At 68.0% G+C, this 55,504-nt stretch carries 53 protein-coding genes, 2 tRNA genes and 1 pseudogene (1 of these 56 cut by a window edge); 25 read left to right on the top strand and 31 right to left on the bottom strand.

All coding sequences use genetic code 11. From position 1 onward, the window contains the following. On the top strand, positions 1 to 1,257 hold the 3' portion of the coding sequence (locus tag CV103_RS09325) for an MFS transporter (RefSeq protein ID WP_015459471.1). Its footprint begins 36 nt before the window's first position; the window shows 1,257 of its 1,293 coding nt (coding positions 37-1,293); its start codon lies off the left edge, out of view; it ends in the stop codon at positions 1,255 to 1,257. 39 nt (positions 1,258 to 1,296) lie between these two features. On the opposite strand, the gene CV103_RS22120 is transcribed toward CV103_RS09325, so the two are convergent. From CV103_RS22120 to CV103_RS09275, 11 genes are all read right to left on the bottom strand, one after another. Beyond that, complete coding sequence (locus CV103_RS22120; protein ID WP_146163406.1) at positions 1,297 to 1,542, bottom strand: hypothetical protein; 246 nt, start codon at positions 1,540 to 1,542, stop codon at positions 1,297 to 1,299. Between the two features lie 99 nt (positions 1,543 to 1,641). Further along, the gene (locus tag CV103_RS09320) at positions 1,642 to 2,157 is read right to left on the bottom strand and encodes a hypothetical protein (protein ID WP_146163405.1); all 516 of its coding nucleotides are present in this window, start codon (positions 2,155 to 2,157) and stop codon (positions 1,642 to 1,644) included. An 89-nt stretch (positions 2,158 to 2,246) separates the two neighbouring features. Then, positions 2,247 to 3,521 carry an SAM-dependent methyltransferase gene (locus CV103_RS09315; RefSeq protein ID WP_015459468.1) on the bottom strand — a complete coding sequence of 425 codons (1,275 nt, stop codon included), beginning with the start codon at positions 3,519 to 3,521 and terminating at the stop codon, positions 2,247 to 2,249. A 188-nt stretch (positions 3,522 to 3,709) separates the two neighbouring features. Beyond that, complete coding sequence (locus tag CV103_RS09310) at positions 3,710 to 5,116, bottom strand: aldehyde dehydrogenase family protein (protein WP_107394748.1); 1,407 nt, start codon at positions 5,114 to 5,116, stop codon at positions 3,710 to 3,712. 109 nt (positions 5,117 to 5,225) lie between these two features. Continuing rightward, a complete protein-coding gene (locus CV103_RS09305; protein WP_245896750.1) occupies positions 5,226 to 5,834 on the bottom strand; it encodes a GAF domain-containing protein in 609 nt (202 codons plus the stop codon). Positions 5,835 to 5,971: 137 nt separating this feature from the next. After that, positions 5,972 to 7,279 (bottom strand): sensor histidine kinase, encoded by a 1,308-nt coding sequence (locus CV103_RS09300; protein ID WP_015459465.1) that lies wholly within the window; start codon positions 7,277 to 7,279, stop codon positions 5,972 to 5,974. A gap of 306 nt (positions 7,280 to 7,585) precedes the next feature. Then, the gene (locus CV103_RS09295) at positions 7,586 to 8,251 is read right to left on the bottom strand and encodes a response regulator transcription factor (RefSeq protein ID WP_015459464.1); all 666 of its coding nucleotides are present in this window, start codon (positions 8,249 to 8,251) and stop codon (positions 7,586 to 7,588) included. 7 nt (positions 8,252 to 8,258) lie between these two features. After that, positions 8,259 to 8,561 carry a hypothetical protein gene (locus tag CV103_RS09290; RefSeq protein WP_236626782.1) on the bottom strand — a complete coding sequence of 101 codons (303 nt, stop codon included), beginning with the start codon at positions 8,559 to 8,561 and terminating at the stop codon, positions 8,259 to 8,261. A 128-nt stretch (positions 8,562 to 8,689) separates the two neighbouring features. After that, the gene (locus CV103_RS09285) at positions 8,690 to 9,121 is read right to left on the bottom strand and encodes a DUF488 domain-containing protein (RefSeq protein ID WP_070935486.1); all 432 of its coding nucleotides are present in this window, start codon (positions 9,119 to 9,121) and stop codon (positions 8,690 to 8,692) included. Further along, entirely contained in the window at positions 9,121 to 9,768 is a 648-nt protein-coding gene (locus tag CV103_RS09280; RefSeq protein WP_107394736.1) for a DUF2306 domain-containing protein, read from the bottom strand. The genes CV103_RS09285 and CV103_RS09280 overlap by 1 nt, the downstream gene beginning before the upstream one ends. After that, complete coding sequence (locus tag CV103_RS09275; RefSeq protein WP_107394735.1) at positions 9,750 to 10,139, bottom strand: VOC family protein; 390 nt, start codon at positions 10,137 to 10,139, stop codon at positions 9,750 to 9,752. The genes CV103_RS09280 and CV103_RS09275 overlap by 19 nt, the downstream gene beginning before the upstream one ends. 51 nt (positions 10,140 to 10,190) lie before the next feature. Between CV103_RS09275 and trmFO the strand changes: the two genes are divergently transcribed. Next, the gene (trmFO, locus tag CV103_RS09270) at positions 10,191 to 11,507 is read left to right on the top strand and encodes a methylenetetrahydrofolate--tRNA-(uracil(54)-C(5))-methyltransferase (FADH(2)-oxidizing) TrmFO (protein WP_107394734.1); all 1,317 of its coding nucleotides are present in this window, start codon (positions 10,191 to 10,193) and stop codon (positions 11,505 to 11,507) included. A gap of 3 nt (positions 11,508 to 11,510) precedes the next feature. Here trmFO and CV103_RS09265 read toward each other — a convergent pair whose 3' ends face one another. Both CV103_RS09265 and CV103_RS09260 read right to left on the bottom strand, forming a co-directional pair. Then, complete coding sequence (locus CV103_RS09265) at positions 11,511 to 11,981, bottom strand: EF-hand domain-containing protein (RefSeq protein ID WP_107394733.1); 471 nt, start codon at positions 11,979 to 11,981, stop codon at positions 11,511 to 11,513. A gap of 49 nt (positions 11,982 to 12,030) precedes the next feature. Next, positions 12,031 to 12,684 (bottom strand): hypothetical protein, encoded by a 654-nt coding sequence (locus tag CV103_RS09260; protein ID WP_107394746.1) that lies wholly within the window; start codon positions 12,682 to 12,684, stop codon positions 12,031 to 12,033. Between the two features lie 119 nt (positions 12,685 to 12,803). Between CV103_RS09260 and CV103_RS09255 the strand changes: the two genes are divergently transcribed. Genes CV103_RS09255 through CV103_RS09245 form a run of 3 tightly spaced genes read left to right on the top strand, consistent with a single transcriptional unit; the run spans position 12,804 to position 15,911 of the window. Then, a complete protein-coding gene (locus CV103_RS09255; RefSeq protein ID WP_245896748.1) occupies positions 12,804 to 14,600 on the top strand; it encodes a Tad domain-containing protein in 1,797 nt (598 codons plus the stop codon). Next, positions 14,597 to 15,184 carry a TadE/TadG family type IV pilus assembly protein gene (locus CV103_RS09250; protein ID WP_070932696.1) on the top strand — a complete coding sequence of 196 codons (588 nt, stop codon included), beginning with the start codon at positions 14,597 to 14,599 and terminating at the stop codon, positions 15,182 to 15,184. The genes CV103_RS09255 and CV103_RS09250 overlap by 4 nt, the downstream gene beginning before the upstream one ends. Beyond that, positions 15,177 to 15,911 (top strand): TadE/TadG family type IV pilus assembly protein, encoded by a 735-nt coding sequence (locus CV103_RS09245; protein WP_236626781.1) that lies wholly within the window; start codon positions 15,177 to 15,179, stop codon positions 15,909 to 15,911. The genes CV103_RS09250 and CV103_RS09245 overlap by 8 nt, the downstream gene beginning before the upstream one ends. 47 nt (positions 15,912 to 15,958) lie before the next feature. On the opposite strand, the gene CV103_RS09240 is transcribed toward CV103_RS09245, so the two are convergent. The 3 genes from CV103_RS09240 to CV103_RS09230 all read right to left on the bottom strand — a co-directional run bounded on the left by CV103_RS09240 (position 15,959) and on the right by CV103_RS09230 (position 18,332). Next, entirely contained in the window at positions 15,959 to 16,462 is a 504-nt protein-coding gene (locus tag CV103_RS09240; protein ID WP_107394732.1) for a nuclear transport factor 2 family protein, read from the bottom strand. 131 nt (positions 16,463 to 16,593) lie between these two features. Further along, positions 16,594 to 17,712 (bottom strand): M14 family metallopeptidase, encoded by a 1,119-nt coding sequence (locus CV103_RS09235; RefSeq protein WP_070932692.1) that lies wholly within the window; start codon positions 17,710 to 17,712, stop codon positions 16,594 to 16,596. 26 nt (positions 17,713 to 17,738) lie between these two features. Beyond that, positions 17,739 to 18,332, bottom strand: coding sequence for a DUF4136 domain-containing protein (locus tag CV103_RS09230; protein WP_015459451.1), 594 nt, complete (start codon positions 18,330 to 18,332; stop codon positions 17,739 to 17,741). A 180-nt stretch (positions 18,333 to 18,512) separates the two neighbouring features. On the opposite strand from CV103_RS09230, the gene ykgO reads away from it, so the two are divergent. The 3 genes from ykgO to CV103_RS09215 are packed head-to-tail and all read left to right on the top strand — an operon-like array spanning position 18,513 to position 19,696. Further along, positions 18,513 to 18,638 (top strand): type B 50S ribosomal protein L36, encoded by a 126-nt coding sequence (gene ykgO / locus CV103_RS09225; protein WP_004210176.1) that lies wholly within the window; start codon positions 18,513 to 18,515, stop codon positions 18,636 to 18,638. A 14-nt stretch (positions 18,639 to 18,652) separates the two neighbouring features. Next, the gene (locus CV103_RS09220) at positions 18,653 to 19,258 is read left to right on the top strand and encodes an HAD family hydrolase (RefSeq protein ID WP_107394731.1); all 606 of its coding nucleotides are present in this window, start codon (positions 18,653 to 18,655) and stop codon (positions 19,256 to 19,258) included. 6 nt (positions 19,259 to 19,264) lie between these two features. Further along, positions 19,265 to 19,696, top strand: a complete 432-nt coding sequence (locus CV103_RS09215; RefSeq protein WP_015459449.1) for a DUF1810 domain-containing protein — start codon at positions 19,265 to 19,267, stop codon at positions 19,694 to 19,696. Between the two features lie 44 nt (positions 19,697 to 19,740). Here the strand turns inward: CV103_RS09215 and CV103_RS09210 are convergent, their stop codons facing one another. The 4 genes from CV103_RS09210 to CV103_RS09195 are packed head-to-tail and all read right to left on the bottom strand — an operon-like array spanning position 19,741 to position 21,710. Then, a complete protein-coding gene (locus tag CV103_RS09210; RefSeq protein WP_107394730.1) occupies positions 19,741 to 20,538 on the bottom strand; it encodes a DUF72 domain-containing protein in 798 nt (265 codons plus the stop codon). Beyond that, complete coding sequence (locus tag CV103_RS09205) at positions 20,535 to 20,882, bottom strand: GFA family protein (RefSeq protein ID WP_107394729.1); 348 nt, start codon at positions 20,880 to 20,882, stop codon at positions 20,535 to 20,537. Before CV103_RS09205 ends, CV103_RS09210 begins: the two co-directional genes overlap by 4 nt. Continuing rightward, a complete protein-coding gene (locus tag CV103_RS09200) occupies positions 20,883 to 21,230 on the bottom strand; it encodes an antibiotic biosynthesis monooxygenase family protein (protein ID WP_015459446.1) in 348 nt (115 codons plus the stop codon). A 3-nt stretch (positions 21,231 to 21,233) separates the two neighbouring features. Then, on the bottom strand, positions 21,234 to 21,710 hold the full coding sequence (locus tag CV103_RS09195) for a VOC family protein (RefSeq protein WP_070932682.1): 477 nt from the start codon (positions 21,708 to 21,710) through the stop codon (positions 21,234 to 21,236). Positions 21,711 to 21,975: 265 nt separating this feature from the next. On the opposite strand from CV103_RS09195, the gene CV103_RS09190 reads away from it, so the two are divergent. Beyond that, entirely contained in the window at positions 21,976 to 23,037 is a 1,062-nt protein-coding gene (locus CV103_RS09190; RefSeq protein WP_107394728.1) for a phosphotransferase, read from the top strand. Positions 23,038 to 23,236: 199 nt separating this feature from the next. On the opposite strand, the gene CV103_RS09185 is transcribed toward CV103_RS09190, so the two are convergent. Beyond that, positions 23,237 to 25,354: a TonB-dependent receptor domain-containing protein gene (locus CV103_RS09185; protein ID WP_107394727.1), complete on the bottom strand. Its 2,118-nt coding sequence runs from the start codon at positions 25,352 to 25,354 to the stop codon at positions 23,237 to 23,239. 280 nt (positions 25,355 to 25,634) lie between these two features. Here CV103_RS09185 and hemB point away from each other — a divergent pair, with 280 nt between their 5' ends. Next, complete coding sequence (hemB, locus tag CV103_RS09180; RefSeq protein WP_015459442.1) at positions 25,635 to 26,630, top strand: porphobilinogen synthase; 996 nt, start codon at positions 25,635 to 25,637, stop codon at positions 26,628 to 26,630. A gap of 397 nt (positions 26,631 to 27,027) precedes the next feature. Here the strand turns inward: hemB and CV103_RS09175 are convergent, their stop codons facing one another. Continuing rightward, positions 27,028 to 27,660 carry an Npun_F0296 family exosortase-dependent surface protein gene (locus CV103_RS09175; protein ID WP_015459441.1) on the bottom strand — a complete coding sequence of 211 codons (633 nt, stop codon included), beginning with the start codon at positions 27,658 to 27,660 and terminating at the stop codon, positions 27,028 to 27,030. A 240-nt stretch (positions 27,661 to 27,900) separates the two neighbouring features. On the opposite strand from CV103_RS09175, the gene CV103_RS09170 reads away from it, so the two are divergent. Beyond that, complete coding sequence (locus CV103_RS09170; RefSeq protein WP_107394726.1) at positions 27,901 to 28,458, top strand: GNAT family N-acetyltransferase; 558 nt, start codon at positions 27,901 to 27,903, stop codon at positions 28,456 to 28,458. Positions 28,459 to 28,460: 2 nt separating this feature from the next. Further along, positions 28,461 to 28,991, top strand: a complete 531-nt coding sequence (locus CV103_RS09165; protein WP_245896751.1) for a gamma carbonic anhydrase family protein — start codon at positions 28,461 to 28,463, stop codon at positions 28,989 to 28,991. A 44-nt stretch (positions 28,992 to 29,035) separates the two neighbouring features. Here the strand turns inward: CV103_RS09165 and CV103_RS09160 are convergent, their stop codons facing one another. Continuing rightward, positions 29,036 to 29,548 carry a hypothetical protein gene (locus CV103_RS09160; protein WP_107394725.1) on the bottom strand — a complete coding sequence of 171 codons (513 nt, stop codon included), beginning with the start codon at positions 29,546 to 29,548 and terminating at the stop codon, positions 29,036 to 29,038. Positions 29,549 to 29,629: 81 nt separating this feature from the next. Here CV103_RS09160 and CV103_RS09155 point away from each other — a divergent pair. Beyond that, positions 29,630 to 29,706 (top strand) — tRNA-Arg (locus CV103_RS09155). 85 nt (positions 29,707 to 29,791) lie between these two features. Here the strand turns inward: CV103_RS09155 and CV103_RS09150 are convergent. Together CV103_RS09150 and CV103_RS09145 are read right to left on the bottom strand one after the other, a co-directional pair. Continuing rightward, a complete protein-coding gene (locus CV103_RS09150; RefSeq protein WP_107394724.1) occupies positions 29,792 to 30,649 on the bottom strand; it encodes a GRP family sugar transporter in 858 nt (285 codons plus the stop codon). 13 nt (positions 30,650 to 30,662) lie between these two features. Further along, the gene (locus CV103_RS09145) at positions 30,663 to 31,448 is read right to left on the bottom strand and encodes a glucose 1-dehydrogenase (protein ID WP_015459396.1); all 786 of its coding nucleotides are present in this window, start codon (positions 31,446 to 31,448) and stop codon (positions 30,663 to 30,665) included. Positions 31,449 to 31,695: 247 nt separating this feature from the next. Here CV103_RS09145 and CV103_RS09140 point away from each other — a divergent pair, with 247 nt between their 5' ends. The 3 genes from CV103_RS09140 (at position 31,696) to CV103_RS09130 (ending at position 36,749) form a co-directional block, all read left to right on the top strand. Continuing rightward, on the top strand, positions 31,696 to 32,715 hold the full coding sequence (locus CV103_RS09140; RefSeq protein ID WP_051128744.1) for a cupin-like domain-containing protein: 1,020 nt from the start codon (positions 31,696 to 31,698) through the stop codon (positions 32,713 to 32,715). A 168-nt stretch (positions 32,716 to 32,883) separates the two neighbouring features. After that, positions 32,884 to 35,697 (top strand): TonB-dependent receptor, encoded by a 2,814-nt coding sequence (locus tag CV103_RS09135; protein ID WP_070932561.1) that lies wholly within the window; start codon positions 32,884 to 32,886, stop codon positions 35,695 to 35,697. Then, a complete protein-coding gene (locus CV103_RS09130; RefSeq protein ID WP_107394723.1) occupies positions 35,697 to 36,749 on the top strand; it encodes a phytase in 1,053 nt (350 codons plus the stop codon). Before CV103_RS09135 ends, CV103_RS09130 begins: the two co-directional genes overlap by 1 nt. A gap of 72 nt (positions 36,750 to 36,821) precedes the next feature. Here the strand turns inward: CV103_RS09130 and CV103_RS09125 are convergent, their stop codons facing one another. The 3 genes from CV103_RS09125 to CV103_RS09115 are packed head-to-tail and all read right to left on the bottom strand — an operon-like array spanning position 36,822 to position 42,355. After that, positions 36,822 to 38,213, bottom strand: a complete 1,392-nt coding sequence (locus CV103_RS09125; RefSeq protein ID WP_107394722.1) for an efflux transporter outer membrane subunit — start codon at positions 38,211 to 38,213, stop codon at positions 36,822 to 36,824. Further along, positions 38,206 to 41,283: an efflux RND transporter permease subunit gene (locus tag CV103_RS09120; protein ID WP_107394721.1), complete on the bottom strand. Its 3,078-nt coding sequence runs from the start codon at positions 41,281 to 41,283 to the stop codon at positions 38,206 to 38,208. Before CV103_RS09120 ends, CV103_RS09125 begins: the two co-directional genes overlap by 8 nt. Before the next feature lies 1 nt (position 41,284). Continuing rightward, a complete protein-coding gene (locus CV103_RS09115; RefSeq protein WP_425443849.1) occupies positions 41,285 to 42,355 on the bottom strand; it encodes an efflux RND transporter periplasmic adaptor subunit in 1,071 nt (356 codons plus the stop codon). A gap of 162 nt (positions 42,356 to 42,517) precedes the next feature. On the opposite strand from CV103_RS09115, the gene soxR reads away from it, so the two are divergent. After that, on the top strand, positions 42,518 to 42,979 hold the full coding sequence (soxR, locus tag CV103_RS09110) for a redox-sensitive transcriptional activator SoxR (RefSeq protein WP_015459389.1): 462 nt from the start codon (positions 42,518 to 42,520) through the stop codon (positions 42,977 to 42,979). A gap of 22 nt (positions 42,980 to 43,001) precedes the next feature. On the opposite strand, the gene CV103_RS09105 is transcribed toward soxR, so the two are convergent. Next, the gene (locus tag CV103_RS09105) at positions 43,002 to 43,403 is read right to left on the bottom strand and encodes a DUF983 domain-containing protein (protein WP_425443848.1); all 402 of its coding nucleotides are present in this window, start codon (positions 43,401 to 43,403) and stop codon (positions 43,002 to 43,004) included. A 98-nt stretch (positions 43,404 to 43,501) separates the two neighbouring features. Here CV103_RS09105 and CV103_RS09100 point away from each other — a divergent pair, with 98 nt between their 5' ends. Continuing rightward, a complete protein-coding gene (locus CV103_RS09100; protein WP_107394719.1) occupies positions 43,502 to 44,872 on the top strand; it encodes an aminotransferase-like domain-containing protein in 1,371 nt (456 codons plus the stop codon). Here CV103_RS09100 and CV103_RS09095 read toward each other — a convergent pair. Next, positions 44,869 to 45,231 carry a DUF488 domain-containing protein gene (locus tag CV103_RS09095; RefSeq protein WP_107394742.1) on the bottom strand — a complete coding sequence of 121 codons (363 nt, stop codon included), beginning with the start codon at positions 45,229 to 45,231 and terminating at the stop codon, positions 44,869 to 44,871. The two genes, CV103_RS09100 and CV103_RS09095, sit on opposite strands and share 4 nt — an antisense overlap. Positions 45,232 to 45,343: 112 nt before the next feature. On the opposite strand from CV103_RS09095, the pseudogene CV103_RS09090 reads away from it, so the two are divergent. Further along, a pseudogene (locus tag CV103_RS09090) lies at positions 45,344 to 45,895 on the top strand (MFS transporter); the annotation flags it as partial. Positions 45,896 to 45,934: 39 nt separating this feature from the next. Here CV103_RS09090 and CV103_RS09085 read toward each other — a convergent pair. Next, positions 45,935 to 47,563, bottom strand: a complete 1,629-nt coding sequence (locus CV103_RS09085; RefSeq protein WP_041865415.1) for a Na+/H+ antiporter — start codon at positions 47,561 to 47,563, stop codon at positions 45,935 to 45,937. 249 nt (positions 47,564 to 47,812) lie between these two features. On the opposite strand from CV103_RS09085, the gene budC reads away from it, so the two are divergent. From budC to CV103_RS09055, 6 genes are all read left to right on the top strand, one after another. Further along, complete coding sequence (gene budC, locus CV103_RS09080) at positions 47,813 to 48,589, top strand: meso-2,3-butanediol dehydrogenase (RefSeq protein ID WP_070932546.1); 777 nt, start codon at positions 47,813 to 47,815, stop codon at positions 48,587 to 48,589. A 192-nt stretch (positions 48,590 to 48,781) separates the two neighbouring features. Then, positions 48,782 to 49,972 carry an efflux RND transporter periplasmic adaptor subunit gene (locus CV103_RS09075; protein ID WP_107394718.1) on the top strand — a complete coding sequence of 397 codons (1,191 nt, stop codon included), beginning with the start codon at positions 48,782 to 48,784 and terminating at the stop codon, positions 49,970 to 49,972. A 3-nt stretch (positions 49,973 to 49,975) separates the two neighbouring features. After that, positions 49,976 to 53,158, top strand: a complete 3,183-nt coding sequence (locus CV103_RS09070; protein WP_107394717.1) for an efflux RND transporter permease subunit — start codon at positions 49,976 to 49,978, stop codon at positions 53,156 to 53,158. After that, positions 53,155 to 54,654: an efflux transporter outer membrane subunit gene (locus tag CV103_RS09065; protein ID WP_107394716.1), complete on the top strand. Its 1,500-nt coding sequence runs from the start codon at positions 53,155 to 53,157 to the stop codon at positions 54,652 to 54,654. Before CV103_RS09070 ends, CV103_RS09065 begins: the two co-directional genes overlap by 4 nt. Before the next feature lie 35 nt (positions 54,655 to 54,689). After that, a tRNA-Arg gene (locus tag CV103_RS09060) sits at positions 54,690 to 54,766 on the top strand. 218 nt (positions 54,767 to 54,984) lie between these two features. Beyond that, positions 54,985 to 55,473 carry a hypothetical protein gene (locus CV103_RS09055; RefSeq protein ID WP_107394715.1) on the top strand — a complete coding sequence of 163 codons (489 nt, stop codon included), beginning with the start codon at positions 54,985 to 54,987 and terminating at the stop codon, positions 55,471 to 55,473. Positions 55,474 to 55,504 lie beyond the last annotated feature (31 nt).

Genomic DNA, 55,504 nt, shown 5'->3' with positions numbered 1-55,504 from the left:
TTCCTGCCGCTGTTCGTCACCCAGTTCCTGGGGGCTTTCAACGACAACCTCTTCAAGACCGCGATGGTGCTGTTCGTCACCTACGAGGTCTATTCGGACCCCCGCGTCGAAGCCTGGTTCAACGCCATCGCCACCGGCCTGTTCATCCTGCCCTTCTTCCTGCTGTCCGCGCTTTCCGGCCAGCTTGCCGACACCCGCGACAAGGCCCGCATCGTCCGGCTGGTGAAGACGGCGGAAATCGGCATCATGGCCGTGGGCGCCACCGGCCTGCTGCTGTCGTCCGTGGCGCAAGGCTGGTCTATCGGGCTGATGCTGCTGGCGGTGCTGGCAATGGGTGTCCATTCCACCTTCTTTGGCCCGATAAAATACGCGATCCTGCCCCAGCACCTGAAGGAGGATGAGGTGCTGGGCGGCACCGGGCTGGTCGAGGCCGGCACCTATATCGCCATCCTCGCCGGCACGATCCTGGCGGGTTTCATGAGCCGCAACGAGGGCGCGGTGGCCGTCACCGTCCTCGGCGTCGCGGCGCTGGGCTGGCTTTCCGGCCGGCAGGTGCCGCCGGCCCCGCCGCTGGGCGATACGCCGCCGCTCGATTTCCACATCGTCCGCTCCTCGATCCGGCTGGTATCGGCGACGATGCACATCCCCCGCCTGTTCCTGGCGATCTGCGCAATCAGCTTCTTCTGGGCGATCGGATCGATCCTGGTGGTGATCTTCCCGCCGCTGGTGAAGAATGTGTTCACCGCCGACGAGACCGTCGCCAGCCTGTTCCTCGGCATCTTCTCGGTCGGCGTCGCCATCGGATCGGTGCTCATCAACCGCCTGCTCGGCGCCCATGTCTCCGCCCGCTACGCGCCGGCGGCCGTGATCGCGATGGGCATGGCGGTGCTGTTCATGTTCCACGTCGCCAATGGCTGGCAGGGGCAGCCGGAAGGGCATCTCTACAGCCTCGCCGAATTCACGCACCATCCCGGCGCGATCGAGGTGTTCGCCGCCCTGTTCGGGGTGGCGGTGTGCGGCGGCATGTTCGTGGTGCCGCTCTACGCCTTCCTCACCACCACCGTCGCCAAGGATCAGACGGCGCGCACCGTCGCCGCCAACAATATCGTCAATTCAGGGGCGATGGTGCTGGGATCGCTGGCGATCATGGGGCTGACGGCGATGGGCGTCACCGTCGTCCAGTCGCTGCTGCTGGTCGCCGCCATGTGCCTGGTTTCGGCCTGGATCGCCTGGAAGCTGCACTGCGCCTGCGACTGACGGGGCCGATGCCCGCTCCGGCTCCGGACGAAAGGCCCTTCAGCCCAGGAAGGTCAGGAAGAACAGGAATCCCGCCGCGAAGGTGATCGCGAACAGCCGCGCATCCTCGGCCTTCCAGCCCGATCCCGCGTCCGCCGGCAAGGCTTCGCCCCGCGCCAGCGGCACGGACGCCACCGGCCGGATGACAGCACCGGCGAGGAGCGGGCGAATCCGTCGCCCCGCCCTGCCCGGCGATCGATATGGGGTGCCACGGCCGGCACCGAATCCCGTGCGTGCCTCGATCATATGCAAGGCTTAACGCCTTGGTAACGATTCTGTCGCCTGCGGAATTTGCGGGGCGATGTCCCGTCGCGGGACGGGACATCGCAGCAGCCCGGCCGGCCGTCAGAGCGGCGTGGAGCCGCCGCCCGGTGTCGTCGGCGGTTTCTTCGTCCGCGCCTTGGCGATCGATTTCTTCACCGATTCGACGATCTCGCCCGATGTGGCCGCGATCTTCTTGCGCCCCAGCGTCGCGGCGATGCCGGCGCCGACCGCGACGACCGCGGCCGCAGCACCGATGGCGACGTTGCGCGAGGTGGCCGGCGGCAGCTTGTCCTTCGCCTTGGCGGCGGTGGCCTTCGCCTTGCTCGCCGTGGCCTTGGCGCGGGTGGAGGCCGATTTCGCCAGCGCGCTCACCTCCGCTTCCACCTTGTCGATCGCCGCGCGGGCGCGGGTGGCGGGCTTGGCCGGCGCCGATTTGGCGGCGGCAGCGGACCGGGCCGTCTTCGCCGCAATCCGGGGCTTGGCGGCCGCCGGGGCCTTGGGTGCCGTGCGCTTGGTCGTCGCCGATTTGGCGGTCGAGCGGGCGGCCCGGCGGCGGACCGGCTTGGCGGGGGCGTCTCCGATCGGGGTATCAGCCATCATCGTCTCCCATCAGACTTCGGGATAACGAACATATGGCGGCGCTTGCGGTTCCGAAACGATAAAGTGCGATCGTTCGGCGGCGTGCTTCAGCCGCGCACCAGCGTCACCTGCGCGACATCGATTCCCCGCCCGCGAAAGCCGCCCTCGCAATACATGAGGTAGTAACGCCACAGCCGCACGAAGGCATCGTCGAACCCCGCCGGCAGCGCGCCGCCCGCCACCGCCCGGTCGAAGCGTTCGCGCCAGCGCCGCAGCGTTTCGGCATAATGCAGGCCGAACCGGTCGATCGCCTGCCAGGCCAGCCCCGCCTTCTCGGCGATGGCGCGGAACCGGCTTTCCGAAAGCAGCAGCCCGCCGGGGAAGATATAGGCCTGGATGAAATCGGCGCCGGTCGCATAATTGGCGAAGATCGCATCGTCGATATCGATGAACTGGATACCGGCGCGGCCGCCCGGCTTCAGCAGCCGCGCGATCGCTTCCAGATAGGCCGGCCAATAGGCCTCGCCCACCGCCTCCACCATCTCGACGCTGGCCACCGCATCGAAGCGGCCCTGGACGTCGCGATAATCGACCAGCCGGAAATCCACCCGATCGGCGAAGCCCGCGGCGGCGATCCGCGCCTCGGCATAGGCCTTCTGCTCGGCCGAAAGCGTGATGCCCGTCACCCGCGCGCCATAATCGCGCGCGGCGATCTCGGCGAGGCCGCCCCAGCCGCAGCCGATCTCCAGCAGATGATCCCCCGGCTTCAGCATCAGCCGGTCGAGCAGCATCCTGACCTTGCGCTCCTGCGCGGCCTCCAGCGGCTCGTCGGCCGAAATCGGCTCGGCGAAGCGGGCGCTGGAATAGGCCATCGTCCCGTCGAGCCAGGCGGCGTAGAAATCATTGCCGAGATCGTAGTGGAATTCGATATTGCGCCGCGCGCCGCTGCGATCGTTGCGGCGGAGCGCGTGGCGCAGGCGGTTGACCAGCCGGCCCAGCCCCTGCGCCCGGCCGATCTCGCCCAAAGCCACGCGATTGCGCATGAACAGATCGAACAGCGGCACGGGATCGGGGCTGGTCCATTCGCCTTCCGCCCAGGCGCGATACCAGCCGATCGATCCGCCGGTGATCAGCCGCACCAGCGCGCGCCAGTTCCTCACCTCGACCACGGCGACGGGGCCGTCAGCCCGGCCGCCCAGCAGCCGGCGGGTGCCGTCCGGCAGGGTCGCATCGATCGCGCCCGCCTCCAGCCCGCGGTCGACATGGTCCAGCAGCCGGCGGAAGCCGGGCGCCAGCAGCCGCGCCCACAGGCCGCCGCCCGTGGAAAATCCGCGATCGGCCGTCACCAGATGGCGGCCCCGCATGGGTTTTTCGGCGTTCATCCTGTCCTCGAGCCCAGACCCGCATTTGCGCCGAAGTCGATGACGAATGCAATCGGGAGAGAAAGGGCGCGGCCTTTTCCTCCGCGCCTCCGGCCGGGCCCCAAAAAACGGGGAGGAACCGGCGCTTGATGGCGACGCCGGCTCCTCCCCGGTGCGGCGGCGGGATGGCGCCGCCGCCGCAACACCGGTCAGGCGCGCGACACGCTGATCACCGTGCGCTGGGCGAATTCGGTGAGGCCCTCCTTGCCGAATTCCACGCCGAGCCCCGATTGCTTGGCGCCCGCAAAGGGAATGTGCGGGCCGAAATGGGTATGGTGGTTGATCCACACCGTGCCGCTTTCGATCTGGCTGGCGACGGCCACCGCCTTGTCGATGTCCTCGGACCATACCGATCCGCCCAGGCCATATTCGGAGGAATTGGCCCGGCCGATCACGTCGGCGGGGTCGTCATAGGCGATCACCGGCAGGATCGGGGCGAACTGCTCCTCGTCCACCAGTTTCGATCCGTCGCCGATGTCGCGCACCAGCGTCGGCTCGATGAAGTAACCGCCGCCCTCGCGCGCGCGGCCGCCGGCGATCACCCGGCCATCGGCGTGGGCGGCCTCCAGATAGGTCTTGGCCTTCTCATATTGCTGGGCGTTCTGCAGCGGGCCGACGCGGGTGCCCTGCTCCAGCCCGTCGCCCAGCGCGAGCTGCGCCACCTCGCTCGCCAGCGCGTCGCACATCTCCTCATAGATGGAACGGTGGACGTAGAGGCGCTTCAGCGCGATGCACACCTGGCCGGCGTTGAAGAAGGCGCTGCCCACGGCGCGCTGCGCGGTCTTGGCGATATCGGCGTCGGGAAGGACGATGCCGGCGTCGTTGCCCCCCAGCTCCAGCGTCAGCCGCTTGAGCGAGGATGCCGCCGCCTCCATCACCTTGCGGCCGGTGGGCGTGGAACCGGTGAAGCTGATCTTGGCGACATCGGGGTGCGAGGTCAGCACCGCGCCGAGATCGTTCTTGTCGACCAGCACGTTGACGATGCCGGCGGGGAAGATGTCCTTCGCCAGCTTCCCGATCATCAGCGCGGTGACGGGCGTGGTCGGCGCGGCCTTCCAGATGAAGCTGTTGCCCAGGAGCACGGCGGGCGCGAGCTTGTAGCAGCCGATCAGCAGCGGGAAATTCCACGGCGTGATGCCGGCGACCACGCCCAGCGGACGATAATGGGCCTGGATGTGATAGGCCTCGTCGTCCTGCACCGTCTCCGGCTCCAGCGACTGGGCGGCGAAATGGCGGATGAACACGGCGGCATAGGCGGTTTCGGCCTGGGCCTGCTCCAGCGGCTTGCCCTGCTCCATCACCAGCGTGCGGGCGAGATCGGCGGCGTTCGCGTCGATCGCGTCGGCCAGGCGCACCAGCGCCGCCTGCCGTTCGGCGAGCGGCTTCGCCGCCCAGCCCGGCTGGGCCGCCTTGGCCGCGGCGATCGCGCGCAGCATATCGGCTTCGGACGCGCGGGCGACGCTGGTGAAGGGCTGCCCGGTCGCGGGGTTCACCACCTCCAGCTCCGCCGATCCGTCGGTCAGCGCGCCATCGATCAGCATCTGATATTCGGCCATCTCGTCATCCTCCATGCCGCCGGCTCGGGCCGGCGTTTCCGGGGGAGGCTATGCGATGGTGAGGAGTCGGTCCTAGTCCGTTTGGAGGGGGTGGCCGAAGGACCGGCCATCAGTGCGGGCCGGATCGCCCGTCAAGCTCCGCAAGCCTCTGCGCCAGATCCCGATTCATCGCATGGAGCCGCGCGATCAGCCGGGCATTCTCGATCGCGGTCGCGGCCGATCGCGCCAGCGCCTCCGGCATCGCCACCTCGGTCTTCTTCGGCACGCGGATGCGATCCCAATAGGCGCCCAGCGCGGCGATGGCCGCGGGCGCCCCGATCGGCACCATCACCAGGCTGCGAACGAAGGTCTGCCGATAGGCCTCGATCGGCACGCGGGGATCGGCGGTGATATCGGGGATGACGGCCGTCTGGCGGTGGCGCATCGCCCAACCGGACACGCAGGTTTCAGCCGGGAAGCGCTGGCCGGCCCAGAGCGGCTCCACCGCATCCTCGGCCACATAGAAGCACTGGTCCCCGTCCTTGAGCACCACGGCGATGCCGTCCGCGCCCACGATGCTGCGCGCCGATCCGCGCAGCATATCGATCACCTCATCGTCCGAACGGGCGCCGGCAAGCTGCTCGATCGTCGAGGCGAGGCTATACCAGCGGTCGTCCTCGTCGGCGAAGCCCGCCGCCCCCTTCATCCGATCGCGGCCATATCCGGGTTGATCGACCACAAGCCCAATATCCCCTGCCCGTTCCGAAGCATAGGACGCGAATCCGCCGTGCCTTGAGCAGAAATACGTTCAAACCGGATCGTTCCGCACATAGCTGCCGGATATGCGATTCTCCGGCGGCGGCATCCGCAAGGATGTCAGGCGGCCGCGGGCAGCCTCAGCCGCGCGAGCAGGCCGCCCAGATCCTCGCTTTCCTCCAGGCTGACCGTGCCGCCGTAAATCTCCACGACATCGCGGACGATGGCGAGGCCCAGGCCCGTGCCCGGCTTGCCGGTGTCCAGCCGCGCCCCGCGATGGAACAGCACGCGCCGATCCGCCTCGGGAATGCCGGGGCCGTCATCCTCGACGATGATCTCGACATAGCCGGCGTCGCGCTTCACCTCCACGAACACGCGGCCCTGGCCATATTTGGCGGCATTCTCGATCAGGTTGCCGACGATCTCCTCGAGGTCCTGATGCTCGACATGGACGGCGGCGTCCTTCACGCCGGCCAGGTCCACCGTCACATGGCGATGGAGCCGGGCCATGGCGCGTTCCACCGCCTTCAGCGCGGGCCACACCTCGGCCCGGCTCTGCATCTGGCCGCGCCGGCCGACGGCGCGGGCGCGGGCGAGATGGTGGTCCACCTGCCGGCGCATCGTCGTCGCCTCGCGGATCACCGTGTCCTTGAGGTCGGGGCTGCCGGCGGTCGCCTCGTTCATGATGACGGTGAGCGGCGTCTTCAGCGCGTGGGCGAGGTTGCCGGCATGGCGGCGCGCTTCCTCCGCCTGCTTCTCATTATGGGCGAGCAGCGCGTTCAGCTCCTCCACCAGCGGCACGATCTCGTTGGGCACGGCATCGTCCACCAGCGCGATCTGGCCGGCGCGCACCGCGCTGATGCCGCGCCTTATCTTGCGCAGCGGCCAGAGGCCGTAGGTCGCCTGCAACGCCGACGCGACGATCAGCCCCAGCCCCAGCAGGGCGAAGGACCGCACCAGCGTGCGCCGCAGGGTGGCGATCTGCTCGTCCAGCGCCGCGCGCCCTTGCGCCACCTGGAAGCGCCAGCGCGTGCCCGATCCCGGCAGGCGCACGTCGCGTTCCAGCACGCGCAACGGCTCGTCGGCGAATTCGCGGCTGTCATAGACATGGACCGAATCGTCGCCATGCTGCGCCTTCACCGTCAGCGCCCGATCCCACAGCGATCGCGACCGGAAGGTTTCGAAGCCGCGCCCGCTGATCTGGTAATAAAGGCCCGAATAGGGCTCCAGGAAACGCTGGTCGGCGAGCGGCCGGTTGAAGCGCACCTCCCCGTCCGGCCCGATTTCCGACGATGCGATCATCGCCGTCAGCACATATTCGAGCTGCGCGTCGAAATTGCGGGTGATGGCGGAGGAAAGCACGCGATCGAGCGCGAGGCCCCCGCCCACCAGCAGCACGAATATCCACGCCGCCGAAATCACGATCATCCGCCGCGTGAGCGATCCGGTGGATCGCGCGGTGGACGGCGGCGGCCGCAGCCGCGCGCGCAGCAGGCGCAGGAAGGCGGGCAGGCGATAAAGCAGCGGCACCGCCTCCGTTGCGGGAGACGGCGGCGGCGCGGCTTCGGGCTCGGGCGGCTGGCTCATCGGCGGCTCAAGGCCGCTGGAGGACGGGCTTTCGCCCATTGGACGGCACCGGCGCGCTCCCCCAGCCGGCCACCCCGCGGCAATATGTTATGGGTGGCCGGATCGGGGCGCCTGAAATGCGCTGAAGGCGAATTTTCCAACGATCTCTCAGGCGTCCGGGTCCTCGAGGCTGTAGCCCAGGCCCCGGATGGTGGTGATCACATCCTGGCCCAGCTTCTTGCGGATGCGGGTGACGAACACCTCGATCGTGTTCGAATCGCGATCGAAATCCTGGTCGTAGATATGCTCGATCAGCTCGGTGCGGCTCACCACCTTGCCCTTGTGGTGCATCAGGTAGCTCAGCAGCTTATATTCCTGCGCGGTCATCTTCACCGGCTCGCCGGCCAGCGTGACCTTGCCCGATCGCGTGTCGAGCCGCACGTCGCCCGCCACCAGCTCGGACGAAGCATTGCCCGAGGCGCGGCGGATCAGCGCGCGCAGCCGGGCGATCAGCTCCTCCGTCTGGAAGGGCTTGGCGAGATAGTCGTCGGCGCCGGCATCGAGGCCCGCCACCTTGTCCGACCAGCTGTCCCGCGCCGTCAGCACCAGCACGGGGGTTTCCTTGCCTTCCTTGCGCCACCTGTCGAGCACGGTCAGCCCGTCGAGCTTGGGCAGGCCCAGATCGAGGATGATCGCATCGTAATTTTCGGTGGAGCCCAGGAAATGGCCGTCCTCGCCATCGGTGGCCAGATCGACGGCATAGCCCGCTCCTTCGAGCGTGGCGCGAAGCTGGCGGCCGAGATTCGGCTCGTCCTCGACAATCAGTACGCGCATATTTCAGTCATTCTCCCGAACGGCGAAGGATCTGGCCGGTGCGTCCGTCCACGTCGATCCATATCACGGAACCGTTCCGCATGAACTTCATGCGATACATGTTCGATCCTGCATCATATTCGGGTCGGCCGAGATAATCGCCCCTGATCTGCGGCAGCACGCGGCGCTCCAGCATCGGCAACGGCTGGCTGCGGCCGCTGCGCACGGCTTCGAACGCGGCATCCTGATCGCGGCGGCCGGCCTCCGCCGGCGCGGCGATCGCGCTGACGGCAAGGGTGCCCGCCAAGCAGGGCAGAACTAAAGTCTTCATCGGCATGGGCTTGTGGCATAGGGCCTCCGCCTTGAATAGGTCATGAATGCCACAGCCTTGCGCCAATCGTCGCGCGAAAGGCGCGGAAAACGGCCATCCCGGCCTGAACAGCCGCGCGGCCCGCCCCTTCAGGCGTAAAGATCCACCACCTCGGCATCGGGCGCCACGGCGGCCAGCAGCAGGCTACGATGGCAGGCGGCGGGATCGCGCTCGAAACAGAGGAGGGCGCTCGGCGCCTCCCCGGCCAGCTCGATCATCCGCGCCGCCGCGACGATCGCGTCCGGCTGCTCCAGTTGCCCGGCATAGACGGATTCGAGGCCGGCCCTGTCCCCCTTGCGCGCCGCCTCGCGCCCGGCCGGCGGCGTGCCGAGCGGCTTCAGGTGGACATAATCGATGCCGGCCTCCTTCAGCCCCGCCGCCAGCACGGTCTTGGAGAAACCGGGCTTGCGGGACAGCGGCACGGCGCGCACGTCGATCACCCGCTTCACGCCCGCATCGCGCAGCGCGGCGATGAAGTCCGCCTGGGTCGCGCCTTCATAGCCGATCGTGAAAATCCGCATCAGGCGGCCGCCCCGCCCAGTTCCGGCGGCATCCGCGCGCCGGCGCGGCGCAGCCACCATTCGGCCGCGAGCAGGTTGGGCACCCAGCACAGCCAGGCGACGATGCGATAGGCCGGCACGAAATCGCCGAACGCCATGATCAGCAGCGGCAGCTCGATACGGAGCGTCACGGCGGCGAAGATCAGGGCATAGCTGCGGATCATCCAGCGGCGATGCGCGGCAACCCGGCGGGACCGGATGGCGATCCAGCCGGCGGCGGTCGTCAGCATCGTCAGCACCGCGAGCAGGCCGAAGCCGGTGGCCGCAATCGGCCCCGTATCGGCATAAGGCGCCAGGTAGAGGCCGGCCGCGCCGCCGAGGATCGCGGCGGTGGCATAAGCCCGCCCCAGCCAGCGGTGCAGCCCATAGCTTGCCGATCGGATCGCGGGATTCAGCTGGATGAAGCCCACGCCCAGCGCCACCGCGCCGAAACCGGCATGGACGTAGATCGCCCAGGGGTGCCGGAGGAAGCTATCCCGCAGGCCCGCCGCGAAGGCGGGCGGCCCGACGATCGGATAGCGCGCGGCATAGGCCGACACCCCCAGCGCCAGCAGGCCCGCGATCGCGAAGCCGGCCCAGCCCGATCGGCTCAGGCCGGCGCGTGGCATACCGCCTCGATATTATGGCCGTCGGGATCGAGCGCGAAGGCGCCGTAATAATCGGCATGATAATGCGGCCGCAGGCCGGGCGCGCCATTGTCCCTGCCGCCGGCGGCGATCGCGGCGGCGTGGAAGGCATCGACGGCGGCGCGATCGGGCACCGCGAAGGCGACATGCACCTCGCCCCCCGCCGGGGCATCGCCATATATCCAGAAGAAGGGCTTGCCTTCGCAGCCATAGCCCAGCGCGCTGCCGGGCGTGCCCTTCATCTCGGGCGTTATCTCCATGACGAGGGCGATGCCGAGCGGCGCGAGCGCCGCCGCATAGAAAGCCCGCGACCGGGCGATGTCCGTTGCCGTCAAGCCGATATGGTCGATCAAGCTCCCGCTCCCACTCGCTTCCGTGCGCTTAACCTTCTATCGCACTTCGCCATGACTCACGACATTCATATCATCGGCGGCGGGCTGGCCGGGTCCGAGGCCGCGTGGCAGATGGCCGAGGCCGGATATCGCGTGCGGCTTTCCGAGATGCGCGGCGTGGAAGGCACGCCCGCGCACAAGACGGACGACCTGGCCGAGCTGGTCTGTTCCAACAGCTTCCGTTCCGACGACGCGGCAAGCAACGCCGTCGGCCTGCTCCATGCCGAGCTTCGCCAGCTTAACTCACTCATCATGGCCTGCGCCGACGCGCATCGCGTGCCGGCGGGCTCCGCGCTGGCCGTGGACCGGGACGGCTTCTCCGCCGCCGTGACGAAACGGGTTTCGGATCATGAGCGGATCGAGCTGGTGCGCGAACGCGTGGACGGCCTGCCGCAAGGCCCGGCGATCATCGCCACCGGCCCGCTGACGGCCGCGCCGCTCGCGCAATCCATCCTCGCCGAAACCGGCGAGGCGGAACTCGCCTTCTTCGATGCGCTGGCCCCCATCGTCCACCGCGACACGATCGACATGGACGTGGCCTGGTTCCAGAGCCGCTGGAACAAGGGCGACGGCAAGGATTATATCAACTGCCCGCTCGACAAGGACCAGTATCTCGCCTTCATCGATGCGCTGATGACGGGCGAGAAGACCGCCTTCAAGGAATGGGAGGCCGATACGCCCTATTTCGACGGCTGCATGCCGATCGAGGTGATGGCCGAACGCGGCGTCGATACGCTGCGCCACGGGCCGATGAAGCCGGTCGGCCTCGATGATCCGCGCACCGGGCGCTGGCCCTATGCCGTCGTCCAGCTCCGCCAGGATAATGCGCTCGGCACGCTGTGGAACATCGTCGGCTTCCAGACGAAGCTGAAGCATGCCGAACAGGTCCGCATCTTCCGCACCATACCGGGGCTGGAAAAGGCGGAATTCGCCCGGCTGGGCGGGCTGCACCGCAACACCTTCATCAATTCGCCGCGCCTGCTGGATGGCGAGCTACGGCTGAAGAGCGCGCCGCACATCCGCTTCGCCGGCCAGATCACCGGCTGCGAAGGCTATATCGAATCCGCCGCCGTCGGCCTGCTTGCCGCGCGTTTCGCCGCCGCCGATCTGGGCGGCCGCACGCTGGCGCCGCCGCCGGTCGAAACCGCGCTCGGCGCGCTGCTGGGCCATATCACCGGCGGCGCGGATGCGGAGACGTTCCAGCCGATGAACGTCAATTTCGGCCTGTTCCCGCCCATCCCCGGCCGGACGAAGAAGGCCGACCGCAAGCTGCTCTATACGACGCGCGCGCGGGAAAAGCTTGCCGACTGGATCGGCGCCGCCGCCTGATCCTCAGCCCTCCTCGCCCTCGTCTCGCGCGGGCGGCGGCGGGCAGTTGGGGCGGGCGGGCGCCTTGCGGGCGACGCGGGTGGTGGCGAACTCGGCAGCGTCCAGCGCGCCCGAACGATCCGCATCGGCCTGGCCGAACTTGTCGATCGTGCGGACGGCATATTCCTCGAACGAAAGCCGGCCGTCGCCATTGGTATCGAGCTTGGCGAAGGCCTTGCGCCGCGCCGCCAGATATTCCTCGCGGCCGACCCGGCCGTCCCTGTCGCGATCGTAGCGGGCGAAGCGGCGCTGCTCGCGCGTCCGCTCGCTCGCCTGGGGCGGGTCCGTATCCGCGCCCGCATCGGCGGGTGCTGCGATCAGCGGGGCCGGCGGCAGCGCGGCCGGCCCCGCATCCGCCGCCCGCCCGCTCCACCAGAAGAAACCCGCAGCCGCCAGCAGCAGCGCCGATGCGACGCCCGCCAGGAATCGCGCCATGATCGTCTCCCCCCATGTCCCCTGGGGCGGAAGGCTATCGCGTCTCCGCTCAGCGGCCAAGCAGTCCCGCAACGATCGCCCGGCCGAGCCGCGCCGGCGATCCCTGCCGCCGCGCCGCCGGATCGCCCGCCCGCGCATCGTGCCGCGCCAGCGCCGCCAGCACGCCCAGCGGCCGCAGCGCGCGCGGCCAGCGCCGCCGCGCCAGCAACGCCGCCGCCCGCGCCTGCAATTCCGCCCGATCCTCGTCCGGCCCGTCTCCGGCGGCCAGCCGGTCGATCAGCGCCCAGCCCTCCCCGGCATCGGCCAGGTCGCGCGGCGCGGCCTCGCCCAGCAGCCGCGCCGACAGATCGAACAAGGCGCGCCCGCGCGCGCGCGCGTGACGACCAAGGTCCGGCGGCAGATCCGCCAGCGCCGCCCAGCCTTCCTCCAGCGCCGCGACATCGGCGCCGGCAAGGCCCAGCGGCAGGATATGCGCCGCCACGTCCTGCAGCAGCGGCTCGTCCGGCGGGGGGCCGTCGTCCAGCGCCTCCAGCGCCTCGCGCCACCAGGCCAGGCGGATCGCGCGGATCATCGGCTCCTGCGCCATCGCCAGCACCGCGCCCAGCCGCTCGTCCAGCCGCCACAGCACCGCCAGCGCCGCCCGCCGGTCCGCCGGCGCATAGACAAGCGCGAGCGCGCGTTCGGGATCGTCGGGCGGGATCATGCCGCCCGCCATAATCCCGCCGCGCGCGCCGCCCAACCGATATTGCGCAAGCCCACGGCCGAACGACGGCAACGCCGCGTTAACCACGGGATTTCAGATAGCCTTAGCCCTTCCCTGCGATGAAGGCAGACAGGCGCGCGTGGGGCGCCGGGCGGGGCGACCAAATGGCTCGGATAAACGAACGCGAAATACGCAATCATCCGAAGGGCCTGCACGAAAAGGGCCGGCGCGGATTCCTGGCACGGCTGCGCGACGATACCCGCGGCAACGTGCTCGCCATCGCCACGGCGGCGATCATCCCGCTGCTCTGCCTCATCGGCTCCGGCATCGATCTGAGCCGCGCCTATGCCGCCCAATCACGCCTGCAAGTCGCCTGCGACGCCGCCGCCCTCGCCGGCCGCCGCGCGATGAGCGCGGGCGTGGTGGACAGCACCGTCACCACCGAAGCGGAGAAATTCTTCAACTTCAACTTCCCGCAAGGCAGCTTCGATACCGATCATTTCACCTTATCCACCAAGGCCAAGGATGGCACGGAAAAGGGAAAGACGACCGTGCTGGTGAGCGCGCAGACGCGCATCCCGACATCGATCATGAAGATATTCGGCTTCGAATATCTGCCGCTCTCGGTCACATGCGATGCGCGCCAGGATTTCGTGAACACCGATGTCATGCTGGTGCTGGACGTCACCAAATCGATGGATGAAAATCTTGGCGGCAGTCCCAAGATCGCCGCCCTGCGAGAGGCCGTTATGGCTCTCTACGACGAGCTGGCGCCGGTTCAGGATCAGCTTAAAAAGGCCGGCCTGCAACTCCGCTATGGAATCGTGCCCTACTCCAGCAACGTGAACGTCGGAAACGTGGTTAGGGGCATAAACAATAGCTATGTTGAAAGCGATAAATGGACTTACCATTCGCGAAAGTTGACATACAAGCACACCAAGGCTGTCAACAACCAATCCGATTGCAACGATATTCCTGCCGAATATCGCTCCTATAGCAACAAGCAATGCACATATTATGATTCCGACAGCACAGGCAATCAGTCCACCTGGATATACATGCCCGTAGAGTATGATATCGCCAATTTCGTCAAGGGCAACGAGGTGGACGTCCCGTCCAGGGATAGCGGAACGACGAAGAAAGCCAAGTGGGCGGGCTGCATCGAGGAAGCCCAAACGACGTCATCGATCACGACGTCTTCGGACTATACCATCCCCTCCGGCGCCCATGACCTTGACCTGGACCTCATTCCGAACAGCAAGGAAACCCGCTGGAAACCCTTCTGGCCAGAGGTAACCTATCTTCGTGCAGCGGGAACGAGCGCGGATATCAATGGTGAATATCTGCCCAGGAAGGGGACTCCGACGACACCGGAAAACGCCTATACGGCCTGCCCGTCCGAAGCTCGCCGGCTCACCGCCTGGTCGAGAGACGACCTCAAGGCCTATATCGATAATCTGGTCACCACCGGCGGCACCTATCACGATATCGGGCTGATCTGGGGCGGCCGACTGCTCTCCCGAAAAGGCGTGTTCAAGAGCGACAATCCCGAGCAGGTCGGCAGCATGCCGGTCAGCCGCTTCCTGATCTTCCTGACCGATGGCGCGCTGGCGCCGAATGTCGACAGCTATTCCGCTTATGGCATCGAACAACTCGACAGGAAGATCACCGGCACCGCAAACACCTCGACCCAGACGAGCCGCCACGAGCAGCGGTTCAAGATGGTCTGCCACGCAATCAAGGGCCAGAGCGTGTCGATCTGGGTGATCAGCTTCACTTCCACCGATCCCAGCGCCGCGCTGAAGGAGTGCGCCAGCAGCCCGAATCAGGTTTCGAAATCGTCCGACAAAGCCCAGCTGATCGCCAAGTTCGTGGAAATCGGTAAGAATATCGGCTCGCTGAGGCTCACCCAATGACGCGCGCGTGCCGGAACCGGCTCGCCCGCGACCAGCGGGGCGCCACCATCGTCGAACTGGCATTCGTGATGCTGCCGTTCCTGGGCATCCTGCTGGGCTTCATTGATTTCGGTTACAGCATGTATCTGGGATCGGTGGTGGAGGGCACCGTCCACCGGGCGGCGCGGCTGGCCACGGTGGGCGATATGCCCGCCGATAAGGTGGACGAATATATACGCGATCAGCTTTCCGCTTTCTCCAACACCGCCACGATCGAGATCGAGAAGACCAACTATTACGAATATTCGGGCATCGGCCGGCCGGAGAAGATCACCAAGGATCGTGGCCCAGTGGGCGAAGACCCCAGCGACTGCTTCGAGGATCTGAACGGTGACGGCATCCGCAACACCGTCGCCGGACGCGCCGGCCTCGGTGGATCGGACGACATCGTCTATTACAAGGTGACGGCCAGTTTCGAGCGGCTGGTGCCGCTGACCAAGATCTTCGGCTTCTCGCCCACGGCCACCGTCAGCTCCGGCACGGTGCTGCGCAACCAGCCTTATGCATCGCAGACCATCCCCAAGGAGGTATGCCCCGGTGGCTGACCTCTCCACCCTCCACCGCAGCCAAAGTGGCGTGGCGATGACCGAATTCGCCTTTGTCCTTCCGCTGCTGCTGCTGCTCGGGCTAGCGGGCATCGAAACGGCCAACTATGCCATCGCCCATCTGCGCATCAGCCAGATCGCCATGGCCACTGCCGACAATGCCGCGCGCGTGCGCGATTCGATCGACGAATATGACATCAACGAGCTGTTCATCGGCGCCAAGCTGGTGGGCCAGAGCATCGACTTCGCCGATCATGGCCGGATCATCCTGTCCAGCGTGGAGCCCCGCACGGTCGCACCGACCATGACCAACGGCAAACCCAACCAGTGGATCCGCTGGCAGCGCTGCTTCGGGATGAAGCAGGCCGCCTCCAGCTTCGGCGCGCCCAGGACCAAGGGCGGGACGATCATCACCAATGGGAGCGAGGCGGATTCGGACGCCACCAAATCCAGCGACCAGGCCAAATCCCTGCCTGAAGCCAACGGCACCCCCACGCCGACCGGCATCGGCCCGGCCAACAACCAGATCGGCGCCAGCCCCGGCACCGCGCTGATGTTCGTGGAGGTCGTCTATGATTATCAGCCGCTGGTCCCCAATTCGATCCTGAAGGATCGCACGATCCGCTACACCAGCGCCTTCAACGTCCGCCAGCGCTCGGATCAGGTGATGAAGACCGGGGGCATCGCCGCCGGTCAGCGCTCCACCTGCAACCGCTATTATAGCTGACCGGACTGACGACCCGGCAGGCCCACGGCAAGAGCCCGCCTGCCTTACTACCGCGGCAGCACCCCTCCCAGCATCGGCGGGCCGAAGCGGGCGAAGGCGTGGCTCTTGAGGTCGATCGGCTCCTTCAGCATCTCCACCCGTTCGAACAGGCGGACATAGCCGGAATGGCGGATGCGCCATTCGCCGTCGCGGTGGACATAATGGTCGTGATAGAGCGCGGTGCCGTGGGTCATGCGGTTGGTGGCCATGTTCACCGCCCAGTCGACCATATACCAGCGCCCCTCGGCTACGGCGCCGTCTTCCGCCACGTCGATCTCGGGCATCAGCGCCAGGTGCATGCCGACATATTGGTTGTTCTGCATCTGGCCGAGCATGGCGATGATCTCGTCGCGCCCGTTCGCCTCGTAGAGGTAGGAACCGCCCTCGTAGCGGATCGTCGCCTCGGGCACGAAGCAGCCGGCCAGCCCCTCGCTGTCGCCGCTGTCCAGCATCCGCATGTAGCGATGCTTGAGCTGCTTGATCCGCTCGATATCCTCCAACCGCAGGGTCATGCGCTCTCCCGATGCCGCCCGTCATGCCGAACTTGCTTCGGCACCCGTTTTCCGCAGGCGATCCCTTCGCCTGCGGCGCCACAGGCCCCGAAACAAGTTCAGGGTGACGGAAGGGCCAAGATCATGGCCGTTTAGATATCCCCGATCATCTCGCACAAGGTGGCCAGGCAATCCTCGGCCAGCCGCTTCGATCGCGCGGGCGACCAGCCGAAGGCGGCGTCGGGCAAGTCGTCATTGTCCTTGAACGGCATCTCCAGCGTCATCGCCACGCAATCGAAGCGGTTGGCGAGCTGGTTGGTGGACATGGAGAGGTTGGCCTTGCCGGGGGCGGCCGTCTCATAGCCGTGCGCCGTCTGGAAATCGGGCGTGCGGGCAGCCAGCGTGTCGCGGAAGCGGGCGTAGAGCGCGCCCTGCCGCTCGGTCCATTTGGGAATGCCCTCGAACCCCGCGAGGAAGACATGGGGGATCGCCTCGTCGCCATGCACGTCCATGGCGAAGTCCACGCCCGTCTCGTCCATCCGCGCCAGCGTGTGGAGCACCTCCGGGCTGCGCTCCGCCGAGGGCTTGTGCCATTCGCGATTCAGGTTCACGCCGGCCGCATTGGTGCGCAGGTGGCCGCGCCGCGAACCATCCGGGTTCATGTTGGGGACGATGTGGAAGGTGGCGGCCGCGCGCAGCCGGCGGGCCACGCTGTCCTGCCGGTCGGTCAGCCGTTCCAGCGCGCCTTCCATCCACCATTCGGCCATGGTCTCGCCCGGATGCTGGCGGGCATAGAGCCACACCTGCCGGGGGCCGTCGCCCAGCGAGAGACAGTCGATCTCCTGCCCGTCCAGCGTGCGGCCGAGCGAACGATGGGTCACGCCCTCGCGGCTGGCGATCCGGGCGACCAGATCATGGTGCCGCTCCATCGAATAAGGCGCGAAATAAGCGAACCAGGCGTTGTTGGTGGCCGGCATGTGGCGGATGGTGAGCACCCCGTCGGCATAGTCGGTCTCCGCCTGCCGCCACGTCTCGCGATCCTCGGACACGCGGGCGCGGTAGCCGGGCCAGCCGCCCGGATAGGCCGATCCGCCCGCGTTCAGGATGCGCAGCGTCACCGTCCGTCCCGCCGCGCCCGTCAGCCGGAAATGGAACCATTGGTAGAAGTCCGACTCATGATCGCGGGCGATCTCCAGGTCGAACCGGTCCCCTTCCCGTCCCTTGACGATGATGTTGCCGCTGTCGAACGCCGCCGAAATGCCGATATCCATGTCACCCATACCTACGCCTGCACCGATTACTTCACCGTCACCACGCGGCCCGATTCGCCGGGGAAATCCTTGAACAGGGCGGCGGCCAGCCGCTGCACCGCGGCGGCGGGGGCCGCGCCCGGCGTGCCGGCGCGCGCCTCGCTCCTGGCGCGGCCTTCCCAGATCACTGTGCCTTCGGATCGGCGCTTGATCTGCACCGCAAGCTCGGTCAGGTCCACGTCCCTGGACTTGCTCTTGCCGATCGGGAAGCTCACCCCGCCGCCAACGCCCACGCCGCCGCCATAGCTGCCGCCGCCCAGCCCCACCGACACGCCCGATCCCGTATCCGCATCGCGGCGGGTGCGCCGCGTCACATCGACCACGGCGACCAGCTCGGACTTGGCGATGCCCGGCGCCAGCCGGAAGTTCAGCCGGGCCAGCTCGGCGCTCACCGCCTCCGCCTGGCTGCGGAATTCGAGGCTGTTGGCCAGCGTGGGATCGCGCGGCTCCACCACGATCTCGCCGCGGGCGATCGGCTGGCCGAGGTGGAATCGCGTCACCTGCACGGGCGGCACCTGCGAGGCGCAGCCCGCGACGAGCGTCAGCACGAAACCGGAAAGAACGAGGCGGCGAAGCGACATGGAGAGATTCCCCAGCTATGTTGAAGCACCACATGGACGTGGATCGAAACGCTTGTCCAACGTCTTTTGCTGCATGCCGCGCGCAAAGGCCGCGCACATGCTTGACTCGGGGCCGGGCGTTGAATAGGGGAGCGCCTCGCTTTTTCCAGACTGATGAAAGATAAGGCAGGCGTTCAAGCCATGAAGATCCGCAATTCGCTCAAATCGCTCAAGGGGCGTCACCGCGACAATCGCGTGATCCGTCGTCGTGGCCGCACCTACGTCATCAACAAGACCAACCGTCGCTTCAAGGCGCGCCAGGGCTGATCCACGCCCGGCCGATGGCCGTCATCTTCGATGTCGGCCACGTCCTTTTCGACTGGCATCCCAGAAACCTCTATGCCCGCCTGATCCCCGATCGGGCGGCGCTGGAGGATTTTCTCGCGCATGTCGTTACCTTCGAATGGCACAGCCAGCACGATGCCGGCCGCCCGTTCGCGGAAACCAGCGCGGAGCTGGCGACGCTCCATCCTGAATATGCGCCGCTGATCGCCCAGTTCGGCCCGCGATTCGGGGAGATGGTGCCCGGCCCCATCCCCGGCAGCCCGGAAATCGTCGCCGCACTCGACGAAGCGGGCGTGCCGCTGTTCGCGCTCACCAACTTCTCGGCCGAATTTTGGCCGCCCTTCCGCGCGGATCATGCCGCGCTGTTCGATCGCTTCCGTGATATCCTCGTCTCCGGCGAGGAGAAGCTGGTGAAGCCCGATCCCGAAATCTTCCGCCGCGCCATGGCGCGATTCGGCCTTGCCCCCGGCGAGGCGCTGTTCGTGGACGACCGGGCGGACAATGTCGCCGCGGGCGAAGCCGCCGGGCTGATCGGCCACCATTTCCGCGATGCGCCCACGCTGCGCGCCGATCTCGTCGCGCGCGGGCTGCTGCCGGGCTGATCGCCGATGGCCGGCGGCGATCCCCACGATCTCGCCCGCTTCCTCGCCGCGCAGGAAGCCAGCTACGCCGCCGCGCTGGCGGAGATCACCGCCGGCGCCAAGCGCAGCCACTGGATGTGGTTCGTCTTCCCTCAGATCGAAGGGCTCGGCCACAGCGTCATGGCCCAGCGCTACGCCATCGCCTCGGCCGCCGAAGCCCGCGCCTTCCTCGCCCACCCGATCCTCGGCGAAAGGCTGCGCGCCATCACCCGCGCGCTGCTGGCCCATGCCGGCCGGCCGCCGGAAGCGATCATGGGCGGCATCGACGCCCTCAAGCTCCGCTCCTCGCTCACCCTGTTCGATGCCGTCGCGGCCGATCCCGCCGCAGAACCCTTCGCCGCCGCGCTCGACGCCTTCTACGACGGCCAGCGCGACGCCCGCACGTTGGAGCGGCTTTAGGATCCGATCCCTCCCCTACCTTTCAAGGGAGGGGAGGCATCGCCCTACCCCACCCGTTCGATCAGCGCCTGCGCCGCCGCCGGATTGCGCACCTTGGCGCCGGAAATGAAGAACAGGAACACGTCCCGCCCTTTCGCCGCCGGCGCGCTCGGCGCCACATGATCGAGCCCGCGTGGCTGGTGCCCCCCGGCCCAGCTCCGCGCGACATCGGCCCAATGGTCGAGCGCCGCCGCATCATAGCCGGTCGCCGCCTCCTCGCGCGATTGCTGCAGCCGGGCATAGACGAAATCGGCGGTCAGATCGGCGATGGCGGGATATTCGGCATGGTCGGCAAACACGATCGCCACGCCATTGTCGCGCGCCAGATCGACGAAGGCGGGATCGCGGAAGCTTTCGTGCCGCACCTCCACCGCATGGCGCAGCCGCCGGCCGCCTTGCCCATGCGGCAGCAGCTTCAGGAAGGCGCCGAAATCCTCGCGGTCGAACTTCTTGGTCGGCATGAACTGCCAGAGGATCGGGCCGAGCTTGTCGCCCAGCTCGGTCAATCCCTGCCCCAGGAACTTGGCGATCGAATCGCCCGCCTCCGCCAGCACCCGGCGGTTGGTGCAGAAGCGCGATGCCTTGGCGGTGAAGACGAAGCCCTCGGGCACGGCATCCGCCCATTTGCGCCAGCTTTCCGGCTTCTGGGTGCTGTAATAAGTGGAATTGATCTCGATCGCGGTGAGCCGCTCCGCCGCATAGGCCAGCTCCTTCGCCTGGGGCAGCTTCTCCGGGTAGAAGGTGCCGCGCCACGGCTCATAGTTCCAGCCGCCGATGCCGACGCGGATCGCGCCGTGGCTCAAAGCTTCGCCCCGTCGAAATGCTGGACGGCGATGGCATCGGGGTCCACCTCCTCCACGCAGCGCAGGTTCACCGCGCGGGTCGCGCTGCCGTCCGGCGCCGTTCCCTCGGCGAAGGGCTGGCAGCCGCAGGTGGTGCAGAAGCGGTGCGTGATGGCGTGGCGGTTGAACAGATAGCTGCCCAGCGCCTCCTCGCCCTGTTCCAGCCGGAACCGCTCCGCGCCGTAGAAAGCCAGCAGGAAGCCCTTGCGCCGGCAGTGGGAGCAGTTGCACGCCACCGCCTGTTCCGGCGGATCGGCCTCCACCGTGAAGGTCACCGCTCCGCAATGGCAGCTTCCGTGCAGCATTCACATCCTCCCCAAATCCTCGTCCGCCACGTCCAGCGTGCGCAGCAACAGATCGTCCGTGACCGTCAAGGTCAACAGCGGATCGTGGGGCGCATCGGCGATCGCATCGACGAAGGCGGCCCGCGTCTCCGGCTCGTCATAGGCCATCTTGGCATCCATGGCGTGTTGCCATGTTTCCTCGTCCGGCCATTCGGCGATGCCGACGAAGCGGCCGTCCGCCGCGCGGTGCAGCCGCGATCCCAGGCTGCCGTAGATGCGCGTGATCAGTTCCGTCCCGCGCCGCCAGGCCGCGCGGAACTGATCCTCCTTGCCGGGGTGGACCCGCCACCAATAGACCGCGACGAACATCCGTCACGCCCCGCGCCAGGCGCGCTCCAGCCCGGCGATGTCGATCCTGGTCATGCCCAGCATCGCCTCCATCACCCGCTTCGCCTTCGCCGGATCGGGATCGGCCAGCAGTTTCGGCAGCGCGGTCGGCACGATCTGCCAGGAAATGCCGTAACGGTCGCGCAGCCAGCCGCACTGCTCGGTCTTGCCGCCGGCCGAAAGCCCGTCCCACAGCCGGTCCACCTCCGCCTGGTCCGCGCAGTCGATCTGGAAGGATATGGCGTGGCTGAACTCCGCCCCCACCCCGCCGTTCAGCGCGGTGAAGCGGGTGCCGCCCAGGGTGAAGCCCACCACCAGCACCGTTCCCGCCTGCCCGCCGGGGCTGTCGGCCGGCGCGCGCTGCACCTGATCGATCCGCGAATCGGGGATCAGGCCGGCGTAGAAGCGGGCGGCTTCCTCGGCTTCGGTGGCGAACCACAGGCAGGGTGCGATCTTCGACATCGGATTCTCTCCCGATCGGGGGGCGGGGCTCTCGCGGCCCTGTCGTAGCGTCCGACCCGGAAGCGCGGCTTTTGTTCCGCGACCGGGCAAGGGAATTGCGCCATCGAAGGATCGCTTCCCGGTTCCGCCAGCGCGCGAACCGCACTAGTGGATCGGTGGTCTGATTGTCCGGGCGATGCGGATGCACTCGTCCCGGCCAGACCGCTAGGCATGCGGCAAAAAGTGGTTTCAGCCACGCCGGAACCATGATCGAGGGAGAACAGGCTTGGCCGATCGGCAGGATCAGAACAGCGGCACCACCCCCGTGCGCGAGGCGCATCGCTTCGATGAGGCGCGGCTGGCCGCCTGGATGGCCGATAATGTCGCAGGCTATGAAGGCCCGCTGACGGTGGAGCAGTTCAAGGGCGGCCAGTCCAACCCGACCTACAAGCTCACCACGCCCGGCCGCGCCTATGTGCTGCGCCGCAAGCCGCCGGGCCAGATCCTGAAGGGCGCGCATGCGGTGGAGCGCGAGGCGCGGGTGCTATCCGCGCTCGCCACCGTCGATTTCCCGGTGGCCCGCGTCCACGGCCTTTGCACCGACGACAGCGTGATCGGCACCTGGTTCTACGTGATGGACATGGTGGAAGGGCGCATCTTCTGGGATGCCACCTTCCCCCAGGTTTCGCGCGAGGAGCGGCCGGCCTATTTCGACGCGATGAACGCCACGCTCGCCCGGCTGCACGGCATCGATCCGCAGGCGATCGGCCTTGGCGACTATGGCAAGCCCGGCAATTTCTTCGAACGGCAGATCGGCCGCTGGACGAAGCAATATCATGAGGATGTCGAGGCCGGCCGCAACGACGACATGGATGCGCTGATCGGCTGGCTGGAGGCGCATGTCCCGCCGCAGGGCGAGGTGCGCATCACCCATGGCGATTATCGTTGCGACAACATGATCTTCCACCCCACCGAGCCGCGCGTGGTCGCGGTGCTCGATTGGGAATTGTCCACGCTGGGCGATCCGCTGTCCGATTTCGCCTATCATCTCATGATGTATCGCCTGGCCCCGCCGATCGCGACCGGCATCGCCGGCGCGGACCTCGCCGCGCTCAACATCCCGTCCGAAGCCGATTATGTCGCGGCCTATTGCGCCCGCACCGGCCGCGCCGGCATTCCGGACCTGCAATTCTACACCGCCTTCAACATCTTCCGGCTGGCGGCGATCATCCACGGCATCAAGGGCCGCGTCGTTCGCGGCACGGCGGCATCCGCCCACGCCCGCGAAATGGCGGAAAAGTTCCCCGCCCTCGCCGCCGCCGGCTGGAAGGCGGCCCAGGGCGGCTAGCTGCGCCGGAAGGGCCGGCGAGGTGCCTTTCCTTGGAAAACGGCCCTTCCGTTCGCGCCACCACCGTCATTCCCGCGGAAACGCCCCCCCAAAACCGTGATTCCCGCCTGCGCGGGAATGACGAAGGGGGGAACTGGCGGAATGTCGGCCCGCCCCCCGGCACTCCAGTCGTCAGCGGGCCTCCCCAGCCCCCCTCACATCAGAAGTCCACATTCACCGAAAGCCACAGGCGGCGGCCTTCCTGGTTGATCGAATAAGCCGGCGTGTAGGCCGTGGTCGTCCCGCTGGGATAGGGCAGGTAGACGGCATAGTCGGTGTCGAACAAATTGTAGACGGTCGCGGCCAGCCGGAAGGCCGGCGTCACCTGATAGGCGCCGCCGAAATGGAACAGCTCATATCCCCTGAAGTCGCCCACGGCCGCCTGCTGGGCATTGTCGCCGCGCCAGCGGCTCGAACGGATCTCGCTGCGCGCCCATAGGGTGGCCTTGTCGTCCACCTTCCAGCGGATCTGGCCGTTCAGCATATGCTCGGGCGTGCCGATCAGCGGCATGCCCTTCTGCTCGCCGCTCTTCTGCTCGCTGTCGGTATAGGTGTAGTTCAGCGACAGCGTCAGGCTTGGCGTGAAGGCGAGGCGGGTGGCCACTTCCACGCCCCGCGTCACCGCCTTGTCGATGTTGATCGACTGGCCGAACAAGTCGACATTGGGGAAGGCGCCCACGTCCAGGCATCCCGGCCGATCGGGATTGCCGGCGAACCGGCAGTTGGGAATGCCCGGCCCGCTGGCGATCTTGTCCTTGAACGCGTTGTTGAACAGCGTGACGTTGCCGCTGAAGAAGCCGTGCCCGTCATAATAGAGGCCGGCTTCGTAGGAGGTGCTGGTCTCCGGCTTCAGGCCCGGCGTGCCGATCAGCGGGATGGTGCCCTGCCCGCCGAAGCCGATGATGCCGTCGGCGATCTGCTCCAGCCGCGGCGTCTTGAAGCCCCGGCTCACGCCGCCCTTCAGGGTGAAGCGCTCGTCGATATTCCACACCGCATAAGCGCGGGGGGACCATTTTCCGCCGAAGGTGGAATGATCGTCATACCGCGCCCCGCCCGTCAGGCTGAAGCCGTCGACGATCGTCCAGGTCGCCTCGCCGAAGCCCGCCCATTGGGTGAACTTGAACGGCGCCGGCGCTACGCCGTCCACCATCCGCGCCCACCAATATTGGCCCCCCACGGTGAAGGCGACCGGCCCGGCCTTCCCGGTGAAGCGGGAATCGAGGATGTCGTTGCGCGCCTCCAGCATGCGGGGGCTGCCGGGGTCCACGCCCGGCGTGCCCGGCGGCACGGTGCGGCCGATCGTCTCGGTATCGTTGCGGGTGAAGGTGGTGTCCAGCGTGCCGATGCCGGTGCGCCAGCTATGCGCCGCCACATAGTTGGACCGGTTGAAGCGCTGCTCCTCCGCATATCCGCCGCGCACGCCCAGCGTGCCGAGTTGCCCCTCGCTATTGTCGTAGGTCTGCTCGTTGCGGTCATATTCGAACCACAGGTCATGGTCGGCATGCGGGGTCAGCGTCAGCCGGCCGCCATAGGTGTAGATGTCGGATCGCACCGGGTTGCGGCCCAGCGTCAGCGCCGGATCGCCGGGGATGCCGATATTCGCCGCCTCGCGGTGGAACAGGCTGCCGCGCAGCGTGAGCCCCACGAGGCCGGGCACCACCGGCCCCTGCGCGAAGCCGTTGAGCGACTGGATGTTGCCGAACCGGTCGTCGCCCTGGATGGCGGTCTCGGCGGTCGCGCTGCCCACCCAATGATCGCCGACCTTGCGGGTGATGATGTTCACCACGCCGCCCATCGCATCCGATCCGTAGAGCGTGGACATCGGCCCGCGCACCACCTCGATCCGGTCGATCGCGGAAAAGGGCGGCAGGAAGCCGGTGGAGGATTCGCCGAACCCGTTGGGCGTCACATTGCCCGGCGCGTTCTGGCGGCGGCCGTCGATCAGCACCAGCGTATAGTCGCTCGGCATGCCGCGGATCGAGATGTTGAGGCCGCCGGTCTTGCCCGCCTCGCCGCCGACATCCACGCCCTGCACGTCCTGCAGCGCCTCCGCGAGGCTGCCGAAGCGCTTGTCCTCCAGGTCCTGCCGGTCGAGCACGCTGATGCTGGCCGGCGCCTCGGCGATCTTCTGCTCATAGCCGGCGGCGGTGACGACGATGGTGTCGGCATCGGCCTGCGGCCCGGCGTCCGCCGCAAGGGCCGGATCAACGGCCAAGCCAAAGGCGATAAGGGCTGCGCCGGCGAGATGCCGTGCGCGCGACGTGGATCGGAAATGCATGTTCCCCCGACTCTTTATTAATAATCATTTTCAATATCAGTCGGGCTGATGCGAACCGCTCCCCGCCCTGTCAACCAAAGCGATGGCGAGCAACAAATCATTACATATTTGAATTGAACGGAAATTATCGCAGCAGCGGCCATGCTCATCGGGTGACGGGCCGGCAACGCCCTCCGGCCCTGCAGGCCGTCGGCTCTCGTCTCGTGGCGCGGCAGTAGCCCGGCCTTGGGTCATTTTGCCGCATTCCCGTTTGCGGTTTCGCCGCCTAGAAGGGGCGGCCATGACCCAAGCCAGCTTTCCCGCCCTCCGCCTCCGCCGCACCCGCGCCTCCGCCTGGAGCCGCGCGCTCGTCGCCGAAACGCATCTGTCGCCGGCGCACCTGATCTGGCCGCTGTTCGTGACGGAGGGCCAGGGCGTCACCGATCCGGTGAAGACGCTGCCGGGCGTGTCGCGCCATTCCATCGACCGGATCGGCGCCGTGGCGAAGGAGGCGAAGGCGCTGGGCATCGGCTGCCTCGCCCTGTTCCCCAACACCCCGCGCGATCTGCGCACCGACGACGGGCGCGAGGCGCTCAATCCCGACAATCTGATGTGCCGCGCCATCCGCGCCATCAAGGATGCGGTGCCCGATATCGGCGTGCTCACCGATGTCGCGCTCGATCCCTATACCTCGCACGGGCATGACGGGCTGGTCGACGCCACCGGCTATGTCCTCAACGACGAGACGAGCGAGCTGCTGGTCGCCCAGGCGCTGGTGCAGGCGGAAGCCGGCGCCGACATCGTCGCCCCTTCGGACATGATGGACGGCCGCGTCGGCGCGATCCGCGCCGCGCTGGAGGCCGGCGGCCATCGCAACGTGCAGATAATGGCCTATTCGGCCAAATATGCGAGCGCCTTCTACGGCCCCTTCCGCGATGCGGTGGGATCGGGCGGGCTGCTGAAGGGCGACAAGCGCGCCTATCAGATGGATTATGCCAATGCGGAGGAGGCGCTGCGCGAGGTCGCGCTCGATCTCGCCGAGGGCGCGGACAGCGTGATGGTGAAGCCCGGCCTGCCCTATCTCGACATCATCCGCCGGGTGAAGGAACGGTTCGAGGTGCCGGTGTTCGCCTATCAGGTGTCCGGCGAATATGCGATGATCGAGGCCGCCGTCGCGGCCGGCGCGGGCGATCGCGACGCGCTGGTGCTGGAAACCCTCACCGCCTTCCGCCGCGCGGGCTGCTCCGGCATCCTCACCTACCACGCCGCCCACGCCGCCCGCCTGCTCGCGGGCTGAGGGCGGGCCGCCGGGGCCCCGCGCCCGTCTTGCAGGCCCGGCCGAGCCGACCCGCATGCCTGCCGTCGCCCCGGACCCGGTCCGGGGCCATCCCTCCACGGAGGCTGCCGCCAGGAGCCTCCCGGCGCCCGCCACGCCCCCCGGATCGACCCCGCGTGGCGGAGCCTTCGGGGCGGCCCGCACCTGCACCCCGGATGCCGATCCGCCCCCGCGCGCTTCCGGCGAGCCCTGCCGTCGCCATCCGGCCATCGGCATCGCGGCCGCCCGATCAGGCGCCCGCCCGCACCAGCCGGCCGCTCCGGATTGCCATCACGCTCGCGCGCTTATCCCAAACGAAAACCGCCGGCCCCCTTGCGAGGGCCGGCGGCCTTCCTCCCCGATAAGGGAATAAAGCGGATCAGGCGGCCTGCGGCGCGATCCCGCGGCGACGGCTGCGCAGGCCGGTGCCGATCAGGCCGAAGCCGGCCAGCATCAGCGCCCAGGCCGAAGGCTCGGGAACCGCGGTGATCGCGAGATTGTCGACCTCGAACGAGTTCGAGTCCGAAGAGAAGCGGATGCCGGTGATGATCTTGCCGGCATCGGCCCACACGGTCAGGCGGCCATTGGCGGACGGGCTGGTCTGGTTGCCATCGGCATCGCCATTGAAGATGGTGTCGCCGCTCAGGTCGGCGGTGGTGCCGTCCGAATATAGCAGCGTCATCAGGTTGTAGCTGTCAAGCGAGCCGACATCGATGCTGAAGCTCGTCGCGGCCGGCAGGCTGATCTCGGCATAGCCGCCGCCCAGCACCGAAAGATAGCGGCTGCCATCGCCCGCGCCCGGCAGCGCGCCGGTGCCGCCGCTGGTCGCGGCGTCGAGGAAGCTGAAGTTGATGCCGCTCACGAGGCCGTCGTTCGCGGCATTGTTGAAGTCGGCGATCACGGTTTCGAACGCCTTGGCGCCGCCCTCACCCTGGGCGAACACGAAGGTGGCCGCATTGGCCGAGGTGGCGGCGCAGGTCAGAAGCAGAGCGGCTGCAAGCGTCTTGAACATGGATTCCCTTTCGACGGGGATTGAAGCTGAAAGAGGTATCCCGAAAGTGGTATACCCTCGCCGCCATCACATGCATGGGCCGTGCCAGACGGCCGCGCTGGCGCAATTCCGCGGATTTTGCGGATTTGCCGCAGGGGTTGCTGCGCTGCGGTGTAAAAGTTTCCGACTCTCGCCGCCGCGGCGCTCCCGATATTTGCGATGCCGCCCCGCCCTGCCTAGGACAGGCGCGGGGAGAGACAGATGATCGAGACGAACCGATTGATTCTCCGGCCGATGACGGAGGCCGACAAGCCCTGGGCGGCCGCGCAATGCGCCGATCCGCAGGTGATGGCCTTGCTCGGCGGCCCGCAGACGCGCGAGGCCAGCGACGAGCGCATCGACAAGATGATCCGCCTCCAGGCCGAACGCGGCTTCAGCTTCTTCGGCCTGTTCCGCAAGGCGGACGGCCGGCCGATCGGCCTGTGCGGGCTCAAGCTGTTCGACGCGGAAGGCGCGACGCTGCCCGGCGAGGTGGAGATAGGCTGGCGGCTGGACAAGGATTGCTGGGGCCAGGGCTATGCGCGGGAAGCCGCCTCCGCTTCGCTGGACTTCGCCTTCGGCACGGTCGGCGCGCCGCTGGTGATCGCCATCACCAGCCAGCGCAACGCCGCTTCCTGGGGCCTGATGCGGCGGCTGGGGATGACGCGCCGGCCCGATCTGGATTTCAACGATCCCCGTTTCGGGCCGGAGGACAATCCCACCATCCTCCACCTGATCGAGGCGAAGGACTGGGAGGTCGGCGCATGGAAAACGGCATGACGATGGCAGGCGTCACCCTCCTGCCCTTCGACGGCGCCACGCCGGACGTGTCGCGCGCGGGCTTCGTGGCGCCGGGATCGCGCCTGATCGGCGATGTCGTGCTCGGCGAAGGGGCGAGCGTCTGGTATAATTGCGTGCTGCGCGGCGATGTCGCGCCGATATCGGTGGGCGCGCGCACCAATATCCAGGACGGCACCGTCGTCCACGTCACGACGAAGCAATATGATACGGTGATCGGCGCGGATTGCCTGATCGGCCATCTCGCCATCGTCCATGGCTGCCACCTGCACGATCGCGCCTTCGTCGGCCTGGGGGCGATCGTGATGGACGGGTGCGTGATCGAAAGCGATGCCATGCTCGCGGCGGGCGCGCTGCTCACGCCGGGCAAGCGCATCCTCTCCGGCCAGATGTGGGCGGGCCGCCCGGCCAAATATGTCCGCGATCTGACGGAGGAGGATCTCGCCGCGCATCGCAAGGGCGTGGCCGGCTATGTAGAGCTGGCCCGCCGCCACGCCGCGGCCCTCGCGGGCTGAGGATATCCGGCCGGCTTCGATGGGGCGCCGGGGATCGAACCCGGTCAGGGGTTGGGCAGCTTGCCCGCCACCTCGCCGAAGGCCCGGCGCTGCGCCTCGTCGATCGCCGAAACCCGGCTCCAGGCGTCGGCCAGCTCGGGCGAGGGGGCGCCGCCGGTCGCGACCACCATCTCGTCCAGGCTGGCCAGCGCCGACGTCACCGGCCCCCGCTCCTGATCCAGCCGGCTGATCGCCTGCTGCGCCGCGATCCACGCCTCGCTTTCCGCCGGCTGCCCCGCCGCGGCGGCCACCGCGCGCCGCGCATCGGCCAGTTCGCCGTCGAATCGCCCGCGCGCCGTCTCCGCCGCGGCAAGCTGCGCCCGGATCGCGGCCGCCGTCGCCGCATCCGCCGGCACCGCGACCGGCCCGGCCGAATCGCTCACCGGGTCCTCGATCGGCAATTTTTCCACCGCGCGGGGCGCGAGCGAGGGGAAGGAAATGTCCGATCCGGCGCATCCCGCCAGCATCGCCACGGCCAGAATCGCCGCTGCGGGCGCCATCTTCGGGAGGAAAATCATGCCATGGCTTTAGGCCCGCAAATTATTCGCGGCAACGGGCTTGCGCTCCGCTTCGCCCCCGACTAATAGCGCCACTCCAACGCGCCCGTAGCTCAGCTGGATAGAGCATCAGACTACGAATCTGAGGGTCGGACGTTCGAATCGTTCCGGGCGCGCCATTTTCCAAAAAGGCTTTGTGGATAGCCGTCGGCTCCGTTGCGGACGCTGGCGGCACGGGCCGATCGCAGCCGGCGCCCAGGCGGATCAGCGGTTGAGGCCGATCAGGATGCCGCCCCCCACCACCAGCGCCAGGCCGGCGAGGATCAGCACCATCTCCCTGTGCGTCTTCTTCTCGCCGACGATGAAGATGCCGCCCAGCGTGGCGATCACCACATTCATCTGCGACAGCGCGAATCCCGTGGCCACGCCGTTGCGCTGGGCCGAGACGAGATAGGCCAGCGCGGCGATCGCGAACACCAGCCCCGCCCCCAGATTGTGCACCGTCTTGATCGACCATGGCCGGTCCCCGCGCGCGAACAGCGAAAGGAGGACGGACATGGCGAACATGCCGATCGCCTGCGGCAGGAAGGCGCTCCAGCCGTCCAGGTCCCGCACGCGCGGGAAATAGGAATAGCCGACATAGCCGAGGGACGAGATCAGCAGCGTCGTCATGCCGGCCTTCATGTCGCCGCCGCGCGTGGCGTCCTCGTGCCGGGTCGTCAGGAATATCCCGACGATGATGATCGCGATGGCCAGCCCGCCCAGCAGCCTTTCCCCGGCGGTGGGCCATTCGCCCAGCAGGAGCACCCCCACCAGCGACGTGCCCAGCAGTTGCAGGCCGGTCGAGATGGGCAGCGCCTGCGACACGCCGATCTGGCCGTAGGCGCGATACTGGTTGAACTGGCCGAACGCCCAGCACGCCCCGGAAAGCGCGCCGAACAGCAGCGCGGCCGGCCCGATCTGCGGCCGCACGATCAGGACCACCACCGCCGCCGCGATCAGCGTGCCCAGCGTGGTGCCCAATATCTGCTGGATAGGCCGGCCCCCGGTCCAGGCGACCAGCACGGGAAGGATGCCCCAGAACAGGGCGGGGACGAGCGCGATGAGGATATCGGCGCTCACGCCGCCGGCGCCATCAGCCGTTGTGCATGAAGGCGGGATAGAGCGTCATGCCGCCGTCGACGAACAGGGTGATGCCGGTGACGTAGGACGACTGGTCCGATGCCAGCCAGGCGGCGGCGTTGGCGACGACCTCCGGCTCGCCGGCATAGCCCATCGGGATGATGCTCTCGAGCGCCGCCTTCTTCGCCGGATCGGCCATCTTCTCCTTGTTGATCGGCGTGTTTATGGCCCCCGGCCCGATCGCGTTCACGCGGATGCCCAGCGGGGCATATTCCATCGCCAGCGTCTGGTTCAGCAGCTTCACCCCGCCCTTGCTCGCCGCATAATGGGCGAAGGTCGGCCAGGGTATCCGCTCATGGACGGAGGAGAGGTTGATGATGCCGCCCCGGCTCTTCCGCGCCACGAAATGGCGGAGCGCGGCGCGCGCGCCCAGGAAATAGCCGGTCAGGTTGACGTCGATCACCTTGCGCCAGTTCTCCAGCGTCATCTCGTGGCTCGGCACGGGATTCTCCATGCCCGCATTGTTGACGAAGACGTCGAGCCTGCCGAAGCTGTCGAGCGCGGCCTCCACCAGGCGGGTCGCGCTGGCTTCCTCCGCCATGTCGGCCTGGACCGCGACCGCGCTCGCCCCGGCAGCCACAATCGCGGCCACGGTGGCGTCGGCGCCCGCCTTGTCCGAATTATAGTTGACGACAACGTTCATGCCTTCCTCGCCGAACCGGCTGGCGATGCACGCGCCGATTCCCTTGGAAGATCCGGTAACGACGGCAACCTTGCCCTGAAGGTCCGAGTAGATCATGGCCGATCTCCCTGCCACGCGAAGCTGCGCTATCCGCCGGATGCTTGCGCCGACTGTATTTTTAGCAGAATCAGGCGATTTAACGAGGATGATTATTTCGGGAGGACTCCACGCGGCCGGCCCGCCGCGCGGAACTTGCCTGTTTCCTCCAATTGTCATCAAATCGTGACAGACGGGCCGGATTCGCGCGCACGATGCGGCGCATGGCATATCCGACATGGCATATCTCAAAAGTGGACCCAATCGTATGACGACCCGGTTTGCCGCCACTCCGCTCCCCCGGATCCAGGACGAATGGCAGCGCTGGATCGCGGAAAATCTGCTGCTGGGCTCCGATGCCGCGCCCATTGCCGAAAGGCTCGCCGCGCTCGGTGCCCCGCCCGCCGTCGTCTCGGCCGAGATCGCGGCCGCTTCCTCCAGCCCCTATACCCAGGCCGGCACGGCGATCGCCGCGCGGCTCGCCAAGCGCGACTGGATATTGGAATCGCTGGCGCGCCTCGCGGCGCTCCGCCCCCCGGAGGTGCCCGTCCTCGAACGCCCGGCGCCGGGGGCCTTCCTCGGGGATCATTATGCCGCCAACCGGCCGGCGATATTGACGGGCCTGATCGACCACTGGCCCGCGCGGCGCTGGACGCTCGACCATATCGAGGCGCTGGCCGGCAATCCCGAGATCGAGGTGCAGACCGGCCGGCAGGAGGATGCGGACTATGAGATCCGCTCCAACCACCACAAGACGCGCATGCCGCTGGCCGCCCTCCTCGGCCGGCTCCGCTCGGGCGAGCCCAGCAACGATTATTATGTCACCGCGAACAATGGCGGCCACAACCGCTCCGCGCTGGCGCCGCTGTGGGAAGAGATAGGCGACCTGCCCGGCTTCCTCGTCCCCGATCCCACGCGCGACGGCTTCTTCTGGCTGGGGCCGAAGGGCACGATCACCCCCTTCCACCACGATCTCACCAACAATTTCCTCGTCCAGATCATGGGCGAGAAGCGGGTGACGCTGGTGCCGCTGTGGGAAACCCAGCGGATGCAGAACCATATGCACTGCTACAGCCGCTGGAGCGGGCCGGAAGCCTTCGCCGGCCTGCCCGAAGGCCAGCGGCCGACCGCCATCACCTGCACCATCCGCCCGGGCGACATCCTCTTCATACCCGTCGGCTGGTGGCATCATGTCGAAGGGCTCGACACCAGCATCAGCCTCTCCTTCACCAATTTCGTGTGGGAGAATGATTTCTACACCGCCTATCGCAGCTACGGCGCGCTGTAGGCCCGCTTTCCGTCCCCCGGCAACGCGGGGCGGCCGCCGGCCCGCGTCATCATTCCGTCATCGCCTGTAATCCGCCTGTCATCGAATCGTCGGCGCGCGGTCATCAAGCGCTGCCACTGGCCCCGTTGAGCGAAGGGAGGGCAAGCCCTTCGACGAAAAGGGGTTCTCATGATCGATCTTTCGAACCGCTCGCGCGGATCGCTCGCGTGCGCGCTGCTCGCGGCCACCATCTTCTCCTCCCCCGCTTTCGCCGGCACCCTGGCGGGCACGGTTCTCGACGCCAGCGGCACCGGCAGCCTGCAGGGGGCCGAGCTGGTCCTCAAGGAGCTGGGCCGCCGCACCAATGCCGGCCCCGACGGCGCCTATCGCTTCGCGGACGTCCCGGCCGGCTCCTACACGCTCGTCGCCCGCTATGCCGGCGCGGAGGATTATCGCGCGGACGTGAACGTCGCGCCGGACGGCATCACCCGGTCCGACGTGCGCCTCTCCCCGGCCGCGGGCGGCGCCACCATCCTCGTCGTCGGCCAGCAGGCCAATCTCGGCAGCTCCATCTCGCGCCAGCGCGCGGCGGACGGGGTCGAGAACGTGCTGACCCGCGATGCCGTCGGCCAGTTCCCCGACCAGAATGTCGCGGAGGCGCTGCGCCGCGCGCCCGGCATCAACGTGCTGAACGATCAGGGCGAGGGGCGCTTCGTCTCCGTCCGCGGCCTCGATCCCAACCTCAACGCCGCCTCGATCAACGGCACCCGCGTGCCGGCGCCCGAATCCGATGTCCGCTCGGTCGCGCTGGACGTGATCCCGTCCGAGCTGGTGGAATCGATCGAGATCAAGAAGACGCTGACACCCGACATGGACGCAGACACCATCGGCGCCTCGATCGAGATCAACACCACCAGCGCCTTCGATCGCAAGAAGCCGTTCGTCTCGGTCTCCGCCGAGGGATCGTTCAACGACAAGACCAACGAACTGCGCCCCAAGGGCAGCGTCGATTTCGCCACCAGGATCGGCGACGATTTCGGCATTTCCGGCGGCCTTTCCTACTATAAGCGCCGCTTCGCGACCGACAATATCGAGGCCGAGGGCTGGGACGAGGACGATGGCGTCCGCTATTTCGAAAAGCTCGAATATCGCGATTATGACGTGACGCGCGAACGCCTCGGCGGGTCGCTCTCGCTCGATTGGCGGCCGAGCGACACCACCACCCTGTTCGCGCGCGGCCTCTACAGCCGTTTCGAGGACCAGGAATTCCGCAAGCGCCTGATCTTCGACGTGGGCGATGCCAAGCCGGTCGGCGGCACCGGCACCCGCGCCGATTTCGTGTCCGGCGAGGATGATGACGAGATCAAGGTCGAACGCGACCTCAAGGACCGTTACGAGGTCCAGAAGATCATGACCTATTCGATCGGCGGCAAGACGGAGACCGGCCCCTGGACCTTCCGCTACGAAGGCGCCTACGCCAAGTCGAGCGAGAAGGAGAACGGCTCGATCGATCCGATCGCCTGGTCCCGCGACTTCGACGATGAGGACCCGCTGGGCGTGACGTTCGATTTCGCGAACTACAAGCGCCCCGGCTACAGCATCACCCAGGGCGGCGACATCTTCTTCGATCCCGAGGAATATGAATTCGACAAGGTGGAGCGGACCACGCTCAGCCTGTCCAGGGACCGCGAATGGAGCGGCCGCTTCGACGTGACGCGCGATTTCGCGCTGGCCAGGGGCGAATTCTCGATCCAGGCGGGCGGCAAGGCCCGGCTGCGCCGCAAGACCTACGATCTCCAGAAGGATATCTACGAGGATAATGACACGACGCTGGCCGAAGTCCTCGGCAAGCAGGATTATTCGCTCGCGCTGATCGATCCGGTCCCCGGCTACAAGCCGGTGCGCAAGTTCCTCGGCAACGGCTTCGACCAGTTCACCCGCAACGATATCGACAGCGACTTCGAATCCGCCGCCTCGGATTATCGCGTGGATGAGGATATCTATGCCGGCTACCTGCTCGGCCGCTACGAGGATACGCGGCTGCGCGTCGTGGGCGGCGTCCGCGTCGAGCATACGAAGAACGACATTCGCGGCAACCTTGTCGAGCTGATCGAGGAAGGCGCCGACAATGGCGACGATCTGGTCGAGGTGAGCCCGCTCCGCTTCAAGCGCAGCTATACGGACGTGCTGCCCAGCGCCGCCGTCCGCTACCAGCCGGCCCGCGACGTCGTGCTGCGCCTGGGCGCGTTCAAGAGCGTCGTGCGCCCGACGATCGGCAAGCTCGCCCCGCGCTTCCTGATCGAGGAAAGCGACGATGGCGAGCGCGAGGGCGAATTCGGCAACCCCGCGCTCAAGCCCTATCGCGCCTGGAACATCGACGTGGCGGCGGAATATTATTTCGCCAGGAACGCCGTCGTCCAGGCGGGCTTCTTCTGGAAGGACATCAAGGACTTCATCGTCGATCGCAACCATGACGATCCCGGCGTCTTCAACGGCATCGCCTATGACGAGGCGACGATCCCGGAAAATGGCGACTCCGCCAGGGTGAAGGGCATCGAGTTCAGCTTCCAGCAGGCGTTCACCTTCCTGCCGGCGCCGTTCGACGGCCTGCTCGCCAATTTCAACTACACCTATACCGATGCGGACGGCCGGCTGGCCGACGGGCGCAAGATACCGCTGCCGTCCTCGGCCAAGAACACGTTCAACGTGGCGCTGGGCTACGACAAGGGGCCGATCAGCTTCCGCGTGGCCGGCACCTATCGCGACTCCTATCTGGACGAGCTGGGCGACGACGCGGATGAGGATCGCATCGTCACCGATCACTTCCAGGTCGATGTCAGCGCCAAATATCGCGTCACCAAGCAGGTCCAGCTCTTCGTCGAATGGGTGAACCTGTTCAACGAGCCCTATACCGCCTACCAGCGCGGGCCGCTGAGCCGTAACCTCCTGCAATATGAGGAATATGGCTGGACGGCAAAGTTCGGCGCGAAGGCGACCTTCTGATGCGCGCGCTGATCCTCGCTCCGCTGGCGGCACTCGCGGCCTGCGCCACCGTTCCGCCCGAACCGCAACTGCCGCAGGGCACGGCCGCGCGCGGCGATCCCGCCAGGGCGGTGCCGGCGGCGCTGGAAACGATCGTCACCACCAATCCGCGCGTCGATGCCGACGATCCCGCGCTCTGGGCCGATCCCCGCGATCCGGCGCGCGCGGTGATCTTCGCCACGGACAAGACGGACGGCCTCTACGTGCACGACATGGACGGCCGCGTCCGCCAGTTCCTGCGCTCGGGCCCGCTCGACAATGTGGACGTGCGGGATGGCTTCCGCGTCGGCGGCAAGGATTATGTCCTGGTCGCGGCGATGGAGCGCAAGCGCTTCGGGATCATGACCTTCCTGTTCGATCCCGATACGCTGGAAACCCGCCCCTACGGCTTCATCCCCACCGACATGGGCGAACCCTACGGCTCGTGCATGGGCAAGCGCGGCGGCGATTTCTACGTCGTCGCCAACAACAAGGCCGGCGGCATCTTCCAGTATCGCATCACCGCAGGCCCCTCCGGCCCGGTGGCGACGCTCGAACGGCGGATGAAGGTCGCGACCCAGCCCGAAGGCTGCGTCGTCGATGAAAAGGCGGATACCCTCTATCTGGGCGAGGAGGATGTCGCCATCTGGCGGTTCGATTTCGATCCCCGGGGGTCGGCCGATCCGATGCAGGTCGCGGTCGCGGACGGCATCCGGCTGACGGCGGATATCGAGGGCCTCGCCATCCTGCGCGATCGCGGCGTCGATTATCTGATCGCCTCCAGCCAGGGCGACGCCACCTTCCCCGTCTGGCGGATCGAAGGCGCGAACCACGTCTATGTCGGCCGGTTCGCGGTCGAAGGCGGGGCGATCGATGCCGTCACCGGCACGGACGGCATCGATGCCTGGAGCGGCCCGATCGGCCCCTTCCCCGAAGGCGCCATCGCCATGCACGATACCGCCGATGGGGACGGCCCGCAGCAGAACTTCAAGGTCGTGGACTGGCGGGACGTGCGCCGCGCGCTCGGCCTCTGATCCTCCCGCCATGATCGGCGCCCGGCCCGGCACCCCTTATGCCGGCGCCGGGCGTCGCATCCTGCCGCGCGATCATTCGGGCGGGAGCACCCAGCCGCCGCCCAGCGCCTTGAACAAGGTGATCCGCGACGTGCCGAGCTTCTGGGTGGAATCGGCCAGCGCCGCCCGCGTATCGATCAGCGCGCGCTGCGCATCCAGCAGGTCCAGATAGGATATGGACCCCGCCCGGTAGCGCCGGTCGGCAAGGCCATAGGCCGCGTCCGCGCGGATGCTCGCCTCCGCCAGCGCATGGTTGCGGCGGTCCTCCGCGCCATAGAGCGCCAGCGCCTGCTCCACCTCCTTCAGCACCGCCAGCACCTTGCCGTCGAATGCCGCCAGCGATGCATCGGCTCCCGCCTCGGCCTGGCGGATGCGCGCCCGCGCCACCGCCATGTTGGGGAAGCTCCAGGACAGCAGCGGCCCGACCGAGAAGGAGAAGGAATCCCCGCCCCGCACCTGATCGTTGCGGAAGAATCCCGCCGATCCGCCCAGGCTGACGCGCGGATAGAGATCGGCCATCGCCACGCCGATGCGCGCCGTATCGGCCGCCAGCCGCCGTTCCGCCTCGCGCAGGTCGGGCCGGCGGCGCAGCAGCCCCGTGCCGTCGCCGATCGGCAGCGCCGCCGCCGGCGCCGGCGGACGGGTGCATTGCGCCGCCTCCGCCGGGACGTTGGCGGGCGTCTCGCCCAGCAGCGCGGTCAGCTCGTAAAGCGCCGCCTGCCTTTGCCCTTCCAGCGGCGGGATCGCCGCGCGGGCGTTGGCGGCGGCCGTCGCCGCGCGCTCCACATCCAGGCGGCCGGCCGCGCCCGCCTTCTGCCGCGTGGCGATCAGCTTCAGCCCGTCCTCGGCGGTGGCAAGCGATTGCCGCGCGATCGCGATCGATGCGCCGAAGGAACAGGCGTCGGCATAGGCCCGCGCCGTTTCCGCCGCCACCGCCACGCGCACCATGTCGCGCGCGGCCTCCACCGCATCGGCATCGGCCCGCGCCGCCGCGATCGTCCGGCCGACGCGGCCGAACAGGTCCGCCTCCCAGGCGATCGCCATCGTCCCACTATAGGTCCATTGCCGCCCGCCCTGCGGAAAGCCGCCGGCCACGGCATCGCCGTAGGAGACGCCGCCGCTCGCGTCCGTGGTCGGCAGCCGGCCGGCCCCGGCCTCGTCCGCCACCGCGCGGGCGCGGGCGAGATTCGCCGCCGCGACGCGCAGGTCGGCATTGGCGGCGAAGGCCCGCGCCACCAAGCGGTCGAGCACGGGATCGTCGTAGAGCCGCCACCACGCATCCGGCAGCGGGGCCGCGACGTCCGTCGCCGGGGCCGCCGTCACGAAGCGATCGGCGGCGGCCGGCGGCGTGGCCGGCGGGCGATAATCCGGCCCCACCGCGCATCCGCCGAGCGCCAGGGCCGCGAGCCAGGAAAACTTATGCATGGCCCGCCTCCATCGTCCGCAACTCCCTTTCGCGCGGGCTTGCCTCCGTCGCGCGATGGTCGCGCGCGATCAGGCTGTAGATCGTCGGCAGCACGAACAGGGTGAACAGCGTGCCGATCAGCATGCCCATCACCACGACGATGCCGATCGCGAACCGGCTGGACGCGCCGGCCCCGCTGGCGAAGAGCAGCGGCACCAGCCCCGCCACCATCGCCGCCGTCGTCATCAGCACCGGCCGCATCCGCACCGCCGCCGCGCGGCGGATCGCGGTCGTCCGGTCCAGCCCCTCGCCATGCTGCATCTCGTTGGCGAAGCTCACCATCAGGATGCCGTGCTTGGATATGAGCCCGATCAGGGTGACGAGGCCGATCTGCGTGTAGATGTTGAGCGTCGCGAACCCCAGCCACAGCGGCAGCAGCGCGCCGCACACCGCCAGCGGCACGGTGACGAGGATCACCAGCGGATCGCGGAAGCTTTCGAACTGCGCGGCCAGCACCAGGAAGATCACGATCAGCGCGAAGCCGAAGGAAACGGTCAGCCTGTCCCCTTCCGTCACATATTGGCGGCTGTCGGCAAGCCAGTCGATCGTCGTTCCCGGCGGCAGCGGCTGCGCCTTCAGGAAGTCCACCGCCTGCCCCATCGTCACCCCCGGCGCCAGCACGGCGGAAAGGGTGGCCGAATTCATCTGGTTGAACTGCGGCAGCCGGTTCGCCTCGGGCCGCATGTCGATGCGGACCACGGTGGCGAGCGGCACCATCTCGCCCGTCTTCGCCTTCACATAATAACGGCCGAGATTGTCGGGCGTCAGCCGCTGGTCGCGCGGCACCTGGGTGATGACGTCGTAGGAACGGTCGTGCCAGTTGAAGCGGTTGATGTAATTCTCGCCCACCAGGATGGCGAGCGTGTCGGCGATCGCCTCCATCGTCACGCCCATCTCGCCCGCCTTGGCGCGATCGATGGTGATGCGCGCTTCCGGGCTGTCGAAGGCGAGGTCGCTGTCGACGAAGGCGAACAGGCCGCTGCCCCAGGCCGCGCCCTTTATCCCCTCCATCGCCGCATAGATGGCGGGGAAGTCGTCGGACGAACGGATCACCATCTGCACCGGCAGGCCGCCGCTCGATGCCGGCAGCGCCGGCGCCTGGAACGCCGCGGCATAGACGCCGGTGATGGCCGCGCCCTCCCCGTTCAGCTGCGCCTGCACGTCGTCCGCGCTGCGGTCGCGGTCGGCCCATTCCTTCAGGATCACGCCGCCGAAGCCTTCATTCTCGCCATCGGTGCCGTTGCCGAACCAGCTGCTCACATATTCGGGCAGCCGCCGGAACATGCGCTCCACCTCATCGGCATAGCGCGCGGTATATTCGACATTGGCATATTGCGGCGCCTTGGTCTGGACGAACACATAGCCTTGGTCCTCCGGCGGGGCGAGTTCCCGCCGCGCGCCGGTGAACAGCACGACGATTGCGATCAGCACCGCCGCCCCCACCACCAGCACCGCCGCGCGCGCCTCCAGCGTCTGCGCCAGCAGCCGGCCGTAGCCGGCCGTCAGCCGCTCCATGCGATGCTCGATCGCGCGCGCCAGCCGCCCTTCGGAAACCTTGGCGTTCAGCAGCCAGGAACTCATCATCGGCGAAAGGGTGAGCGCCACCACGCCGGAAACGATCACCGATCCGGCCAGCGTGAAGGCGAATTCGCGGAACAGCGCGCCCGTCAGCCCGCCCATCAGGCCGATCGGCGTATAGACCGCCGCCAGCGTTATCGTCATCGCAATCACCGGCCCCACGATCTCGCGCGCGCCCACCAGCGCCGCCTTCACCGGGGAAAGGCCCTCCTCGATATGGCGGTGGATATTCTCCACCACCACGATCGCGTCATCGACGACCAGCCCGATCGCCAGCACCATCGCCAGCAGCGTCAGCAGGTTCAGCGAAAAGCCGAAGGCCAGCATCAGCGCCGCCGTGCCGACCAGCGACAGCGGGATCGTCACCACCGGGATCAGCACCGCCCGGAACGAGCCCAGGAACAGGAAGATCACGATCACCACGATCAGGATCGCCTCGCCCAGCGTGTGGACGACCTCGTCGATCGCGGCATTCACGAAATGGGCGACGTCGAACTGGCTGATGACCTTCAGCCCCGGCGGGGCGACGCGCTGCATGTCGGGCAGCAGCGCCTTCACCGCCTTCACGATCTCCAGCGGGTTGCCGTCCGGCGTGGGCGAAATGGCGATCGTCACCGATCGGTGGCCGCTCGTCATCGCGCTGCTGTCGTAATTCTGCCCGCCGATCTCGACGGTGGCGACATCGCCCAGCCGCACCAGCCCGTCCATGCCGCTCTTCACCACCATCGCCCGGAAATCCTCCACGCCCGTCAGGTCGGTGGCGGCGGTGATGTTGATGGCGGTATCCTGCCCCTTCAGCCGGCCGGGCGCCGCCTGCACGTTGTTGGCGCGCAGGGCGGCCGCGATGTCGCCGGCGGAAAGCCCGCGCGCCGCCAGCCGCACGGGATCGACCCAGATGCGCATCGCCAGCGTCTGCCCGCCGGATATCTCGGCGGAAGCCACGCCCGGCACCGCCGTTATCAGCGGCTGCGCCACCCGCGACGCGAAATCGGTGATCTGGGGGACGGAAAGCTTGTCGCTCACGAAGGCGACATATTGCACCGCCGATGCGCCGTCGGTGATCTTGGTGATGACCGGATCGTTGGCGCCCTGGGGCAGGCGGTATTTCACCTGCTGCACCTTGGCGAGCACCTCCGTCATCGATCGGTCGGCGTCCGCGTTCAGCACCAGCTTCGCCTTCACCTGGCTCTTGCCCTGGCTGGAGGTGGAGGTGAGATATTCGATGCCGTTGGCGGTCGCGATCGCCTGCGCGATCGGCGTCGTCACGAAGCCCTGCATCACCTGCTGGGTCGCGCCCGGAAAGCTGGTGTCGACCACGATCGTGGCGCTTTCCATGTTGGGATATTCGCGCACGGGGAGCGAGAACAGCGCCGCCCCGCCCACCAGCAGGATCAGCAGGCTGACGACGATCGACAGGATCGGCCGGCGGATGAAGATATCGGTGAAGCGCATCTCACTTCCCTCCGGCCGGCAGCAGCCGGGCGATGGAGACGTTCGCCCCCGGCTGCACGCGCAGCTGGCCTTCGGAAACCACAACGTCGCCCGGCTTCAGCCCCTGCGCGATCACCGCCTGATTGCCGAAGCGGCGGCCGACGGTGACGGCGACGATCTCGGCCTTGCCGCTCTTGCGGGCATCGGCGCCGCGCACCACGATCACGCTGTCGCCCGATGCCGATGTCTGGATCGCGGTGGCGGGCACCACCAGCGCGCCCCGTTGCGGCGGCAGGTCCAGCGCAGTGGTCACATACATTCCGGGGCGGAGCGCGCGATCCGGGTTGGGCACCGTCGCCTGCACCGTCACGTTGCGGCTGTCGCCGCCGATGCGCGGCTCGATCGCGTTCACCCGCGCGGTGAAGCGGCGGCCGGGCCAGGCGTCGCTGGCAAGGTTCACGACGCCGCCGATCGCCAGCCGCGCCAGTTCCTGCTGCGGCACGGTGAAATCGACATAGAGGGTATCGAGCGCCGTCAGCGTCGCGATCGGATCGCCGGGGTTCAGATATTGGCCCGGATTGATCTGGCGTATGCCCAGCTCGCCCGCGAAGGGCGCGCGCACCAGCTTCTGGGCGATGCGCGCGTCGAGCTGGCGGACGGCGGCGATCGCCTGGTCATATTCGGCCTGCCGCTGCTGCAGCAGCTCGCGCGATTCCGCGCCGGAAGGCTCCAGCTCGCGCGATCGCGAAAGCTGCAGCCTGGCGAAGGCCGCGCGCGCCGCCGCCGCCGCCCGGTCGGCCCGTTCCGGCGCATCGTAAAGCTCGACCAGCGGCGCCCCGGCCTGCACGCGGGCGCCGGCGGTGAAGCGGATGCCCACCACCCGGCCCGCCACCTCGGGCGCCAGCACCACCTCACGCACCGCCCGCAGCGATCCCACCGCTTCCAGCGCCACCGGCACGTCCACGGGCGTCGCGACCACGGCGGCCACCGATACGGGCGGCGGGGCCTGCGGCGGCGGCGCGGCGTTGCGCAGCGTCCGCCAGCCATAAAGCGCGCCGAACAGCAGCAGCGTGGCCGCCAGCGCGAGGATGATCGGCCGCGTGCGGCCCGGCCTGCTATCGGGGGGATAGGATGATGGACCGGCAGGCGCATCCCGCTGGTCGGCAATGCTTGAATGTTCCAGGGGACGCTCCCTTGTTCGAATCGGGAGCGCCTCTATAAAACCTCAACCATGATTGAGGTAAAGGGGGAATCGGTGGCAAGGCTGACGCACGCACAGGCATTGCGCGAACTCAGCGTGGGCGAGGTCGCGGCCCGCGCCGGCGTGCCGGTGTCGACGGTCCATTTCTACGAGGCCAAGGGGCTGATCTGGGGGCATCGCACGGCGGGGAACCAGCGCCGCTTCCATCGCGGCGTGCTGCGCGCGATCGCGATCATCAAGGTGGCGCAGCGCGCCGGCATCCCCCTTGCCGTCATCCGCGACCGGCTCGCCTCGCTGTCGTCGGACGGGCGGGTAACGATCGCGGCATGGGAACGGCTGTCGACCGAATGGCGCGACGATCTGGACGACAGGATCGGGCGGCTCACCCGCCTCCGGGATCAGCTGAGCTCCTGCATCGGCTGCGGCTGCCTCTCGACCGAGGATTGCCCCCTGCGCAATCCGGGCGACACGCTCGCCGAAAATGGCAGCGGGCCGCGCCTGCTCGACCCGGATTGAGCCAGAGCGATTTCCAGGCGCCCTAGCCGTCGGCGATCCGGCCCTCGCCCGCCTTGAAGAAGAACTGGCTGCACACTAGCCATCCCTTTAGCGGCCTGAGCGGCAGCACGCACGTCACGATCAGGAAGGGCAGCGACGTGACGAGGTGGACCCACCAGGCCGGGCTCAGCCATATCTCCAGCAGCAGCGCGAAGGTCACCGCCGGCACGCAGCCGAAGCATATGACGAAGAAGGCCGGCCCGTCGGCGGGATCGGCGAAGTCGTAGCTCAGCCCGCAGACCTCGCACCCGTCGCGCAGCTTCAGGAATCCCTGGAACAGATGCCCCTGCCCGCAGCGGGGGCAGCGGCCGCGCAGGCCCGTGCGGATCGGCTCCAGCTTCGGCCATGGGCCGTCCTGCGGCTGGGCTTCCATCTTCCCCGGCATGCTGTTCACGGGCCTTGCCTCGTCTGTTCGATATGCTTGCCGTCCATCTAGGCGTTATGTATGGTTGCAACAACCATACATAACCATGCAGACGATCCATGCAAAATTGGGTGACCGCGATCCGGGCCGCCTCCGGCCCGCTCTATCTGGCCATTGCCGATACGATCGAAGGCGCGATCCGCGCCGGCCGGATCCGGCCGGGCCAGCGCCTGCCCCCGCAGCGCGATCTTGCCCGCGCGCTCGATGTGGATCTCACCACGGTCACCCGCGCTTATGGCCTGCTGCGGTCCTCGGGGCTGGTCGAAGGCGCCGGCCGCCTCGGCAGCTTCGTCCGCAACGGCGCGCATGTGCAGGCGCTGGCCGCGCAGGCATCCGACGATACCGGCATGAACATGCCGCCCCAGCCCGGCTTCTCCCAGCTCGGCGAGGCGATCCGCACCGGCATGGCGGCGCTGCTCCGCGCCTCCGGCCCCTCCCCCCTGCTGCAATATCAGCCGACCGGCGGCTACGGGCACGATCGCGCCGTCGCGGCGGAGGCGCTGTCGGCGCGGGGCATGCCATCGACCGAGGATGAGGTGGCGATCGCGGCCGGCGGGCAGAACGCGCTCCATGCGATCCTCGGCAATGTCCTGGCGCCGGGCGACAGGCTCGCCGCCGGCCGCTTCGTCTATCCCGGCCTGCTCGCGCTCGCGGCCCGCTTCGGCATCCGCGTCGATCCGGTCGAAACCGATGCGGAGGGGCTCGATCCGGATGGTGTCGCCCGCGCGCTCCGGGGCGGGGCGAAGGCCGTCTATGTCGTCCCCACCAACGATAATCCCACCACCGCCACGCTCGGCGCCGAACGGCGCGCGGCGATCGCGGCGCTGGCCCGCCGCCACGGCGCCCAGATCATCGAGGACGACGCCTATGGCCGGCTTCCCGCGGTCCCGCCCGCGACGATCGCCAGCCTCGCGCCCGAACGGACCTGGCATATCGCCAGCCTGTCCAAGATCGTCTCGCCCGCGCTGCGCATCGCCCATGTCCGCGCGCCTTCGGCCCGCGATGCCTGGCGGCTGTCGGCCGATATCCACGAAACCGCGGTCATGGCCGCGCCGCTCAACGCCGCGCTGGTAACGGGCTGGATTCGCGACGGCACGCTCGATCGGCTGGTGGCCGGCGTCCGCAGCGAAGCCGTGGCCCGGCAGCGCATCGCCGCGCACCATCTGGGGCAGGTGCCCTATGCGGCCCATCCCGAAGGCTATCACCTCTGGCTTCCGCTGGGGCCTGGCATGGCCGCCACCGATCTCGCCGCGGCGGTGCGCGGCATGGGGCTCTCCATCGTCCCCGGCGAAGCCTTCGCCGTCCGCAAGGATCGCCCCGCCGCCGCCGTCAGGATATCGCTGGGCGGCGCGATCGACCATGATCGGCTGCGTCGCGCCCTCGAATGCCTGGAAGCCCTGCTCCTCCGCAACCAGGCACGGGCGGGCTAGGCGCCCGCCAGATACGCCGCCAGCGCTACCGCATTATTGTGCGCTTCGTCATGGGCGGCGTAGACCAGCGTCACCCGCTCCCTGCCCGCGATCTCCCGCAGTTCCGCGACCGCCGGATTGTCCGCCAGCTCCGCCGCATATCGCTTGCGGAATTCCGGCCAGCGCGCGGGATCGTGGCCGAACCAGTGGCGCAGCTCCGTGCTGGGCGCGACGTCCTTCAGCCACAGGTCGATCGCGGCCTTCGCCCTGGCAAGGCCGCGCGGCCACAGCCTGTCCACCAATATGCGCCGCCCGTCATCGTCGGCGGGCGCCAGATAGGCGCGCTTGATGCGGATATCCTGCGGCGATCCGGCGGCCATTCCTTCCTCCCGATGCCGCGCCATTGTGCTGGCCCCGGCCGGCGGACGCAATATCCGCCGGATTGGTCAGTCCAACGGCCCGACGTCGGAGACATTGCCGCTCCCACCCCAGCCGATCTGGTGGTTCTTCCTGTTCTGGCTGCCCGGCTATCTCGGCGATCGCTACGGCCTCGATCTCCTCAGCTTCGGGCCGCCGCTGGTGGCGATCTATCTGCTATCCGATGTCGGCAGCATCGCCGGCGGCTGGATGTCCTCGCGGCTGATGCGGGCGGGCCGGTCGGTCAATTTCGCCCGCAAGGCGACGATGCTGGTCTGCGCGGCCGCGGTGCTGCCGGTATTCTTCGCCCAGAATATCGATAATCTGTGGGTCGCGGTGCTCGTGATCGGCGTCGCCACGGCCGCGCACCAGGCATTCTCGGCCAATCTCTATACCCTGCCGTCGGATGTGTTCCCGCGCGCCGCGGTGGGATCGGTGATCGGCATCGGCGGCACGGTGGGCGCGATCGGGGGGATGATGATGGCCAAATATGCCGGCTTCATCCTCGACGGCTTCGGCACCTACACGCCGCTCTTCGCGGTGGCGGGCAGCGCCTATTTCCTGGCGCTGGTCGCGGTCCACCTGCTCTCGCCCCGGCTGGAGCGGGTTCGGGTGGAGGCGGCCTGATCGCCGCCCCGCCGGCAGGATGCGCCGGCGGGGCCGCCCTTATCCCGCATAGCGGGTTTCCATCAGGTCCAGCTCGCGGATCAGCTTGCGGGCGCCGTCGCTGCCAAGCTCGCGCTGGCGGCTGCGCCGGGTGATCTCGGCCCGCTCGGCCCTCAGCGCCGCCAGCCGCAGCTCTTTCTCGATCCTGTCCACCCGCCTGGCGGCCGCCGCGTCTTCGGCGATGGGGGACCGGGTCTCGATCCGGCGGCGATAGATGTCCATGATCCGCCCGGCGATCTCGACATAGAGGTCGGCATCCTCCTGCCCCTCGGCCAGCACATGCTCGACGCGCTCGACCTCGGCGATCGCGGCCTTGGCGGCCGCGATGCGCGCCGCCTCGATCTCCGCGAGCTGGGAGGATTCGGCCGGCATCTCCAGCCCCTTCAGCAGCCAGGGCAGGCCGATGCTGGCGACGATCAGCGAAACGATGATCACCCCCATCGCCAGGAAGATCGCCAGGTCGCGCGCCGGAAAGGGCGATCCGTCGGCCATCGCCAGCGGCAGGGTCAGCACGCCGGCCAGCGTGATCGCGCCGCGCACGCCGGCGAAGGACATCGCCGCCACCAGCCGCCAGTTGGGCTGCTGGCGGGTCCGCCCATGGGTCAGCAGGGTGAAGCGGAAGGACACCCACACCCAGATGAAGCGCAGCGCCGCCAGCCCCAGGTTGATCGCCAGCACATAGACGGCCAGCCAGCCCGGCTCGTGATGGCCGGTGATCCGCACCGTTTCGGCCGCCCCCGCCAGGATCAGCGGCAATTGCTCGCCCAGCAGCACGAAGATGATGCCGTTGGCGGTGAACTGGATCGCATCCCACACGGTGTTGCGGCGGATGCGGGTGGCGGCCATCGCCTGGGCGGAACCTTCGGCGAAGCCCATGGCGAGGCCCGCCGCCACCGCCGCGAGGATGCCGGAACAATGGAGATGCTCGGCCACCAGATAGGCGCCGAACGGGATCAGCAGGCTGATCAGGATCTGCGATCCGCTATCCTCGCCGAAACGGCCGCTCACCCCCGCCTTGATGCGCACGACCAGGAAGGTGACGCCCGCGCCGATCGCGATGCCGCCCAGCGCCACCCACAGGAAGTTCAGCGCGGCATCGCCGATCGAAAAGACGCCCGTCAGCGCCGCCGCCACCGCGAAGCGCAGGCAGACGAGGCCGGAAGCGTCGTTCAGCAGCGATTCCCCTTCCAATATGTGCATCATTCGCTTGGGGATCGGCACGCGCTGGGCGATCGCCGAAACCGCGATCGGATCGGTGGGGGAGATCACGGCCGCCAGCGCGAAGGCGACGGGCAGCGGCATCGCCGGGATCATCCAGTTGATGATCAGCCCCATGCCGAGCACGGTGAACACCACCAGCCCCAGCGCCAGTTCCAGCACGGTCTTGCCGTCCTTGAACAGCTCCTCGCGGGGGATGCGCCAGCCGTCCAGGAACAACAGCGGCGGCAGGAAGAGCAGGAAGAATATCTCCGGGTCCAGCGTCACCCGCCAGTTGGCGGCAAGGCCGATCACGCCGCCCAGCGCGATCTGCACCAGCGGTCGGGGAACGGGCAGTGGCAGCATGCGCGAAACCACGCCGCTCACCACCACCGCCAGCAACAGGATCAGGATGATAGTGATCGTTTCCAACGATATTCCCTCGCTTGCATCCACGGTCGCCTGCGGGGCGTCCCCCGCGCTCATCCCCTTCTTGCGGCATTATTTCCGCGCTGACGACCCCGTTCGGAAAAGGGGGCGGAACGTCGCGCCGATGGTCGCGCTCGTCGAAACGGCCGCAAAGATCGCGAAACGGGCGAATGGCGCGCCCCATCCGCATCGGGATGAGGCACCTTCCGCCGGCAGGGAACCGGGCGCAACCGGCAAGCATGGGGAAGATCAATGAGGCGTTTCGAGGACAAGGTCGTCATCGTCACCGGCGCGGCCGCCGGCATCGGCGCGGCGGCGGCCGCACGTTTTGTCGAGGAAGGCGCGCGCGTCGTCCTCGCCGGCCGGACGGAAGGGAGCCTGAAGGAACGCGCCGATGCGCTCGGCGCGGGGGACAGGGCCCGCATCCGCGTGGCGGACGTCAGCAAGCCGGACGACATCGCCGGGCTGATCGATTTCACGGTCGGCGAATATGGCGCGATCGACGTGCTCGTGAACAATGCCGGCTCGGGCATGCTCGGCCGCGTCACCACGGTCGATCCCGCCGTCTGGCACCATGTGATCGCCACCGATCTGGATTCGATCTTCTACGCCTGCCGCTTCGCCATCCCGCATCTGGTGAAGACGGGCGGCTCGGTCATCAACATCGCCTCCGTTTGCGGCGTCGCGGGCGATTACGGCTTCCATGCCTATAATGCGGCCAAGGCGGGCGTCATCAACCTCACCCGATCGATCGCGCTCGATCATGCGCGCGACGGCATCCGCGTCAACGCGGTCAGCCCCGGCCTGATCGTCACACCGGCCACCAGCCAGAGCTCGCCCGAGGCGCTGGCCAAATGGCACGCCGCCATCCCGATGCGCCGGCCGGGGCAGGTGGAGGAGGTTTCCGGGCTGATCGCCTTCCTCGCCTCCGCCGATGCCTCCTACATCACCGGCCAGAACTTCATCGTCGACGGGGGCATGCTGGCGCATACGGGGCAGGTCAACCTGCTCGAAACCTACGGCATGTAGTCCGGCGCCCGCCCGGCCGTCATCCTCCGGCCGGCCATCCATCGGAAAGCGCTACACTTCCGCGCGGCGACGCTTTAGGTAGCCGTGCGTGGGGCATATGATTCGTGTCGGCTTGGTCCGGATGGCGTCGGCTGTCCTGGCATCGCCGGCAGTTCAGGAGCGTGGACGAATGGCCCTCATCATGGTGCGTCGTTGAATTACCGGCTGCTGTTCCGGGCGGCCGGTCTTGCCGCCCTCGCCATCTCGCTCTCCTCCTGCTCCGGCAACCGGGACAATGGCCGCGACAAGGGCCCGCCGGAGGCCGGCTTCATCACCGTGAAGCCCGAAACCGTGCCGCTGGAGGTCGAGCTTTCCGGCCGCACCACCGCCTATGAGACGTCCGAGGTGCGCCCGCAGGTCTCCGGCCTGGTCAAGGCGCGGCTGTTCACCGAAGGCAGCATCGTCCAGGCCGGGCAGACGCTCTACCAGATCGATCCCAGCCTCTACAGCGCCGCCGTGAACGAGGCGACCGCCAACCTCGCCAATGCCGAGGCGAACCGCGAGGCGACCCAGGCCCGCGCCGATCGCTACAGGCCGCTGGCCGAGATCGAGGCCGTCGCCAAGCAGGATTATACCGACGCCGCCGCCACGGCGAAGCAGGCCGCCGCCAGCGTGGCGCAGACCCGCGCCAGCCTGGAAACCGCGCGGATCAACCTCGCCTTCACCCGCGTTCCCGCGCCCATCACCGGCCGCATCGGCCGCTCGCTCGTCACCACCGGCGCGCTCGTCACCTCCAACCAGGCCGATCCGCTCACCACCATCCAGCGGCTCGATCCGATCTATGTCGATATCCAGCAATCGAGCGCGGAGCTGCTGGCGCTGCGCCGCTCGCTGGCCCCCGGCGGCGGCGGCCAGCGCGTGCCCGTGCGCCTGAAGCTGGAGGACAATAGCGAATATCCGCTGGAGGGCCGGCTGGAATTCGCCGAGGCGATGGTCGATCCCAATACCGGCACGGTCACGCTGCGCGCGCTCTTCCCCAATCCCTCGGGCATCCTGCTGCCCGGCATGTATGTGCGCGCGCGCCTTGCGCAGACGACCAGCCAGGGCGCCTTCCTCGTGCCCCAGCAGGGCCTGTCGCGCACGCCGCGCGGCGAGGCGACCGTGATGGTGGTGGGCGCGGACAACAAGGCCGTCGAACGCAAGGTCACGGCCGATCGCACCATCGGCGACAAATGGCTGGTGACGTCGGGCATCGCCGCCGGCGACAGGCTGATCGTCGAGGGGCTGGGCAAGATCCGGCCCGGCCAGCCGGTCAAGCCGGTCCCCGCCGGCTCGCCGCCGGCCTCCGGCAAGGCGCCTCCGGGCGCGGCGCAGGGCGGTTCCCGGCCGGCCGCGCGGGGCTAGGCCGTGCTGTCACGCATCTTCATCGATCGGCCCATCTTCGCATGGGTCATCGCCATCGTCATCATGCTACTGGGCATCGGCGGCATATTGACGCTGCCGGTGGAGCAATATCCCGATATCGCGCCGCCCTCGGTCAACATCCGCGCCACCTATCCGGGCGCGTCGGCCGAAACGATCGAATCCAGCGTCACCCAGGTGATCGAGCAGCAGCTCACCGGCATCGACGGGCTGATCTACTTCCAGTCCACCTCGAACTCGTCCGGCTCGGTCACGGTCACCGTCACCTTCCAGAAGGGCACGGACCCGGACATCGCCCAGGTCCAGGTGCAGAACAAGGTGCAGCAGGCGCTGCCCCGCCTGCCCCAGCAGGTCCAGCAGCAGGGCCTGGTCGTCACGAAATCCAACGCGGATTTCCTGATGGTGGTGTCGATCTACGACGAGACGGATCGGATGACGAGCGCCGACGTCAGCGACTATCTCGTCTCCAACCTGCAGGATCCGATCGGCCGCCTCGCCGGCGTGGGCGACGTCAATGTGTTCGGATCGCAATATGCGATGCGGATCTGGCTCGATCCCTTCAAGCTTTCCGCGGTCCAGCTCATGCCGGCCGACGTGATCGCGGCGATCCAGGCGCAGAACACGCAGGTCGCCGCCGGCCAGATCGGCGGCCAGCCCTCGCCCGACAGCCAGATGCTGAACGCGATCGTCACGGCGCGGTCCCGCCTCACCACGGCGGATCAGTTCCGCGACATCATCGTCAAGACGCAGACGGACGGCTCCAAGGTGCTGCTGCGCGATGTCGCGCGGGTGGAGCTGGGCAGCGAAAGCTACAACAATGTCAGCCGGCTCAACGGCCATCCCGGCGCCGGCATCGCCATCCAGCTCGCGCCGGGGGCGGACGCGCTCAAGACGGCGAAGCTGGTGCGCAGCTATGTCGACGGCCACGCCTCCGCTTTCCCGCAGGGGCTGCGCTACGCCTATCCCAACGACAGCACCGCCTTCATCAAGCTTTCGGTGGAAGACGTCATCAAGACGCTGATCGAGGCGATCATCCTCGTCGTCCTGGTGATGTTCGTCTTCCTCCAGAGCTGGCGGGCGACGCTGATCCCGGCCATCGCCGTGCCGGTGGTGCTGCTCGGCACTTTCGGCGTGCTCGCGGCCTTCGGCTTCTCGATCAACACGCTCACCTTGTTCGGCATGGTGCTGGCGATCGGCCTGCTCGTCGACGACGCGATCGTCGTGGTCGAGAATGTCGAGCGCGTGATGGAGGAGGAGCCGGACATCTCCCCCCGCGACGCCACGATCAAGTCGATGTCGGAAATCAACATCGCGCTGATCGCGATCGCGCTGGTGCTGTCGGCGGTGTTCCTGCCGATGGCCTTCTTCGGCGGGTCCACCGGCGTCATCTACAAGCAGTTCTCGATCACCATCGTCTCCTCGATGGTGCTTTCGGTGGTGGTCGCCCTCATCCTCTCGCCCGCGCTGGCGGCCACCCTGCTCAAGCGGCCGGATCACGCGGCCCGGCGCGGCGGCCCCTGGATCGTCCAGCGCGCGCACCATTATGGCGATCGCTTCAACGCCTGGTTCGCGCGCATGTCCGAAGGCTATCGCGCCCGCGTCGCCCGCCTGTTCGGCCACATGAAGGCGGCGCTCCTCGTCTATGGCGCCATCGTCGTGCTGCTCGTGCTCGTATTCCTCAAGCTGCCGACCAGCTTCCTGCCCGTGGAGGACCAGGGCATCGCCCAGCTCCAGTTCACCCTGCCGGCGGGCGCCACCCAGGCCCGCACCATCGCGGCGGCCAAGACGATCGAGCGTTATTTCCTGGGGACGGAAGGCAAGAACACCAACGTCGTCTATGCGGTCATCGGCGGCAACCAGGCGGGCACCGGCCAGAATGCCGGGCGCGGCTTCCTGTCGCTGGCGCCGTGGGACGAGCGCAAGGGTTCGGCCAACAGCGCGGAGGCGATCACCCGCCGCGCGACGGCGGAGCTGGGCCGCGAGATGCGCGACGTCCAGTTCTACGCGCTCAACCCGCCCGCCGTGCGCGGCCTCGGCCAGTCGAGCGGCTTCACGCTGGAGCTGCTCAACTCCGGCGGCCTCAGCCGGGAGGAGTTCAAGGCCCGCCGCGATCAGCTCATCGCGGAGGCGTCCGCCGATCCCATCCTCGCCCAGGTCCGCCAGAACAGCCTGGAGGATACGCCCACCTTGTCGGTCCAGATCGATCAGGCGAAGGTCGGCGCGCTCGGCCTCACCCAGGCGGCGGTCGATCAGACGCTGTCGGCCGCGTGGGGCGGCAACTATGTCAACGATTTCGTCGATCGCGGCCGGGTGAAGCGCGTCTATGTCCAGGGCGACGCCCCCTATCGCAGCCGGCCGGAGGATCTCGCCAACTGGTTCGTGCGCGGCGCGTCCGGGCAGATGGCGCCCTTCTCGGCCTTCGCCCATATCGATTGGGGCCGCGCGCCCAACACGCTCACCCGCTTCAACGGCCTCGCTTCCTACGAGATTCAGGGCCAGTCGGCGCCGGGCAAGAGCTCGGGCGACGCGATGGCGCGCATCGCCGAGCTTGCGGGCCAGCTTCCCGGCGTCTCCATCGCCTGGGCGGGCCTTTCCTATCAGGAACAGATTTCGGGCGGGCAGGCGCCCTATCTCTACGGCCTGTCGCTGCTCGTCGTGTTCCTCTGCCTCGCGGCGCTTTACGAAAGCTGGTCCATCCCCTTCGCGGTGATGCTGGTGATGCCGCTCGGCCTGATCGGCGCGACCCTGGCGGTGCTGGCGCGCGGGCTGGAAAACGACATCTATTTCCAGGTCGGCCTGCTCACCACCATGGGGCTTTCGGCCAAGAACGCCATCCTGATCGTGGAATTCGCCGAGCAGGCGGAACGGCAGGGCCGCACGGCGGTGGAAGCCGCGCTGGAGGCCGCCCGCATCCGCCTGCGCCCGATCCTGATGACCAGCCTCGCCTTCATCTTCGGCGTGCTGCCGCTCGCCATCTCCACCGGCGCCGGCGCCAAGAGCCGGGTGGCGATCGGCACGGCGGTGATGGGCGGGATGATCACCGCCACGGTGCTGGCGATCTTCTTCGTGCCGCTCTTCTTCGTCCTCGTCCGCAAGCTGTTCCGCAAGGGCCATGCGGAAAAGCCGGACGGCCCGGCATCCGGCGGCGCCGCGGAGGCGCTGGCATGATCCGCCGCCTCCCGCCCGCCCTCCCCGCCCTGGCCTTTCCCGCCCTGGCTCTCTCCGCCCTGGCTCTCCTCGCCGGCTGCACCATGGCGCCGGATATGCCGCGCCCCGCGCCCGCCATCCCGCAAGGCTGGCCGGCGGGCGACGCCTATCTCCGCCGGAGCGAGGCCGGCCTGCCCTCCGTCACCTATCGCGATGTCTTCCGCGATCCGAAGCTGCAGGCGATCATCGACCGGGCGATCGCCAACAATCAGGATCTGCGCGCCGCCCTCGCCAACGTCGCCTCCGCGCGCGCGCAATATCGCGTGGCACATGCCGGCATCTTTCCGGGGATCGACGCCAGCGGGCGGATCTCGGTCAATCACGGCGCGAACGGCGGCGGCTCCCTCAACGGCGGCGCGAGCGGCGGCGGCGGCGGCGATACCAACACCTCCTACAGCCTCGAAGGTGGCGTCACCGCGTTCGAGGTCGATCTGTTCGGCCGGCTGCAAAGCCTGAGCAACGCCGCCTTCGACGAATATCTGGGGACGGAGGCCGCGCTCCGCGCCGCCCGCCTCACGCTCGTCGCCGAAGTCGCCAACCTCTATCTCCAGCTCGCCGCCGATCGCACGCTGCTCGCCATCGCCCGCGATACGGAGGCGAGCGCGCTGCGCAGCGTGGAGCTTACCCGCGCCCGCCTCCAGGGCGGCATCGCCCCGCGCACCGATCTCCGCCAGGCGGAAACGATCCTCGCCCAGGCCCGCTCGGATGCGGCGCAGCTCACCACCGCCATCGCCCAGGATCGCAATGCGCTGGAGCTGCTCGTCGGCGCCCCCGTGGCGGACGATCTCCTCCCCGCCGCGCTCGACGGCACGGAGGACCAGCTTGCCGAGCTTCCGCCCGGCCTCGATTCCGGTATCCTGCTGCGCCGCCCCGATGTGGTGCAGGCCGAATATCGCCTCTACGCCGCCAATGCCCGGATCGGCGCGGCGCGCGCGGCCTTCTTCCCGCGCATCTCGCTGACGGCGCTGGCCGGCCTCGCCAGCACCGCGCTTGCCGATCTCTTCACCGGCGATGCCTTCACCTGGAGCGTGCAGCCCTCCGCCACCCTGCCGATCTTCGACTGGGGGGCCAATGCCGGCAACCTCGCCGATGCCAGGGCGCAGCGCGATCTGGCGCTGGCCAATTACCAGAAGGCGATCCAGACGGCGTTCCGCGAGGTGGCGGACGCGCTGGCCCGGCGCGGCACGATCGACAGCCAGCTCGGCTCCGATCGCGCGCTGGAGGAAGCCGCCCGCGACAGCCTCTATCTCGGGACGGAGCGGTATCGCGGCGGCATCGATTCCTATCTCAACCTGCTCGATGCCCAGCGCACCCTCTATTCCGCCCGCCGCACCCTCGCGGCGACGCGGCTGGCGCGCGCGCAGAATCTCGTCGCCCTCTATCAGACGCTGGGCGGCGACGAGCTGATGGAACAGCCCCCAAGCCCCCGCCCGCCCCTCCCGCGCGCGGCCGATTGACGGCGCCCCCCCGGAAATCTACGGAACCACCTGTTGCCCCGGTAGCTCAGCAGGACAGAGCAACGGTTTCCTAAACCGCAGGTCGGGAGTTCGAGTCTCTCCCGGGGCACCACGATCCTGAAAGCACGGCAATCCGGCGTTTCCGGCTGAGGCCGTTCCCGAATAAAAGGCAGAACTTGGCGATCCGGGCGGGCAGCGGGAGCGTCCGATCACCATATTGAGGTCGCTCGCGGCCGCAGAAGGTGTGAAAGGGCTGGTTCAGCGTTAATTAGTTCTGCACCCCGTCGCATAGGGAGGTATCATACTTTTTGAGATTATGCGGAGGATCGAATGCCTGAAATCGATGGACAGAAGGGCTACATCATCGACCGCGACAAGCTCCATGCCAATTATCCCACACAATTTCATGACGCTGCGTTTTGCGAGGAACTAGGTCGCACGGTAGCGACTTTCGGCTTTATCGAGGAAATGCTCGGTAAGGCGATCTTCGCGCTCACCGGCGCGAAGGAATTCGACCCGCAGGGTGATCCGGATGCATTCAATGCTTGGATCAAGACTCTTGAAAAAACGCTAACCGATCAGCTCGGGGGGCTTATCATTGGCTACGAGAAGGCGCTTGCGGAAAACCCGCGTACAAAAGGCAACGACTACAGCATACAGCTGGCTGAATTGAAAAAGGCGAAGGATATCCGGAACGCCCTTTGCCATGGATCGTGGAGCAAACCCGACGATCAGGGCCGCTCGGTTCCAAAATTTGTCAATCGAAAGCTCCTAGGGTCGGGACCCATAAACAGGATTCCCTTGGCGTCGGGAATGTGATTCATATGTGGACGCCCCCTTGGCAAGGGCA

The organism is Edaphosphingomonas fennica, assembly GCF_003034225.1.
Taxonomy (GTDB): Bacteria; Pseudomonadota; Alphaproteobacteria; order Sphingomonadales; family Sphingomonadaceae; genus Sphingomonas_E; species Sphingomonas_E fennica.
The sequence above is the reverse complement of the archived record's forward strand: the minus strand, read 5'-3'. Positions and strand labels throughout refer to the sequence as shown.

Bases quoted from the DNA above. Each gene is read 5' to 3' on its own strand.
- trmFO (WP_107394734.1), top strand. From the start codon at position 10,191: ATGACTCACGACATTCATATCATCGGCGGCGGGCTGGCCGGGTCCGAG.
- CV103_RS09295 (WP_015459464.1), bottom strand. From the start codon at position 8,251: ATGCGCGTACTGATTGTCGAGGACGAGCCGAATCTCGGCCGCCAGCTT.
- CV103_RS09165 (WP_245896751.1), top strand. From the start codon at position 28,461: ATGGCAGGCGTCACCCTCCTGCCCTTCGACGGCGCCACGCCGGACGTG.
- CV103_RS09280 (WP_107394736.1), bottom strand. From the start codon at position 9,768: ATGCCACGCGCCGGCCTGAGCCGATCGGGCTGGGCCGGCTTCGCGATC.
- CV103_RS09140 (WP_051128744.1), top strand. From the start codon at position 31,696: ATGACGACCCGGTTTGCCGCCACTCCGCTCCCCCGGATCCAGGACGAA.
- CV103_RS09205 (WP_107394729.1), bottom strand. From the start codon at position 20,882: ATGCTGCACGGAAGCTGCCATTGCGGAGCGGTGACCTTCACGGTGGAG.
- CV103_RS09130 (WP_107394723.1), top strand. From the start codon at position 35,697: ATGCGCGCGCTGATCCTCGCTCCGCTGGCGGCACTCGCGGCCTGCGCC.
- CV103_RS09235 (WP_070932692.1), bottom strand. From the start codon at position 17,712: ATGGATATCGGCATTTCGGCGGCGTTCGACAGCGGCAACATCATCGTC.
- CV103_RS09105 (WP_425443848.1), bottom strand. From the start codon at position 43,403: ATGCCGGGGAAGATGGAAGCCCAGCCGCAGGACGGCCCATGGCCGAAG.
- CV103_RS09300 (WP_015459465.1), bottom strand. From the start codon at position 7,279: ATGATCGTGATTTCGGCGGCGTGGATATTCGTGCTGCTGGTGGGCGGG.
- CV103_RS09255 (WP_245896748.1), top strand. From the start codon at position 12,804: ATGAAGGCAGACAGGCGCGCGTGGGGCGCCGGGCGGGGCGACCAAATG.
- CV103_RS09320 (WP_146163405.1), bottom strand. From the start codon at position 2,157: ATGGCTGATACCCCGATCGGAGACGCCCCCGCCAAGCCGGTCCGCCGC.
- CV103_RS09175 (WP_015459441.1), bottom strand. From the start codon at position 27,660: ATGTTCAAGACGCTTGCAGCCGCTCTGCTTCTGACCTGCGCCGCCACC.
- CV103_RS09265 (WP_107394733.1), bottom strand. From the start codon at position 11,981: ATGGCGCGATTCCTGGCGGGCGTCGCATCGGCGCTGCTGCTGGCGGCT.
- CV103_RS09290 (WP_236626782.1), bottom strand. From the start codon at position 8,561: ATGAAGACTTTAGTTCTGCCCTGCTTGGCGGGCACCCTTGCCGTCAGC.
- CV103_RS09065 (WP_107394716.1), top strand. From the start codon at position 53,155: ATGATCCGCCGCCTCCCGCCCGCCCTCCCCGCCCTGGCCTTTCCCGCC.
- ykgO (WP_004210176.1), top strand. From the start codon at position 18,513: ATGAAGATCCGCAATTCGCTCAAATCGCTCAAGGGGCGTCACCGCGAC.
- CV103_RS09195 (WP_070932682.1), bottom strand. From the start codon at position 21,710: ATGTCGAAGATCGCACCCTGCCTGTGGTTCGCCACCGAAGCCGAGGAA.
- CV103_RS09315 (WP_015459468.1), bottom strand. From the start codon at position 3,521: ATGAACGCCGAAAAACCCATGCGGGGCCGCCATCTGGTGACGGCCGAT.
- CV103_RS09145 (WP_015459396.1), bottom strand. From the start codon at position 31,448: ATGATCTACTCGGACCTTCAGGGCAAGGTTGCCGTCGTTACCGGATCT.
- CV103_RS09310 (WP_107394748.1), bottom strand. From the start codon at position 5,116: ATGGCCGAATATCAGATGCTGATCGATGGCGCGCTGACCGACGGATCG.
- CV103_RS09170 (WP_107394726.1), top strand. From the start codon at position 27,901: ATGATCGAGACGAACCGATTGATTCTCCGGCCGATGACGGAGGCCGAC.
- CV103_RS09055 (WP_107394715.1), top strand. From the start codon at position 54,985: ATGCCTGAAATCGATGGACAGAAGGGCTACATCATCGACCGCGACAAG.
- CV103_RS09285 (WP_070935486.1), bottom strand. From the start codon at position 9,121: ATGCGGATTTTCACGATCGGCTATGAAGGCGCGACCCAGGCGGACTTC.
- CV103_RS09260 (WP_107394746.1), bottom strand. From the start codon at position 12,684: ATGATCCCGCCCGACGATCCCGAACGCGCGCTCGCGCTTGTCTATGCG.
- CV103_RS09125 (WP_107394722.1), bottom strand. From the start codon at position 38,213: ATGCATAAGTTTTCCTGGCTCGCGGCCCTGGCGCTCGGCGGATGCGCG.
- CV103_RS09135 (WP_070932561.1), top strand. From the start codon at position 32,884: ATGATCGATCTTTCGAACCGCTCGCGCGGATCGCTCGCGTGCGCGCTG.
- CV103_RS09220 (WP_107394731.1), top strand. From the start codon at position 18,653: ATGGCCGTCATCTTCGATGTCGGCCACGTCCTTTTCGACTGGCATCCC.
- CV103_RS09240 (WP_107394732.1), bottom strand. From the start codon at position 16,462: ATGACCCTGCGGTTGGAGGATATCGAGCGGATCAAGCAGCTCAAGCAT.
- budC (WP_070932546.1), top strand. From the start codon at position 47,813: ATGAGGCGTTTCGAGGACAAGGTCGTCATCGTCACCGGCGCGGCCGCC.
- CV103_RS09200 (WP_015459446.1), bottom strand. From the start codon at position 21,230: ATGTTCGTCGCGGTCTATTGGTGGCGGGTCCACCCCGGCAAGGAGGAT.
- CV103_RS09250 (WP_070932696.1), top strand. From the start codon at position 14,597: ATGACGCGCGCGTGCCGGAACCGGCTCGCCCGCGACCAGCGGGGCGCC.
- CV103_RS09215 (WP_015459449.1), top strand. From the start codon at position 19,265: ATGGCCGGCGGCGATCCCCACGATCTCGCCCGCTTCCTCGCCGCGCAG.
- CV103_RS09230 (WP_015459451.1), bottom strand. From the start codon at position 18,332: ATGTCGCTTCGCCGCCTCGTTCTTTCCGGTTTCGTGCTGACGCTCGTC.
- CV103_RS09095 (WP_107394742.1), bottom strand. From the start codon at position 45,231: ATGGCCGCCGGATCGCCGCAGGATATCCGCATCAAGCGCGCCTATCTG.
- CV103_RS22120 (WP_146163406.1), bottom strand. From the start codon at position 1,542: ATGATCGAGGCACGCACGGGATTCGGTGCCGGCCGTGGCACCCCATAT.
- CV103_RS09185 (WP_107394727.1), bottom strand. From the start codon at position 25,354: ATGCATTTCCGATCCACGTCGCGCGCACGGCATCTCGCCGGCGCAGCC.
- CV103_RS09160 (WP_107394725.1), bottom strand. From the start codon at position 29,548: ATGATTTTCCTCCCGAAGATGGCGCCCGCAGCGGCGATTCTGGCCGTG.
- CV103_RS09120 (WP_107394721.1), bottom strand. From the start codon at position 41,283: ATGCGCTTCACCGATATCTTCATCCGCCGGCCGATCCTGTCGATCGTC.
- hemB (WP_015459442.1), top strand. From the start codon at position 25,635: ATGACCCAAGCCAGCTTTCCCGCCCTCCGCCTCCGCCGCACCCGCGCC.
- CV103_RS09100 (WP_107394719.1), top strand. From the start codon at position 43,502: ATGCAAAATTGGGTGACCGCGATCCGGGCCGCCTCCGGCCCGCTCTAT.